Source organism: Kitasatospora sp. NPDC048365 (genome assembly GCF_043200835.1).
Taxonomy (GTDB): Bacteria; Actinomycetota; Actinomycetes; order Streptomycetales; family Streptomycetaceae; genus Kitasatospora; species Kitasatospora terrestris.
This window is the reverse complement of the sequence record NZ_JBICYJ010000010.1, coordinates 173,699-229,537: the sequence shown is the minus strand read 5'-3', so window position 1 is coordinate 229,537 and position 55,839 is coordinate 173,699. Positions and strand designations below refer to the sequence as shown.

At 72.8% G+C, this 55,839-nt stretch carries 46 protein-coding genes; 23 read left to right on the top strand and 23 right to left on the bottom strand.

What is annotated here, in order from left to right; genetic code table 11:
- Positions 1-86: 86 nt before the first annotated feature.
- Positions 87-1,535: an FAD-dependent monooxygenase gene (locus tag ACGFX4_RS13345; protein ID WP_393072774.1), complete on the top strand. Its 1,449-nt coding sequence runs from the start codon at positions 87-89 to the stop codon at positions 1,533-1,535.
- Between the two features lie 277 nt (positions 1,536-1,812).
- Here the strand turns inward: ACGFX4_RS13345 and ACGFX4_RS13340 are convergent, their stop codons facing one another.
- Positions 1,813-2,565, bottom strand: coding sequence for a hemerythrin domain-containing protein (locus tag ACGFX4_RS13340; RefSeq protein ID WP_393072773.1), 753 nt, complete (start codon positions 2,563-2,565; stop codon positions 1,813-1,815).
- Positions 2,566-2,712: 147 nt separating this feature from the next.
- Complete coding sequence (locus ACGFX4_RS13335; RefSeq protein WP_393072771.1) at positions 2,713-3,756, bottom strand: alpha/beta hydrolase; 1,044 nt, start codon at positions 3,754-3,756, stop codon at positions 2,713-2,715.
- 354 nt (positions 3,757-4,110) lie between these two features.
- On the opposite strand from ACGFX4_RS13335, the gene ACGFX4_RS13330 reads away from it, so the two are divergent.
- Positions 4,111-4,854: an SDR family oxidoreductase gene (locus ACGFX4_RS13330; protein WP_393072769.1), complete on the top strand. Its 744-nt coding sequence runs from the start codon at positions 4,111-4,113 to the stop codon at positions 4,852-4,854.
- 13 nt (positions 4,855-4,867) lie between these two features.
- Here the strand turns inward: ACGFX4_RS13330 and ACGFX4_RS13325 are convergent, their stop codons facing one another.
- A complete protein-coding gene (locus ACGFX4_RS13325; protein ID WP_393072767.1) occupies positions 4,868-5,719 on the bottom strand; it encodes a helix-turn-helix domain-containing protein in 852 nt (283 codons plus the stop codon).
- Positions 5,720-5,865: 146 nt separating this feature from the next.
- Between ACGFX4_RS13325 and ACGFX4_RS13320 the strand changes: the two genes are divergently transcribed.
- Positions 5,866-6,453: an NADPH-dependent FMN reductase gene (locus ACGFX4_RS13320; protein WP_393072765.1), complete on the top strand. Its 588-nt coding sequence runs from the start codon at positions 5,866-5,868 to the stop codon at positions 6,451-6,453.
- A gap of 7 nt (positions 6,454-6,460) precedes the next feature.
- Here the strand turns inward: ACGFX4_RS13320 and ACGFX4_RS13315 are convergent, their stop codons facing one another.
- Positions 6,461-6,682 (bottom strand): hypothetical protein, encoded by a 222-nt coding sequence (locus ACGFX4_RS13315; protein WP_393072763.1) that lies wholly within the window; start codon positions 6,680-6,682, stop codon positions 6,461-6,463.
- A 168-nt stretch (positions 6,683-6,850) separates the two neighbouring features.
- A complete protein-coding gene (locus tag ACGFX4_RS13310; RefSeq protein WP_393072761.1) occupies positions 6,851-8,956 on the bottom strand; it encodes a carbohydrate binding domain-containing protein in 2,106 nt (701 codons plus the stop codon).
- Between the two features lie 335 nt (positions 8,957-9,291).
- Here ACGFX4_RS13310 and ACGFX4_RS13305 point away from each other — a divergent pair, with 335 nt between their 5' ends.
- Positions 9,292-9,798 carry a SigE family RNA polymerase sigma factor gene (locus tag ACGFX4_RS13305; protein ID WP_393072759.1) on the top strand — a complete coding sequence of 169 codons (507 nt, stop codon included), beginning with the start codon at positions 9,292-9,294 and terminating at the stop codon, positions 9,796-9,798.
- Positions 9,799-9,997: 199 nt separating this feature from the next.
- Here ACGFX4_RS13305 and ACGFX4_RS13300 read toward each other — a convergent pair whose 3' ends face one another.
- The 4 genes from ACGFX4_RS13300 to pulA all read right to left on the bottom strand — a co-directional run bounded on the left by ACGFX4_RS13300 (position 9,998) and on the right by pulA (position 20,100).
- Positions 9,998-10,336, bottom strand: coding sequence for a P-II family nitrogen regulator (locus ACGFX4_RS13300; protein WP_393072757.1), 339 nt, complete (start codon positions 10,334-10,336; stop codon positions 9,998-10,000).
- Complete coding sequence (locus ACGFX4_RS13295) at positions 10,333-11,652, bottom strand: ammonium transporter (RefSeq protein WP_393072755.1); 1,320 nt, start codon at positions 11,650-11,652, stop codon at positions 10,333-10,335. Before ACGFX4_RS13295 ends, ACGFX4_RS13300 begins: the two co-directional genes overlap by 4 nt.
- A 147-nt stretch (positions 11,653-11,799) precedes the next feature.
- Positions 11,800-14,103, bottom strand: a complete 2,304-nt coding sequence (locus ACGFX4_RS13290) for a M4 family metallopeptidase (protein ID WP_393072813.1) — start codon at positions 14,101-14,103, stop codon at positions 11,800-11,802.
- Positions 14,104-14,556: 453 nt separating this feature from the next.
- On the bottom strand, positions 14,557-20,100 hold the full coding sequence (gene pulA / locus ACGFX4_RS13285; RefSeq protein WP_393072753.1) for a pullulanase-type alpha-1,6-glucosidase: 5,544 nt from the start codon (positions 20,098-20,100) through the stop codon (positions 14,557-14,559).
- Positions 20,101-20,460: 360 nt separating this feature from the next.
- On the opposite strand from pulA, the gene ACGFX4_RS13280 reads away from it, so the two are divergent.
- Positions 20,461-21,417 carry a phosphatase PAP2 family protein gene (locus ACGFX4_RS13280; protein WP_393072751.1) on the top strand — a complete coding sequence of 319 codons (957 nt, stop codon included), beginning with the start codon at positions 20,461-20,463 and terminating at the stop codon, positions 21,415-21,417.
- A gap of 43 nt (positions 21,418-21,460) precedes the next feature.
- On the opposite strand, the gene ACGFX4_RS13275 is transcribed toward ACGFX4_RS13280, so the two are convergent.
- The gene (locus tag ACGFX4_RS13275; RefSeq protein WP_393072749.1) at positions 21,461-24,514 is read right to left on the bottom strand and encodes a bifunctional [glutamine synthetase] adenylyltransferase/[glutamine synthetase]-adenylyl-L-tyrosine phosphorylase; all 3,054 of its coding nucleotides are present in this window, start codon (positions 24,512-24,514) and stop codon (positions 21,461-21,463) included.
- 302 nt (positions 24,515-24,816) lie between these two features.
- Here ACGFX4_RS13275 and ACGFX4_RS13270 point away from each other — a divergent pair, with 302 nt between their 5' ends.
- The 4 genes from ACGFX4_RS13270 to ACGFX4_RS13255 all read left to right on the top strand — a co-directional run bounded on the left by ACGFX4_RS13270 (position 24,817) and on the right by ACGFX4_RS13255 (position 28,161).
- The gene (locus ACGFX4_RS13270) at positions 24,817-25,830 is read left to right on the top strand and encodes a GNAT family N-acetyltransferase (RefSeq protein ID WP_393072747.1); all 1,014 of its coding nucleotides are present in this window, start codon (positions 24,817-24,819) and stop codon (positions 25,828-25,830) included.
- Between the two features lie 99 nt (positions 25,831-25,929).
- Entirely contained in the window at positions 25,930-26,322 is a 393-nt protein-coding gene (locus ACGFX4_RS13265; protein WP_393072745.1) for a hypothetical protein, read from the top strand.
- Positions 26,323-26,446: 124 nt separating this feature from the next.
- Positions 26,447-27,532 (top strand): S-(hydroxymethyl)mycothiol dehydrogenase, encoded by a 1,086-nt coding sequence (locus ACGFX4_RS13260; protein WP_393072743.1) that lies wholly within the window; start codon positions 26,447-26,449, stop codon positions 27,530-27,532.
- On the top strand, positions 27,532-28,161 hold the full coding sequence (locus ACGFX4_RS13255; protein ID WP_393072741.1) for an MBL fold metallo-hydrolase: 630 nt from the start codon (positions 27,532-27,534) through the stop codon (positions 28,159-28,161). Before ACGFX4_RS13260 ends, ACGFX4_RS13255 begins: the two co-directional genes overlap by 1 nt.
- Positions 28,162-28,216: 55 nt before the next feature.
- Here ACGFX4_RS13255 and glnA read toward each other — a convergent pair whose 3' ends face one another.
- Positions 28,217-29,578 carry a type I glutamate--ammonia ligase gene (gene glnA, locus ACGFX4_RS13250; protein WP_393072739.1) on the bottom strand — a complete coding sequence of 454 codons (1,362 nt, stop codon included), beginning with the start codon at positions 29,576-29,578 and terminating at the stop codon, positions 28,217-28,219.
- 175 nt (positions 29,579-29,753) lie between these two features.
- Here glnA and ACGFX4_RS13245 point away from each other — a divergent pair, with 175 nt between their 5' ends.
- Complete coding sequence (locus tag ACGFX4_RS13245; RefSeq protein WP_393072737.1) at positions 29,754-31,508, top strand: NAD+ synthase; 1,755 nt, start codon at positions 29,754-29,756, stop codon at positions 31,506-31,508.
- Between the two features lie 202 nt (positions 31,509-31,710).
- The gene (locus ACGFX4_RS13240; protein WP_393072735.1) at positions 31,711-32,502 is read left to right on the top strand and encodes a putative protein N(5)-glutamine methyltransferase; all 792 of its coding nucleotides are present in this window, start codon (positions 31,711-31,713) and stop codon (positions 32,500-32,502) included.
- Between the two features lie 30 nt (positions 32,503-32,532).
- On the opposite strand, the gene ACGFX4_RS13235 is transcribed toward ACGFX4_RS13240, so the two are convergent.
- The 4 genes from ACGFX4_RS13235 to ACGFX4_RS13220 form a co-directional block, all read right to left on the bottom strand.
- Positions 32,533-33,105, bottom strand: coding sequence for a maleylpyruvate isomerase N-terminal domain-containing protein (locus tag ACGFX4_RS13235; RefSeq protein ID WP_393072733.1), 573 nt, complete (start codon positions 33,103-33,105; stop codon positions 32,533-32,535).
- A 23-nt stretch (positions 33,106-33,128) separates the two neighbouring features.
- Positions 33,129-34,136 (bottom strand): endonuclease/exonuclease/phosphatase family protein, encoded by a 1,008-nt coding sequence (locus tag ACGFX4_RS13230; protein ID WP_393072731.1) that lies wholly within the window; start codon positions 34,134-34,136, stop codon positions 33,129-33,131.
- A gap of 159 nt (positions 34,137-34,295) precedes the next feature.
- Positions 34,296-35,030, bottom strand: a complete 735-nt coding sequence (locus ACGFX4_RS13225) for a TetR/AcrR family transcriptional regulator (RefSeq protein ID WP_393072729.1) — start codon at positions 35,028-35,030, stop codon at positions 34,296-34,298.
- Positions 35,031-35,053: 23 nt separating this feature from the next.
- A complete protein-coding gene (locus ACGFX4_RS13220; protein ID WP_393072728.1) occupies positions 35,054-36,655 on the bottom strand; it encodes an MFS transporter in 1,602 nt (533 codons plus the stop codon).
- Between the two features lie 193 nt (positions 36,656-36,848).
- On the opposite strand from ACGFX4_RS13220, the gene panB reads away from it, so the two are divergent.
- The 3 genes from panB to ACGFX4_RS13205 all read left to right on the top strand — a co-directional run bounded on the left by panB (position 36,849) and on the right by ACGFX4_RS13205 (position 39,585).
- Positions 36,849-37,715 (top strand): 3-methyl-2-oxobutanoate hydroxymethyltransferase, encoded by an 867-nt coding sequence (panB, locus tag ACGFX4_RS13215; RefSeq protein WP_393072726.1) that lies wholly within the window; start codon positions 36,849-36,851, stop codon positions 37,713-37,715.
- A 74-nt stretch (positions 37,716-37,789) separates the two neighbouring features.
- Positions 37,790-38,788: an ATP-binding cassette domain-containing protein gene (locus tag ACGFX4_RS13210; RefSeq protein WP_393072724.1), complete on the top strand. Its 999-nt coding sequence runs from the start codon at positions 37,790-37,792 to the stop codon at positions 38,786-38,788.
- Positions 38,785-39,585 (top strand): ABC transporter permease, encoded by an 801-nt coding sequence (locus ACGFX4_RS13205; protein ID WP_393072722.1) that lies wholly within the window; start codon positions 38,785-38,787, stop codon positions 39,583-39,585. Before ACGFX4_RS13210 ends, ACGFX4_RS13205 begins: the two co-directional genes overlap by 4 nt.
- An 18-nt stretch (positions 39,586-39,603) precedes the next feature.
- Here the strand turns inward: ACGFX4_RS13205 and ACGFX4_RS13200 are convergent, their stop codons facing one another.
- Positions 39,604-43,224 (bottom strand): BTAD domain-containing putative transcriptional regulator, encoded by a 3,621-nt coding sequence (locus ACGFX4_RS13200; protein WP_393072720.1) that lies wholly within the window; start codon positions 43,222-43,224, stop codon positions 39,604-39,606.
- Positions 43,225-43,373: 149 nt separating this feature from the next.
- Between ACGFX4_RS13200 and ACGFX4_RS13195 the strand changes: the two genes are divergently transcribed.
- Positions 43,374-44,141, top strand: coding sequence for a site-2 protease family protein (locus ACGFX4_RS13195; RefSeq protein ID WP_393072718.1), 768 nt, complete (start codon positions 43,374-43,376; stop codon positions 44,139-44,141).
- A 19-nt stretch (positions 44,142-44,160) separates the two neighbouring features.
- Here ACGFX4_RS13195 and ACGFX4_RS13190 read toward each other — a convergent pair whose 3' ends face one another.
- Together ACGFX4_RS13190 and npdG are read right to left on the bottom strand one after the other, a co-directional pair.
- A complete protein-coding gene (locus tag ACGFX4_RS13190) occupies positions 44,161-44,346 on the bottom strand; it encodes a hypothetical protein (protein ID WP_345696791.1) in 186 nt (61 codons plus the stop codon).
- 105 nt (positions 44,347-44,451) lie between these two features.
- Positions 44,452-45,153 carry an NADPH-dependent F420 reductase gene (gene npdG / locus ACGFX4_RS13185; protein ID WP_393072716.1) on the bottom strand — a complete coding sequence of 234 codons (702 nt, stop codon included), beginning with the start codon at positions 45,151-45,153 and terminating at the stop codon, positions 44,452-44,454.
- Between the two features lie 47 nt (positions 45,154-45,200).
- Here npdG and ACGFX4_RS13180 point away from each other — a divergent pair, with 47 nt between their 5' ends.
- The 3 genes from ACGFX4_RS13180 (at position 45,201) to ACGFX4_RS13170 (ending at position 48,010) form a co-directional block, all read left to right on the top strand.
- Positions 45,201-45,782, top strand: coding sequence for a hypothetical protein (locus ACGFX4_RS13180; RefSeq protein WP_393072714.1), 582 nt, complete (start codon positions 45,201-45,203; stop codon positions 45,780-45,782).
- A gap of 111 nt (positions 45,783-45,893) precedes the next feature.
- Positions 45,894-47,297, top strand: coding sequence for an MFS transporter (locus ACGFX4_RS13175; protein WP_393072712.1), 1,404 nt, complete (start codon positions 45,894-45,896; stop codon positions 47,295-47,297).
- A gap of 56 nt (positions 47,298-47,353) precedes the next feature.
- Positions 47,354-48,010: a hypothetical protein gene (locus ACGFX4_RS13170; protein ID WP_393072710.1), complete on the top strand. Its 657-nt coding sequence runs from the start codon at positions 47,354-47,356 to the stop codon at positions 48,008-48,010.
- A gap of 7 nt (positions 48,011-48,017) precedes the next feature.
- Here the strand turns inward: ACGFX4_RS13170 and ACGFX4_RS13165 are convergent, their stop codons facing one another.
- Complete coding sequence (locus ACGFX4_RS13165) at positions 48,018-48,263, bottom strand: hypothetical protein (protein WP_393072812.1); 246 nt, start codon at positions 48,261-48,263, stop codon at positions 48,018-48,020.
- Between the two features lie 156 nt (positions 48,264-48,419).
- Between ACGFX4_RS13165 and map the strand changes: the two genes are divergently transcribed.
- Complete coding sequence (map, locus tag ACGFX4_RS13160) at positions 48,420-49,265, top strand: type I methionyl aminopeptidase (protein WP_393072708.1); 846 nt, start codon at positions 48,420-48,422, stop codon at positions 49,263-49,265.
- Between the two features lie 121 nt (positions 49,266-49,386).
- Here map and ACGFX4_RS13155 read toward each other — a convergent pair whose 3' ends face one another.
- Complete coding sequence (locus ACGFX4_RS13155) at positions 49,387-49,974, bottom strand: NADPH-dependent F420 reductase (RefSeq protein WP_393072706.1); 588 nt, start codon at positions 49,972-49,974, stop codon at positions 49,387-49,389.
- A gap of 124 nt (positions 49,975-50,098) precedes the next feature.
- Here ACGFX4_RS13155 and ACGFX4_RS13150 point away from each other — a divergent pair, with 124 nt between their 5' ends.
- Positions 50,099-50,602 (top strand): MarR family winged helix-turn-helix transcriptional regulator, encoded by a 504-nt coding sequence (locus ACGFX4_RS13150; protein WP_393072704.1) that lies wholly within the window; start codon positions 50,099-50,101, stop codon positions 50,600-50,602.
- Positions 50,603-50,810: 208 nt separating this feature from the next.
- On the opposite strand, the gene ACGFX4_RS13145 is transcribed toward ACGFX4_RS13150, so the two are convergent.
- Positions 50,811-51,509: a bifunctional DNA primase/polymerase gene (locus tag ACGFX4_RS13145; RefSeq protein WP_393072702.1), complete on the bottom strand. Its 699-nt coding sequence runs from the start codon at positions 51,507-51,509 to the stop codon at positions 50,811-50,813.
- A gap of 458 nt (positions 51,510-51,967) precedes the next feature.
- Between ACGFX4_RS13145 and ACGFX4_RS13140 the strand changes: the two genes are divergently transcribed.
- Positions 51,968-52,222, top strand: a complete 255-nt coding sequence (locus ACGFX4_RS13140; RefSeq protein ID WP_393072700.1) for a hypothetical protein — start codon at positions 51,968-51,970, stop codon at positions 52,220-52,222.
- 86 nt (positions 52,223-52,308) lie between these two features.
- Here ACGFX4_RS13140 and ACGFX4_RS13135 read toward each other — a convergent pair whose 3' ends face one another.
- A complete protein-coding gene (locus ACGFX4_RS13135; protein ID WP_393072698.1) occupies positions 52,309-52,926 on the bottom strand; it encodes a PadR family transcriptional regulator in 618 nt (205 codons plus the stop codon).
- Between the two features lie 321 nt (positions 52,927-53,247).
- Between ACGFX4_RS13135 and ACGFX4_RS13130 the strand changes: the two genes are divergently transcribed.
- Positions 53,248-53,736 (top strand): DUF4265 domain-containing protein, encoded by a 489-nt coding sequence (locus ACGFX4_RS13130; RefSeq protein ID WP_393072696.1) that lies wholly within the window; start codon positions 53,248-53,250, stop codon positions 53,734-53,736.
- Between the two features lie 271 nt (positions 53,737-54,007).
- Here the strand turns inward: ACGFX4_RS13130 and ACGFX4_RS13125 are convergent, their stop codons facing one another.
- Positions 54,008-54,406, bottom strand: coding sequence for a VOC family protein (locus ACGFX4_RS13125; protein ID WP_393072694.1), 399 nt, complete (start codon positions 54,404-54,406; stop codon positions 54,008-54,010).
- Between the two features lie 94 nt (positions 54,407-54,500).
- On the opposite strand from ACGFX4_RS13125, the gene ACGFX4_RS13120 reads away from it, so the two are divergent.
- Positions 54,501-55,490 carry a helix-turn-helix transcriptional regulator gene (locus tag ACGFX4_RS13120; protein ID WP_393072692.1) on the top strand — a complete coding sequence of 330 codons (990 nt, stop codon included), beginning with the start codon at positions 54,501-54,503 and terminating at the stop codon, positions 55,488-55,490.
- The last annotated feature ends 349 nt before the right edge of the window (positions 55,491-55,839 follow it).

Genomic DNA, 55,839 nt, shown 5'->3' with positions numbered 1-55,839 from the left:
CTCCCTGCTCGACGCTTGACAATTTAACACCGTTAAGGCCACTCTCGGAAGCACCGCAACTTAACGCCGTTAAGGAGAGCTGAGCCATGCGCACCGAAATCCTGATCGTCGGCGCCGGACCGACCGGCCTCACCCTCGCCTGCGACCTCGCCCGCCGCGGCGTCGACGCCCTGCTGATCGAGCGCGCCCCCGCCCTGTTCCCCGGCTCGCGGGGCAAGGGCCTCCAGCCGCGCACCCTGGAGATCCTCGAAGACCTCGGCGTGCTCGGACAGATCCGCGCCGCCGGCTCCCCCTACCCCGCGATGCTGCCCTGGGCCGACGGCACGGCCGGCGACCCGTTCCCGCTGATGCCCAGCCCGGCCGCCACCGAGCAGGTGCCGCACCCCGAGGTGTGGATGGTGCCGCAGTGGCGCACCCAGGAGATCCTGTACACCCGGCTCCGGGAACTCGGCGGCCAGGTGCGGTTCGACAGCGCGCTGCTCGGCTTCCAGCAGGACGCGAACGGCGTGACCGCCCAGGTCGAAGGCCTCGGCACGGTCACCGCCGACTACCTCGTCGCCGCCGACGGCGGACGCTCCACCGTCCGGCGGGCCCTCGGCGTCACCATGCTCGGCGAGACCGTCGACCCCCGGCCCTCACTCGTCGCCGACGTCCGCATCACCGGCCTCGACCGCGCGCACTGGCACGTCTTCCCCAAGGCCCCCGGCGGCGCACTCGCCCTCTGCCCGATGCCCGGCACCGACGAGTTCCAGGTCTACGCCCAGTACGAGGACGGCGAACCCGACACCAGCGCCGACGGCGTCCGCGCCCTCGTCGCCGCCCGCAGCCACCTCCCCGCGGACGCCGTCACCGACGTGCGCTGGGCCTCCGACTTCCGGCCGCGCGCCGCCCTCGCCGAGCGCTTCCGGGCCGGCCGGGTCCTGCTCGCCGGCGACGCCGCCCACGTCCACTCCCCCGCCGGCGGGCAGGGGCTCAACACCAGCGTCCAGGACGCGTACAACCTCGGCTGGAAGCTCGGACAGATCCTGCGGCACGGCGCCGACGCCGAACCGCTGCTCGACAGCTACGAAGCCGAACGGCTCCCCGTCGCGGCCGACGTCCTGGAGATCAGCACCTCCATCCACCGCGGCGGCGCGCTCGCCGGGCAGCCCGGCAGCGGCCCGCGGCGCGCCACCCGCGGCGAGGACACCGACCAACTGGCGGTCGGCTACCGGGGCGGCCCACTCAGCGCCGAACGGCGCACCGGCCTCGCGGACGACGAGCTCCAGGCCGGCGACCGCGCCCCGGACGCCCTCCTCGCCGACGGCACCCGCCTGTTCGACGCCCTGCGCGGCACCCACGCCACCCTCGTCACCGCCGGCACCGACGCCCCGCCCCTCCCGGCCGGCGTCCGCACCCTCCGCCACGACGCCTACGGCCCCACCGACGGCCGCCCCACCCTCTACCTGATCCGTCCCGACGGCTACATCGGCCTCGCCACCGAAACCCCCACCGACCTCACCCCGTACCTCGCCGCCCTCGGCCTCGCCGGCTGACCCCCGACACAGACGGCAAGCACCCGCACAAGGCGCAGCCCACCGACCCGCACACGGAAAACACGCGGCGGAGCCGGGAGCCCCCGGCGCCGGCCGACGTGCCCGCGAAGCGGGAAACGCACGGCAAAGCGGGAAGCCACCGGCGCCAGCCGACCAACCCGCGCAGCGGGAAGCCACCGGCACAGCCAACCGAGCCGCGCAGCGGGAACGCGCAGCGGGGAGCCACCGGCGCAGCCGAACAACCCGCGCAGCGGGGAGCCACCGGCGCCGGCCGGTGTCAGCGGGTGGGGCCCCAGAGCTGGTCGGTGCAGCGGGCGTAGGTGTCGCGCCAGTGCGGCCAGTGGCGGGCGGTCTCGTCGTCGCAGTCGGCGAGGAGGCGGTCGATCTGCGCGGGGTCGACGCCTTCGAGCAGCCAGACCAGGGCGTCCGAGGACGCGGGGCCGTCGGCGGCGCGGAGCAGGTCGAGGAGTTCGGGCAGGGTGCCGATCCGGGAGCCGGCCGGGAAGATGCCGTCCATCCGGGGCAGCAGCTGGCGTTCCTCGATCCGCAGGTGGGTTTCGAGCCGGGCGGCGAGTTCCTCGACCGCGTAGGCGACGGGCCAGCTGCTGGCGGGGTCGCGGGTGGCGATCCGGACGAGGGTGGTGACCCGGGTGAAGGAGTGGTCGAGGTTGTGGTGGTCGGCCTCGAGCCAGTTGAGCAGCAGGCGCAGCTCGGGTGCGAAGCGGCGGAGCAGCGGCCAGAGCCGGCTGTCCTGCTGCTCGTGGTGGCAGGTGATCATGGCGGTCATGAAGTCCCAGTGCCGCTGCAGCGCGTCGGCGGCGATCTCGTCGCCGGGCTGGAGCAGGCGCAGGGCCTGGGGCAGCCTGGCGAGGTCGCGGCGGAGCGCGGCGTGCACGAGCCGCAGGCCGGCGAACGGCATCGGCTCGACCCGCGGCGCGGGCGTCACCGGCGGCGCGGACGGCACGGCGTGGGAGCCGTCCGACTGGGCGGGGACGTACGTGGGCCCTACGGGCAGCAGGTGGCGGGGCATAGCGCTCTCTTCACGACTGGCTGAGGCTGGTCGGGCCGGGCGTCGCGGTGGCGGCGCCCCGTGCCTGATCTCCAGGGTGATGACAGAGCATCAGAGTCGAATCAATGTCCGATTGACGCGCAGGTCAGCGGCTTGCGGGCCGGTTGCTCAGTCGTCGTTCTGCGGGCCGGTGACGTTCTTGCCGAGCCATTCGAGGATGGCCGGGATCATCTTCTTGAAGTCCGACGTGAGGTGCTTTCCCCCGGGCTGCTCGTAGTACTCCACCGTTGCGGGGGCGGCGACCTTCGCGATCCAGGCTTTGACGAGCCTGGTCTCGTAGGCGTTGGCGCCGCCCGCGGTGGCGAGGATCCGGACGTCGGCCTTGCCGGCGGCGGCGAGCGCGTCGGGGCTGTTGGCGACGCGTTCCTGCTCGTGGCCCTTCCAGAGCGGGGAGTCGGGGTTCCAGTAGCCGTCGATGGGGACGGCCGCCTTGAAGACGTCGGGGTGCTGGAGGGCGAGCTTGGCGCTGCAGAACGCGCCGGTGGAGGCGCCGGCCACGGCCCAGCCGTCGCGGCCCTTGACGGTGCGGAAGTTGGCGCGGACGAAGTCCGGGATGTCCTCGGCCATCCAGGTGCCCATCTTCGGCTGGCCGGGGATGTCGCTGCACTCCAGTGCCTTGGCCTCGTTGGATTCGAGGTTCTGCACCGGCATGATCATGATGAAGGGGTGGGTCCTGCCGGCCGCGGCGAGCTGGTTGTCGATCTCCTGGATCGGCAGCTGGTTGTCCGTCCAGGTGTTGTACCCGGCGCTCTGGCCGCCCGCGTACAGGGTCAGGACCGGGAAGCCGTAGTCCTTGTACTTGGGGTCGTTGTACTGCGGCGGCAGCCAGACCCACACCTGGCCGGTCACGCCGGACTTGGCGCCGGTCAGCCTGGTCACCATGATCGGACCCGCCGCGGTGTCCCGGACCTTGGCGAGGTCGGCCGCCGGGCCGGTCGGCTGCAGCACCTTCTTCGGCTTGGGCGGCGGGGTGCTGCTCTGCGCGGCGGAGGGCGTCGTGCTCGCGCCGCCGCCCGGTCCGAGCGCCGCCTTGGCGTCGCCTGCCGTCGTGCCGCCGCTGCCGCACGCGGCCAGCGAGGACGCCAGGGCGAGCGCGGCGGCGCCCGCCAGGACGGCACGGGTACGGGTGGTACGCAGGGGCAGCGGCTGCACGGTTCGGTCTCTCCGGGCGTGGTCGTGCCCGGTCGCGGCGAGCCGGGCGGCAGCGCGGGGCACCGCGCCGTTCGTGATCCTATGACGGTCCGGTGACGGACTCGGTTGCGCCGCACACGGCATCCCCGCCGCTCGGCGGGGGTGGGAGCCCGCCGGACGGCGGGGGCGGGGCCATCGGCCGGGGGCGGGCGTCAGCCGGGTGTGACGGAGCCGACCCTCCCGGGTGGTGCTGCCACGAACCGCCAAGCGGGCGGCCCGGCCGGCGGCCGGTGCTTGGACGGTCGTACCGGTGACGGCCGCCACTGTGGTACCTGATCATCGGAAGGATCAGCGCCGTCCCCAGGGAGCCCAGCCATGTCCGATCAGGTCGCCGTCGTCACCGGAGCCGGCAGCGGTGTGGGCCGCGCCGTCGCGCGCGAGCTGGCCGCCGGCGGCTGGCGGCTGGTGCTCGCCGGGCGGCGTCCGGAGCCGCTGGAGGAGACCGCGGGCCTGGCGGGCGGCGGGGCGCTGGTGGTGCCGACCGACGTGACCGACCCGGTGGCGGTGGACGCGCTGTTCCGTGCGGCGGTGGACCGGTTCGGGCGGGTGGACCTGCTGTTCAACAACGCGGGCGCGTTCGGCCCGCCGACGCCGGTGGAGGACCTGGGGTACGAGGAGTGGCGGGCCGTCGTCGACCTCAACCTGACCGGGGCGTTCCTCTGCGCGCAGGCCGCCTTCCGGCGGATGAAGGAGCAGCGGCCGCAGGGCGGGCGGATCATCAACAACGGCTCGATCTCCGCCCACGTGCCGCGCCCGCAGAGCATCGCGTACACGGCGACCAAGCACGCGGTCACCGGCCTGACCCGGTCGCTCGGTCTGGACGGGCGTCCGTACCGGATCGCCTGCGGTCAGATCGACATCGGCAACGCCGCCACCGACATGACCGCCGCGATGTCCGCCGGTGTCCGGCAGGCCGACGGCCGGATCGCCCCGGAGCCGACCATGGACGTCGCGGACGTGGCCCGCACGGTCCGCCACATGGCGGAGCTGCCGCTGGAGGCCAACATCCCGTTCGCCACGGTGATGGCGACCGCCATGCCCTACCTGGGCCGGGGCTGAACCCCCGGGCCGCTCACGCCGGGACGGCGCGCAGCGCGCCGGGCCGGCGGCCGGTGAGCCGGTCGAGGGCGGCGGCGGTGGCGGCGTCGGCCGGGAGGTGGACGAGGATGCGCAGGTCGTCCTCGGCGGGGAGGGAGAGCGCCTCGTAGCCGAGCCGGAGCTCCCCGACCGCCGGGTGGTTCAGGCGGTGGACGCCGCTGGGGGCGGGCAGGCCCGACACGGTCTCCAGACGTCGGGTGAACTCGGGCCCGACGACCGAGAGTTCGTCCATCAGGTCGGCGATGTCCCGGTTGATGCGGCCGGGCCCCTGCTTGAGCAGGGCGACCTGGAGGTCGGCGACGGCCGCCCAGTCGGGGTAGGCGTCGCGGGCCCTCGGGTCGGTGAACACGTACCGGGGCAGGCTGGGCAGCGGCGCGTCGAGCAGGCCGACGGGTCCGACCAGCTGCCGGTAGCCCTCGGTGTGCGCGAGGATCTCGCCGAGCCGGTTGAGCAGCACGGCGGGCCCGGGGCCGAGCCGGTCGAGGACGGCCTGCACACCGGGGCGGACGGTGCGCATGGGCCCGGCGCCGCCGGTGCAGCCGACGATGCCGTCGGCGGCCTTGGTCAGCCGGTAGAGGTGGATCCGCTCGCCGGTGGCGAGTTGCAGGGCGTCCGCGAGGGCGGCGACGACCTGCGCGGACGGGTGCCGGTCGCGGCCCTGTTCGAGCCGGGTGACGTACTCGACGCTGACGCCGGCCAGCATGGCGAGTTCGGCCCGGCGCAGTCCGGGGGTGCGGCGGCGCGGGCCGGCCGGCAGCCCGGCGTCGGCGGGGGTGAGGGCTTCGCGGCGGTTGCGCAGGAACAGGCCCAGCTCGTTGTCGCTCACCCTTCGCAGCCTACCGACCGGCGCGGCGCCGAGGGTGGCCCTGCCACTACCAGTCTCCGGCCGGTCTCCCTCCCGGTCGTGCGGACCGGCACGGTGGGGTCGTGGCCACGACCCGGGGCCGCCGACCGACCGCGAGGAGAACCCAGATGTCCGCCCAGTCCCTGAAGCTCGCAGTGATCACCGGCAGCGTCCGCGAGGGCCGGTTCGGCCCGGTGGTGACCCGGTGGTTCGCCGAACAGGCCGCCGCGCACGGCGGGTTCGAGCTCGACGTGATCGACCTCGCCGAGTTCTCGCTGCCGCTGGAGGGCCCGTCCGTGCCGCCGGCGATGTCACCGGACGTGCCGCGCCCGGAGGCGATGGCGGGGCTGACCCGCCGGCTGGGCGAGGCCGACGCGTTCGTGGTCGTCACCCCGGACTACAACCGCTCGTTCCCGGCGTCGCTCAAGTCGGCGATCGACTGGCACTACGCCGAGTGGGGCGCCAAGGCGGTCGGTTTCGTCGGGTACAGCGGCTCCACCGGCGGCATCCTGGCGATCGAGCAGCTGCGGCAGGTCTTCGGCGAGTTGAACGCGCACACGGTCCGTGAGTACGTGTCGTTCCCGCGCTTCTACCTGCTCTTCGACGAGGACGGGGCGCTGCGCGAGCCGGCCGGCCCGGAGCAGTCCGCGAAGGCGATGCTGGACCAGCTGGCCTGGTGGGGCGGGGTGCTGCAGGACGCCCGCGCGACCCGGTAGCGGCGACTCACTCGTCGTGCGAGTGCCGGTACCGCACCACCGGCCCGTCCTCGTCGAGCCGGTAGACGCTGGTGGTGGGCCAGTACTCGCCCGCCTCGACCGCCGGGAGGTCGACGCTGAGCACCAGACGCAGCGCGGGCGGCGGCGCACCGGCCCGGACCCGCTTGCGGAGTCCGTCCCAGCGGCCGCCGCAGAGTTCGACGGAGAGGACGGCGGATACGGTGTTCACCCGCCGATCCTCCCAACCGCCGTCCTCAAAACGACGTTTGAACCCGGATCACCACCCCTTCGGGCGGTCTGTCCGCTCTGCCCGTTACCTGATCCGGACCACCTGCGGGTCGTGAACGGCCGCAGGCCACCCCCGGTCGGGGGCGGCCTCCAGCGGACGGACGGGGCGTCAGCTGCGCCAGGTGTCGCTCAGGGTGACCAGGCCGCTCGCCGGGACGGTGGCGGTCCGGTTGGCCCCGCTCTCCCAGGTGACGTTCCCCGCGGCGTCCTTGCGGATGTACTTGTACTCGAAGGCGGTGCCGGCGGCCATCGCGACGTCCAGCTTCCAGACCGGGTAGCTCGCCGAGGAGAGCAGCAGCGCGGAGCCGGTGTTCCAGTTGCCGAGCGAGGCGTTGTTGCCGACCACGTAGATGTTCTGGCCGACCACGGTGGTGGCGTTGACCGCGAACGAGGCGCCGGTGGTGGTGGAGGTCGCGGTGGGGGTCGGGGTCGGGGTGGGGGTGGCGGTGGCGCACGGGTCGCCGCTGCCGACCACGCCGTCCTTCACGGTGACGTTGCCGGTGCCCAGCGCGTAGTTGGCGCTGTTGTTGTTGTCCCAGGTGCCGGAGCCGTTGTTGAAGGTGGCGGCCAGGCCGGTGGCGGTGCCGAGGCTCACGGTGGACTTGACCCAGCCGGTGCAGGCGGCGGTCATCGCGACGCCGGGCGCGGTGGTCCAGGTGCCGCCGGTCGGGGCGTAGTGCAGGTAGTAGGCCGACCAGTTCTTGTTGGTGGAGTAGAAGACGGTCGCCGCGTTGGTGCCCTGCGTGGCGGTCGGGGTCGGGGTGGGCGTCGGGGTGGCGGTGGAGCCGAGCTTGGCACCGGCGTGCAGCGCGACGGCCTCGCCGGCGGCGACGGTGGCGGTGAACTTCCCGTCCGAGCCGACCGTGTAGGTGGTGCCGGAGCAGGCGCCGTTCGCATAGTCGCCGTGCTCGACGTCGCAGTAGGTGCCGGCCGGGAGCGAGGTCTGGAAGGTCTGGGTGATCGAGCCGGACTCCCGGTTGATCGCCACGTAGCCCTTGTCGCCGCGGCCGAAGCCGATCGCGTTGTTGCCGTTGGACCACCAGTTGGTCATCGCGGTGCCGGCGACGGCGTTGCGGAAGCCGACCATGTTGGCCACCTGGCGCCAGGCGTGCACGCAGTTCCAGCCGTCCTGGTAGCAGGCGTTGACCGTGCCGCCGTTCGGCGGGCCGTCGTCGTTGCTGCTGAACGCGTAGCCGGAGTAGACGTTGGGCGCGCCGTACGGGTGGGCCAGCATGAAGACGTTGGCCAGGGTGTAGGCGGAGCCGTACTTGTAGGTCAGGGTCGAGCCGTTGCGCTCGGTGTCCCAGTTGTCGACGAAGGTGCGGGCCTTGTCACTGGGCAGCAGGCCGTTGCCCCAGGTGGAGAGGTCGGAGATCTTGCCGCCGTTGAAGGCGCTCTTCAGCCAGGTGCCGGAGCGGAACTCGTCCACGTCGCCGTTGCCGGTGTACTCGGACGGCTGGATCGGCTCGCCGGCGCCGTAGATCACCTCCTGCACCCAGTACGCGTTGGGGTTGCTCATCTTCGCCTTGATGGCGCCGAGCTCGCCCGCGTCGATGTGCTTGGCGGCGTCGATCCGGAAGCCGTCCACACCGAGGGTCAGCAGGTCGCTCAGGTAGTTGGCGATGGTCTGCTGGACGTACGCGGAGCCGGTGTTGAGGTCGGAGAGGTTGACCAGCTCGCAGTTCTGCACGTTGGAGCGGTCGCCGTAGTTGGAGATCGCGGCGCGGCAGGAGTGGAAGTCCTGGTCCTGGAAGTAGCCGGGGTAGTTGTACTTGGTGTAGTTGGTGCCGCCGGTGCCGGTGCCGGAGCCCGCCGACATGTGGTTGATCACCGAGTCGGCGATCACCTTGACGCCGGCCGCGTGGCAGGTGGTGACCATGGCCTGGAAGGAGGCGCGGTCGCCGAGCCGGCCGGCGATCTTGTAGCTGACGGGCTGGTACGAGGTCCACCACTGGGCGCCCTGGATGTGCTCCTGGGGCGGGGAGACCTCGACGAAGCCGTAGCCCTTGGGGCCGAGGGTGTCGGTGCAGGCCTTGGCGACCGAGTCGAACTTCCACTCGAAGAGGGTGGCGGTGACGTCCTTGCCGTTGCCGGGCGGGGTCGCCTCGGCGGAGGGCGCGAGCACCAGACCCGACCCGATGGACAGGGCCAGGGCGGCGGTCGCGGCGAAACCGGCGGTGAGCCGGCGCCCGCGCGTGGGGGCGGTGGTGACCACAGTGTCTCCAGGGAGCAGGGCTCGCCCGCGGACGCAGGGGCGCGGGCGATGCGGCAGGGTGGGGGGCCGCGACGGCGATACGCCGTCAGCGCGACCGGGTGGGGAGGTCGCGGAGCTGGGTTCGCTGTACTGGGGGGTCTCTTGCTGCAAGACCATTGAAACTTGCTGGAAACTTGCAACGCGCTGAACATAGGACGGCCCCGGGCGGCCGTCAAGGCATCCGTCGGCAACGGTTCGGCCTCAGCCACCCGCACCCGTGTGCGACCTGATCGACTCCTGGCGCGTGTAGTACCGATGACGGCACGACAGCACAGCGACCACGGGGGGCCCGGCGGATGGAGACCGCACACGACTTCGAGGAGTTCGCGAGCACCCGGGCTCGCCGACTCTTCCAGGTCGCGTACCTGATGTGCGGCGACTGGCACCAGGCCCAGGACCTCGTGCAGACCACGCTCGCCAAGATGTTCTCGATCTGGGGCCGGCTGCGCCGCGGCGAGGACGAGCCCGGACTGGACGCGTACGCCCGCAAGGTGCTGCTGCGCTACTACCTCTCCCAGCGGCGGCTGAAGCGCTCCGGCGAGGTGGTCACCGCCGAGCTGCCGGACTCCGCCGACCTCCCCGGCGGCAGCGAGCTGCGGCTCACCCTGACCGCGGCGCTGCACCGGCTGCCGCCGCGCAACCGCGCGGTGATCGTGCTGCGCTACCTGGAGGACCGCTCGATCGAGGAGGTGGCCGAGCTGCTGGGCATCTCCCAGGGCGCGGTGAAGAGCCTCAACAGCCGCTCGCTCGCCAAGCTCCGCGAGATCCTCGGCAACGACCGGGAACTGCTCTTCCACCCGTGAGCAGCGACCTCGAACGCCGGCTCGCCGAGCTGTTCGCCGACACCGCGCGCACCCTGCCGGTCCCGGTGCTCAGCATGGCCGCCGAGGCCGCCCGGCGCGGCCGGCGGCTGCGCCGCAACCGACGGCTCCGGCTGGCGGCGGCCGCGCTGGCCGTCGCCGCGCTGGCCGCCGCGGGGCTGCTGCCCGCCGGGTGTTCGGATCAGACCGCGTCCGGCCCGCGCTCGCCGGTGCGCACCCGGACGATCGAGTCGACCGGGACCATCCAGACCTTGCCGTCGCCGATCTTGCCGGTCCGGGCGGCGGCCACGATCGCGTCCAGCACCCGGTCGGCGTCCTCGTCCTCCACCACGACCTCGATCCGCACCTTGGGGACCAGGTCGATCCGGTACTCGGCGCCGCGGTAGACCTCGGTGTGCCCGTGCTGCCGCCCGTAGCCGCTGGCCTCGGTGACGGTCAGTCCGTGCACCCCGAGCTCCTGGAGCGCGGTCTTGACCTCGTCCAGCTTGAACGGCTTGACGACGGCGGTGATCAGCTTCATGCGGTGGACGCCTTGTCGGACGTGTGCGCGAGCACGGTGGCGTGGGTCGCGGCGGTGCCGTGGCCCAGGACGCCGTGATCGTACGCGGTCTCCGCGTGCACGGCGAGGTCCAGGCCGCGCAGCTCGTGGTCGGCGGGGGCGCGGAAGCCCATCACCCGGTCGATCGCCCAGCCGATGCCGTACGTGACGGCGAACGCGTACAGCGCGACCACCACGATCGCGACCAGCTGCTTGCCGCTCTGCGCCAGGCCGCCGCCGTGCAGCAGGCCGCTCGCCCCACCGGTCATCGTCGCGGTGGCGAAGACGCCGATCAGCGCGGTGCCGATGACGCCGGCCACGAAGTGCACGCCGACCACGTCCAGCGAGTCGTCGAAGCCGAAGCGGAACTTCCAGCTGACCGCGTACGAGCAGACCAGGCCGGCCGCCAGGCCGATCGCCAGGGCGCCGAGCAGGTCCACGCTGCCGCAGGACGGGGTGATGGCGACCAGGCCGGCCACCGCGCCGGAGGCGGCGCCGAGGGTGGTGGCGTGACCGTCGCGGCGCTTCTCCACCAGCAGCCAGCCGAGCAGGCCGGTGCAGCCGGCCGCCTGGGTGTTGAGCAAGGCGGCGGCGGCCAGGCCGTTGGCGCCCATCGCGGAGCCGGCGTTGAAGCCGAACCAGCCGAACCAGAGCAGGCCCGCGCCCAGCAGCACCAGCGGGAGGCTGTGCGGGCGCATGGCCTCCTTCTTGAAGCCGATCCGGGGGCCCAGCAGCAGGGCGAGCGCGAGGCCGCTGGCGCCGCAGTTGATCTCGACCACGGTGCCGCCGGCGAAGTCCAGCGCGCCGAGCTTCGAGACGATCCAGCCGCCGGGGGCGAACACCCAGTGCGCGACCGGGACGTAGACCAGCAGGGTCCAGACCGCGGTGAAGACCACCCAGGCGCCGAACCTGGCCCGGTCCGCGATGGCGCCGCTGATCAGCGCGGCAGTGAGGATCGCGAAGGTGAGCTGGAAGGCGGCGAACAGCAGGGTGGGTACATGCCCGGTCAGACTGGCGGGGGTGATGCCGGCCATGCCGAGGTGGTCCAGGTTGCCGATCAGGCCGCCGAACGCGTCGTCGCCGAAGGCCAGGGTGTAGCCGGCCAGCAGCCAGACCACGGTGACCACGGCGATCGAGACGAAGCTCATCATGATCATGTTGAGCACGCTCTTGGTGCGGACCATGCCGCCGTAGAAGAGCGCGAGGGCGGGCGTCATCAGCAGCACCAGCGCGGTGCAGGCCAGCAGCCAGGCGGTGTCGCCGGTGTCCAGGCCGGGGGTGGGGTCAGCGAGGAGCATTCGGGGAGTTTCGCCGGACCCGGTTTCCGGTTGTGGGCGGGCGTGTTTCCCCGGTGTTTCGTGTTGCGCCCCGGTTTCCGGGATCTCACGACGTGAGAGGGCCCGGCGGGTGGTTCCCCCGCCGGGCCCTCCGCTAACCGATCAGCGTCAGCTGGTCTGGATCGCGGTGTCGTCGATCACGAAGCTGGTCTGGAGGGAGGAGTCCTCCACGCCGTTGAACTTCAGGGTGATCGTCTGGCCCGCGTAGGCCGACAGGTCGACGGTCTTCTGGGCGTAGCCGGTGTTCTTGTTGAGGTTGGAGTACGTGGCCACCGTGGTGCCGTTGACGGTCACGGTGAGCTTGTCGTACTGGGTGGAGGTGGTGGTCTCGGCGGTGTCGATGTGCAGCCAGTAGCTCAGGGTCGCCTTGCAGCCGGTCGGGATGGTGACGGTCTGCGAGGCCGAGTCGGTGTGGGCGGAGCCGTAGCCGTTCAGCCAGGCCTTCCAGGAGCCGCCGTGGGCGGCCTGCGAGGCGCTGTTGTCGACCACGCCGCTGGTGGCGGTCCACGGGGCGGCGGAGCCGGTCTCGAAGCCGGCGTTGCCGAGCAGCTGCGCCGGGGTGCAGGTGCTGGTGCCGTCGTTGACGGTCCAGTTGAAGGTGGTGGAGCCGGTCTTGTTGGCGGTGTCCTTGGCCGTGACGGTCACCGAGGAGGTGCCGACGGCGGTCGGGGTGCCGGAGATCAGGCCGGTGGAGGCGTTGATCGACAGGCCGGCCGGCAGGCCGGTGGCCGAGTAGGTCAGCGCGCCGGTGCCGCCGCTGGCCTGGATCTGCAGGCTGGCCGCGGTGTTGACCTTCGTGGTCTGGCTGCCCGGGTTGGTGACGCTCGGGGTGTTGGTCGGCGCGGTGCCGACGTTCACGCCCGCCCACGCGGTGGAGACCGCGTTGAGCTCGGCGCTGCCGGCCCCGTACAGGTCCTTGGCGGCGTTCTCGGTGGCGGTGCGGGCGGCCGCGTAGTTGGTGGTGGAGGTCATGTAGGTGGTCAGCGCGCGGTACCAGATCGCCGCCGCCTTGTCCCGGCCGATGCCGGTGACCGTGATGTTGCCCTGGGTCGGCGAGTTGTAGCTGACGCCGTTGATGACCTTGGCGCCGCTGCCCTCGGAGAGCAGGTAGAAGAAGTGGTTGGCCACGCCCGAGGAGTAGTGGACGTCCTTGTTGCCGACGGTCGAGGACCAGACGTCGGCGGACGCGCCGTCCTTGGAGGGCTTGTCCATGTAGCGCAGCGGGGTGCCGTTGCCGTTGATGTCGATGAGCTCGCCGATGAGGTAGTCCGGGTTGTCGGACGGGATGTTGGCGTAGAACTCGACCATGGTGCCGAAGATGTCCGAGGTGGCCTCGTTGAGGCCGCCGGACTCGCCGGAGTAGTTGAGGTTGGCGGTGGCCGCGGTGACACCGTGGCTCATCTCGTGGCCCGCGACGTCCAGCTCGGTCAGCGGGTGGGTGTTGGACGAGCCGTCGCCGTAGGTCATGCAGAAGCAGGAGTCGTCCCAGAACGCGTTCACGTAGTTGCTGTCGTAGTGGACGCGGCTGAAGGCGCCGACACCGTCGTTGCGGATGCCGTTGCGGCCGAAGGTGTTCTTGTAGTAGTCCCAGGTCATCGCGACGCCGTAGTGGGCGTCGACCGCGGCGGACTCCTTGTTGGAGGCCGTGCCGTTGCCCCAGGTGTCGGTGGACTTGGTGAACATGGTGCCGTTGCCGGACGTCCCGTTGTTCATGTTGGTGGTGTACATCCCACCGCGGGTGTTGTCCTTCATCTGGTACGTCGAACCCGACAGCGTGGTGCCGATGGTGACGTTGCCGACGAAGACGCCCTGGCCGGTGCCGGTCTGGATGCCCTCGAACTTGTGGATCACCTCGCCGGTGGTGGCGTCGGTGACCACGTGCAGCTTGCTCGGGGTGCCGTCGGCCTCCTTGCCGGAGACGACGGTCTCGTAGGCGAGCTTCGGGGTGGCGCCGGCGGCCCAGACGACCAGCCGCGGGGCGTTCTCCAGGGCGGAGCCCGACTCGGCGGCCAGGGCCGCCTCCTGGGCCTTGGGCGCGGCGAGCTTCGGGGAGGTGGAGAGACCGGTCAGCGAGGCCTCGCTGGCCTTGTTCACGCTCTTGGTGGTGCCGTTGGCGGCCTGGTGGACGATCAGGTCGCCACCGAGGACCGGCAGCCCGCCGTAGGTGCGCTCGTAGCGGAAGTGCTGGGTGCCGTCGGCGTCGCGGACGACGTCCTTGGCGACCAGCTTCTCCTGCGAGCCGAGCCCCAGGGACTGGGCGAAGGCCGGGGCCTGGTCGCCGGCGACGGCGAGCAGCTGGGCCTTGGAACCCGCGACCTGGGCGGCGACCTGGGCCGGCGCGCTCGGCGCGGCCTGGGCGATCACCGGAATGCCGGTCACCAGCAGCGCGGTGGTGGCGGCTATGGCGGCCATGCTCACACGGGCATGCGAGTAGCGAGACAAAGCGGACTCCTTATCCGACCGCCGCGGGGTCACGAGCGGTGGAGAGAATCTGGCCGCGGTTGCGGCGCAGCGGGGGCCCTGCCGCTGGTCACGGCATGGGTGCGGTGCAATCACACGCGGGCGGAGCCGGCACCTGGACGGCAACCGGGGGGTGGGGGAACCCTTCTTCATCCGCAGCCGGGGGAATCGTGGCAGCAAACAGGTTGTGAATGACAGATGCATGCCAGTGATTGACCGAGAAGTGACCGTGGCACAGCGGCGTTTATCCCGTGCCACAGACCCGGGACAGCACCGAAACTCGCCGGGGCGTCACACCGATCCGGCCCGGAGCGATGCTTTTCGGCCACAACGGGACGGGGCCCCGTCCGCCGGACGGGGCCCCTATAAACAGTTTGGAAATCCCTTAAACCCTTGTCAGAAACGTCAGCTCTGTACGAAGACGGCCACCGTCCGGGCCGGCACCGTGAAGGTTCCGGTGGCCGGATCGAATCCCGACTGCTTCACCACCGCGTCGGACCCCTTCGCCTGCACCGGGTGCAGCGACTGCGCGGTGCCGGCGAGCCCGGCGACGGTCTGGCGCTGCGCGGTCGGGGTGGCGTTGAAGACCACCGTGATCGACTTCTCCGCACCGCGCAGGCCCTTGCCGTCCAGGTGCAGGGTGATCACACCCGGGTTCTCGCCGGCCGTGCCGGAGAGCGGGAAGGACAGCCGCTGCTGCACCTCGGCCGCGCTGGACAGGGCGAACAGCGGCGAGGCCTGACGGATCCTCAGGAACTGCTGGTAGAGCGCGGTGGACGAGGAGATCTCGTTGCAGCCGACCCTCAGCCCGGGGTCGGCCAGCAGCGCCTTGCCGCGCACCCACATCGCACCGTTGTCGGCCGCCATCGGCAGACCCCGGCCCCAGCCGTTGCCCTGGGCGCAGTCCCAGTGGATCGCGTTGAACCAGTCGCCCGAGTCGAAGGAGTTGGCGTCCAGCGACTTGGAGCGCAGCAGGTCGCTGCCGGCCTGGGAGAAGCCCGGGCCCTGGCTGAGCGCGCTCAGCGACAGGCCCAGCGCCTGCATCCGGGCCCGGTCGGCGGGCGTGGTGGTGACCGGCAGCTTGTACGCCAGCGCGTCGAACAGGTCGGCGTTGTCGTGCGCGTCCACGTACTCCACCGCCTCGCCGGGCTGCGCGGCGTAGCCGGTCGGGGCGCCGTTGTAGTCGACTCCCGCTCCGGTGACGGCCTTTCCGGCGCTGTCGGTGAAGCGGTAGCCGGCCAGGTTGCCGGTCAGGCCGACCTTCACCTGGTCCATCTGGTGCAGCAGACGGGCCTTCTGCTCGGCCGGGGTGCCGTTGTCCGCCGAGCCGTTGGGGTCGGTGAACAGGCCGGAGGCGAAGCCCTGTTGCGGGGCGGAGGACAGCATGTAGTTGCCGCCGCGCGCCGCGTCCCGGACCCGGTCGTTGAAGGTGGCGATCCCGGTGCCGGCCATGTTGACCTGGGTGGCCTGCACGAACCGGGCGTCGTTGGCGACCACGCCGAAGTTCCAGCCCTCGCCGTACAGGAAGACGTTCCTGCCGTCGACGCCGTCCTTCTCCTTGGTCAGGCCGCGCAGCGCCTTCTGCACGTCCAGCATGGTGGACTTGGGGTCCAGGCCCATCAGGTCGAAGCGGAAGCCGTCCACTCGGTACTGCCGGGCCCAGGTGAGCACCGAGTCGACCACCAGCTTGTTCATCATGGCGTGCTCCGGCGCGGTGTCCGCGCAGCAGCTGTCCGTGGTGACCTTGCCGGTGTCGCTGAGCCGCTGGTAGTAGCCGGGCACCACCTTGTCGAGCACCGACTTGTCGTCCTGCCCGGCGGCCGCGGTGTGGTTGTAGACCACGTCCAGCACCACCCGCAGGCCGGCCTCGTGCATCGCCTGCACCATCTCGCGGAACTGCACGGTGCGCGCCGTCCCGTTCGGGTCGGTGGCGTACGAGCCCTCCGGCACCGTGTAGTGCAGCGGGTCGTAGCCCCAGTTGTACGCGTCGTCGGCCTGCACCGCGGCGACGCACTCCTGCTGCTTCTCGCTGTCGGCGGCCAGCGCCGTCAGGTCGCAGGCGGGCAGCTTCTGCTCGGCGCGGTTCTCCCGGATGGTGGCGATGTCGAAGGTCGGCAGCAGGTGGATGGTGGTGACACCGGCCTTGGCCAGGTCGCGCAGGTGCTGCATGCCGGCCGACTTCGACTCGGTGAACGCCTTGTACGTGCCGCGCTCGGCCTCCGGCACCGTGGTGTCGGCGACGGAGAAGTCGCGGACGTGCAGCTCCTGGATCTGCTGCTTGGTGGCCGGGACCGCCTCCGGGCTGCGGTGGTCGTCCCAGCCCTTCGGCTTGTTGCGGCGGCTCGCCAGGTCGGTGACCAGCGAGCGCTTGGAGTCGGTGGAGAGCGCCACCGAGTAGGGGTCGGTGACCGTGTTGGTGACCACCTTGCCGACGCTCGGCGCCCACACCTTGAGCTGGTAGAGGTAGTACTTGCCGTCCAGCTCGTCGGCGTCCCGGGTCAGCGACCAGACGCCGCTGGCCTCGTCCCGCCTGAGCGGCACGGTCTTCGGGGTGCCGCCGGTGGCCTTGTCGAAGAGCTGCACCGAGACCTCGGTGGCGGTGGGCGCCCAGAGCGAGAGGGTGACCTTGCGGTCCTCGCCGCCGAACCAGCCCCAGCCGTCGCGCTCGCTGCGGTAGACCGGGCCGAGCTGCGCGGCGCCGGCCTTGGCGGCGTAGAGGTCGTCCAGCACGCCCGGGGTCTGCACGCCGGTGGCGGCCAGCGCGGCGCCGTTCGGCAGGTGCTCGGCGAAGACCAGCTGCGAGCGCAGGGCCGCGGTGACCCGGCCGGCGTCGCGCGGGTCGACGGTGAACGCCCGGTAGCCGGCCAGGTGCGGGAACTTCGCCTTCTGGGCGTCGGTGAGGCCGCTCGCCGGGGTGAGCCGGATCCAGCGGCCGGGCTTGCTGAGCACGCCCTTGTCGACGGCCAGGGTGCCCTCGGGGTCGTAGATCAGCTGGGCGCTGGTCCCGGAGGCGAGCGCCGCGTCGGCGGCACCGTAGGTTGCCGGGACCACGACCGTGTTCCGGTCGATCCACTGGGCGCGGGAGGAGGTCAGGTCGAGCTGCGAGGAGGCGCCGGCGGCCTGCGGCAGCAGGTGGCCCTCCTGGCCGCCGATGATCCAGATCTCCCGGCCGCTGGTGCCGAAGTCCAGCGACTGGTCGGCCGGGAGGTCCTTGTCGTTGCCGTTGTGGATGATGTAGCTGAGGCTGGTCGCGCCCGCCGCCAGCGGCACCTCGAAGACCGCGCCGTACGCGTCCTTGCGGACCGGCATCAGCGGGTTGCCCCAGTCGGTCGGGGTGGCCGCGCCGGTCCAGTCGTGCAGGCCCCAGCCGTCGTAGTTGCCGTCGGCCCGGTGGTAGTGGATGACCGCCTTGCCCTCGGGCACCGGCACGGCGCCGTCCGGGTTGGCGGTGCGGACGGCCGGGTCACCCTCCTTGATCCAGATCTCGCCGGTCGCGGAGATGTCGATGTGCCGGTCGGAGTCGACGTCCTTGGTGCCGTTGTTCTCCACCACGAAGCCGAGGTCGGCGGCGCCGCTCTTCAGCTTCACATAGGCGAAGGCGCCGTAGGCGTCCCGCCCGGTGAAGCCGTGGCCGGCCGGCCAGGTGGTCGCCTCGCCGTCCGCCAGGTCGCCCCAGGCGTAGAGGTTCCAGCCGTCGTAGTCGCCGTTCTTCCGCTGGTAGTGCACGATCGCGTACGGCCGCGAGGTGGCGCTCGGCGCGGGGGCGGGGGTCGGCGCGCCGGTGGTGAACGAGCCGGTGGTCGAGGCCAGCCGGCCCGCCGAGTCCTGCACGACGGCCTTGTAGCGGACCACCGTGCCGGCCGGGACCTTCGACAGGTCCTGGGTGACCTTGTACGTTCCGTTGTCGGCGGTGCCCAGGGTCTGCCACGGCCCGTCGCCGATCTGCGCGGCGAAGCTGACCCGGTCGAAGCCGCCGCCCGGCACCTGCGCGCCGACGGTGACCGTCCCGTACGAGCCGTCGGCCGGCGCGGCCAGCGTGATCTGCGGCCCGGCGGTCGGCTTGGCCGGCTTGCCGGCGGCCTTGAAGACCACCGAGGACTGCGCGGGCACGGTGACCGTCACCTTGCGGTCGGCGCCGCTGGTGAGCTTCTGCCCCGCCTGCGGGTAGAGCCGGTCGAAGCCCATGCCGGCCGAGAAGGTGTCCAGGGTGACGGTCTTCGGCTCGTTCGCGTTGTTGACCGCGACCAGGTACTCGACCTGCTGCTTGGCGTCGATCCGGGAGAAGGCGTAGACGCCCGCGCCGTCGGCCGCGTACCGCTCGATCTGCGCGCCGTCGGCCAGCGCCGGGTGGTCCTTGCGCAGCTTGGCCAGGCCCGCGATGCCCTGGTACAGCGCGGCGCCTTCGTCGTAGCGGTCCTTGGAGCCGGCGGTGCCGCCGATCACGGTGTCGCTGTTGTACGAGGGGGTCTTGGACGCGAACATGTCCTGCCGCGCGTCCTTGTCGCCGCCCGCGCCGGTGAAGCCCTGCTCGTCGCCGTAGTAGACCACCGGCTGGCCGCGGGTCAGGAACTGCAGCTCGGTTGCCAGCCGGTCCTTGGCCAGCAGGGTCTGCTGGGAGGCGCCCGGGTTGTCGGCCTGCAGGAAGCTGCCGAAGCGGCCCATGTCGTGGTTGCCGAGGAAGGTCGGCAGCTCGTAGGCGTCGGTGTCGGCGGTGGTGTAGCGGTAGTCCTGGCCGTAGACGTCGGCCAACGCCTTGGCGGAGCCGTTCTGCGAGACGAACTTCCGGGCCGCCTCCTGGAAGGCGAAGTCCAGGGTGGCCTGCAGCTTGCCGCGGGTGACGTACGGCGAGGTGACCGCCGGGTCGCCGGAGTAGACCTCGCCGAACATGAAGAACTTCTTGTTGCCCTGCTCGGTGGCGAACTTCTTCAGCGCGGGCGCCCACTGCTCCCAGAAGGCCATGTTGACGTGCTTGACGGTGTCGATCCGGAAGCCGTCGACGCCGGTCTCGGCGACCCACTGCTGGTAGATCTTCTGGAAGCCCTCGACCACCTTGGGGTTCTGGGTGTCCAGGTCGTCCAGGCCGGAGAAGTCGCCCTCGGTGGCGGACTCGCCGGCGAAGGTCGAGTTGCCGCGGTTGTGGTAGAGCGAGGGGTCGTTCAGCCAGGACGGGGTCTTGGCGGTGGCGTCGGCGGGGGTGCGGAAGCGCGGGGAGTAGGGGAAGGAGTCCGCGCCGGTCTTCGGCCAGGCGGCCCGGGCATCCGCGAGGGCGGTCTCGTCCACCGGGTTGCCGTCCGCGTCCAGCACCGGGTAGGCGCCGGTGGAGCGGTAGCCGTAGCTCTGCTCCGCGAAGTCGACGACGTCGGCGGTGTGGTTGGTGATGACGTCGAAGAAGACCTTGATGCCGCGCTTGTGGGCCTTGGCGATCAGCTCCTTGAGCTGCTCGTTGGTGCCGAAGTGCGGGTCGACCTGGGTGAAGTCGGTGATCCAGTAGCCGTGGTACCCGGCCGAGGCGTCGGCTCCGACGCCCTGCACCGGCTTGTTCTTGAAGATCGGCGCCATCCAGATCGCCGTGGTGCCCAGGTCCTGGATGTAGTCGAGCTTCTGGATCAGACCCTGCAGGTCACCACCGTGGTAGAAGCCCTTGTCCGCCGGGTCGAGGCCGTTGTCCAGCCGGCCGCCGGTGATGCCACCGGTGTCGTTCCCGGTGTTTCCGTTGGCGAAGCGGTCGGGAAGAACGAAGTAGAACTGCTCGCGGGTCAGGTCGTGGCGGCCGGCGGTGGCGGCCAGCGCGGCGTCCGACGGGGGCGCGGGCGGGGCGGCCGCGGCGGCGGCCAGCGGGGTCGAGCCCAGTGTCGCGGCCACCAGCGAGGCGGCCAGCAGCACGGCGGCGCGGCCGGGGCGGCGGTACGGGGTGGTGCTCCTTGGGGGGCGGGGCTGGGCTTGGGCCACGGCGGGCTCTCCCTTGAGGCGGCTCGGCGTACGTGAGGTGGCGTGGACCGTAGCGCGCTGCAAGATGTTTCAGCAAGATGCTGAAATTGTTGCAACCAAGGTCTTGACCCAACCGTTGCGAAACCCGCAGAGTCCTACGGTGGGGAGTGCGGCCCGCCGGACCTGACAGCCGGCGGGCCCGCCCCCGACCGCTGTCCGTACATGGACCCCGGTTCGACCGCTCGTTACCCGCGCGCAACAATGGAGCACATGCGCTCCGAGAGTCACGAAACCCCTACCCCCGTAGGGGGACAGTCGGTGAAGAATCCCCGACCACAGGATGATCGGACGGCTACGGGACGTCTGGCAGACTTCTCGTCCATGGGGGAATCGACCGACATCCACGCACCCGGCGCCGATCGCGCCGAAACGGCGTCCGACGGCGGTTCCGTCTCCGGCAAGGCCCACCCGAGCCCGCTGCCCGACGGAGCCACCCGGGCCGCCCAGTCGCCCGCGGCCGCCCTGCGCAGCCGCGTCCGCGAGCAGCGGCAGAGCCCGGCCCGGCCGCGCCTGGTCTTCGAGCTGGCCCTGATCGGCCTCAGCTACTGGGTCTACTCGCTGATCCGCAACGCGGTGCCCGAGCAGGCCGCCGTCGCGCAGAAGCACGCGAGCTGGATCTGGAGCTTCGAGCAGACCTTCGGCGTCGGCATAGAACGCGCGGTGAACCACACCGTCGACAAGATCACCTGGCTCATCGTCGGGATGAACTACTACTACGCGACGCTGCACTTCATCGTGACCATCGGCGTCCTGGTCTGGCTCTACCGCAGACACCCGGGGCGGTACGCCGCCTCCCGCACCGTGCTCTTCGTCACCACCGGCATCGCCCTGGTCGGCTTCTACTTCTTCCCGCTGGCCCCGCCGCGGCTGATGACCGGCGGCGGCTTCATCGACACCGTGAAGGTGCACGACACCTGGGGCTCGATGGCCTCCGGCGCCGGCGCGCACGTCTCCAACCAGTACGCGGCGATGCCCTCGATGCACATCGGCTGGTCGCTGTGGTGCGGGCTGACCATCTTCTTCCTGGCCGAGCGCACCTGGGTGCGGGCCCTGGGCCTGGCCTACCCGGCCGCCACCCTGGTGGTGATCATCTCCACCGCCAACCACTTCTGGATGGACGCGGTCGGCGGCATCCTCTGCCTCGCGGTCGGCTTCGGGGCGGCCCGCCTGATCTACCACGTCTGGGCCTTCCAGCTGCCGCGCGTCCCCGGCGAGGAGCGCCCCACCGGGCAGCTCACCGTGCCCGCCTCCTGGAACACCGTCGGGGCGCACCGGTAACCACCGGCACGCCCGCCCGGGGACGCCTCCCCGGGTCCGGCGGTCACTGCCCGTAGAACAGCCGGTCGACCACCTGGCGGGCGCGGCGGGTGGTCCGGCGGTACTCGTCGACCAGCTCGCCGCTGTGGCCGGTGCCGTAGCCGAGGTAGCGGGCGACCCCGGCGATCTCGCGGGCGTCGACCGGGAAGCTGTCCCCGGGCCGGCCGCGGACCAGCATCACCGCACTGCGCACCCGCGAGGCGAGCACCCAGGCCGCGTCCAGCACCTCGGCGTCCTCGGCCCCGATCAGCCCGGCCTCCCGGGCCGCCGCGAGCGCCACCCGGGTCCGGGTGGTGCGCAGCGCCGGCACCTCGTGGCCGTGCTGGAGCTGCAGCAGCTGCACCGTCCACTCGACGTCCGCGAGCCCGCCCCGGCCGATCTTGGTGTGGGTGGTCGGGTCGGCACCGCGCGGGAGGCGCTCGGCCTCGATCCGGGCCTTGATCCGGCGGATCTCCAGCAGGTCCCGCTCGGGCACCCCGGCTCCCGGGTAGCGCAGCGGGTCGATCAGCGCCCGGAAGCGCTCCCCCAGCTCCGGGTCGCCCGCGACCGGCTCGGCGCGCAGCAGCGCCTGGCTCTCCCAGGCGTGCGACCAGCGCTTGTAGTACGCGGTGTACGAGACGAGGGTGCGCACCAGCGGGCCCTGCCGCCCCTCGGGCCGCAGGTCGGCGTCGACCACCAGCGGCGGCTCCACCGAGGGTGCCGCGAGCAGCGTGCGCATCTCGTGGATCACGGCGTGCGCCGCCCGGGCGGCGTCCTCGTCCAGCATGCCGAGCAGCGGCTCGTGGACGAACATCACGTCGGCGTCCGACCCGTACCCCAGCTCGTGGCCGCCGAACCGACCCATCGCGATCACCGCCAGCCGGGTCGGCAGCTCGCCGTTGGCGGCCTCCCAGCCGGCCACGCAGGCCTTCAGCGCGCCCTGCAGGGTGGCCGCGTTGAGCGCGGTCAGTGCCTCCCCGGCGGCGTCCAGCGCCTGGGCCGGGTCGTCGCCGAGCCGGCCGAGCAGGTCGGCGGCCGAGGTCCGGAACAGTTCCCGCCGCCGGACCGACCGGGCCGCCGCGACCCCGGCCGCGGCGCTGCCCGCCCGGCCGACCGCGGCCAGGATCTCGGCCTCCAGCGCCACCCGCCCGCGCGGGGCCAGACCCTGCGGGTCGCCGAGCATGGCGACCGCCTCGGGCGCGCGCAGCAGCAGGTCGGGGGCCAGCCGGCCGGCCGACAGCACCCGGGCCAGCTGCTCCGCGGCCGCCCCTTCGTCGCGGAGCAGGCGCAGGTACCAGGGGGTGCGCCCGAGCGCGTCCGACACCTGCCGGAAGTTCAGCAGCCCGGCGTCCGGATCGGCCGAGTCGGCGAACCAGCCCAGCAGCACCGGCAGCAGCGTCCGCTGGATCGCCGCCTTCCGGCTCACGCCCGCCGCGAGTGCCGAGATGTGCCGCAGCGCGGCCGCCGGATCGACGTACCCGAGCGCCGCCAGCCGCTCCTTCGCGGCCTCGGTGCTCAGCCCGGTCGCCCCGGCGCCCGCGCCGGCGACCTCCAGCTCCGCGGTGGGCAGCACCGCGACGGCGTCCAGCAGCGGCCGGTAGAACAGCCGCTCGTGCAGGCGCCGCACCTCCACCGCGTGCCGCTTCCACTCGCGCTCCAGGGCCGCGATCGGGTCGGCCCGGGTGTCGTCGTTGATCTGCGCGGCGAGCGAGCGGGCGAGCCGCCGCAGGTCGGCCTGGTCGGTGGGCACCAGGTGGGTGCGGCGCAGCCGGTGCAGCTGGATCCGGTGCTCCAGCGACCGCAGGAAGCGGTACGCGGTGTCCAGCGAGGCCGCGTCCGCCCGGCCCACGTACCCGCCGGCGCTGAGCGCGGCCAGCGCCTCCAGGGTGTTGGCGCTGCGCAGGCTCTCGTCCGTCCGCCCGTGCACCAGCTGCAGCAGCTGCACCGAGAACTCCACGTCCCGCAGCCCGCCCGGGCCGAGCTTGAGCTGCCGGTCCAGCTCGGTGACCGGGATCGCGTCGATCACCCGCCGGCGCATCTGCTGCACGTCCGCGACGAAGTTCTCCCGCGCCGAGGCCTGCCAGACCAGCGGCGCGATCGCCTCCGTGTAGGCGGCGCCGAGCTCGGCGTCGCCGGCCACCGGACGGGCCTTGAGCAGGGCCTGGAACTCCCAGGTCTTGGCCCAGCGCTGGTAGTACGCGAGGTGGCTGCCGAGGGTGCGGACCAGCGGGCCGTTGCGGCCCTCGGGGCGCAGGTTGGCGTCGACCGGCCAGATGGTGCCCTCGCCGGTGGTGTCGGAGCACAGCCGCATGGTCCGGGCGGCGAGCCGGGTGGCGGCCTGCATCGCCTTCTGCTCCTCGACGCCCTCGCGCGGCTCGGCCACGAAGATCACGTCCACGTCGGAGACGTAGTTGAGCTCCCGGCCGCCGCACTTGCCCATGCCGATGACCGCCAGCCGGCAGGCGCGGGCGGCGTCCGGGTCCTCCTCGGCGGCGATGTCCAGGGCGGTCTGCAGGGTGGCGCCGGCCAGGTCGGCCAGCTCGGCCGCGGCCTGCGGCAGGTCGGTGGTGCCGGACAGGTCGCGGGCGGCGATCGCCAGCAGGCAGCGCCGGTAGGCGGCGCGCAGCGCGTCGGCCCGCCGGTTCGGCTCGTCCGCCCAGACCCGGCCGGTCAGCTCGCCGAGGAAGTCGGACCGGCCCGGGTGCATGTCGCGCAGCTCGAAGGTGACCAGCGCGTGCCAGTCGCGCGGGTGCCGGGCCAGGTGGTCGCCGAGCGCGGTGGACGCGCCGAGCACGCCGAGCAGCCGGTCGCGCAGCGGCTTGGAGGTGGTCAGGGTGTCGCGCAGGGTGTGCCGCTCGTGCTCGTCCAGCGCCTCCAGGAGCCCGGCGAGGCCGTGCAGCGCCTGGTCCGGGTCGGCGGTGGCGCCGAGCGCGTCCAGCAGCACCGGGTCGGCGGCCAGCCCGTGCAGCGCGGGGTCGGCGAGCCGCCGCACCGCCTGGTCGGGGTCGCCGAAGCCGCGGCGCACCAGCCGGATCTCCAGCCGGCTGGTCCGGCTCCCGGCCCGTTCCTCCACTGCCATCGCCCCTCCAGCTGCCCATTCGTTCGAAAAAGCCTACGTTCCCGCCGCGCCACCTGCCCGAAGTGACCCGTCGTCACCCTCCCCCGAACGGCGCGGGTCGACGCCGCTTCCCGCCCGCCGCCCGCCCGCCCGGGTCCATCCGACCACGACGCCCAGCGGAAGCGCGGTCACACCGCGTCACCGGGGGCCGCACGGGGTCCGCGCCGCCGAACGGCCGCAAATTACCCCGCTCGTGCAATGTCACACGTGATACGAAGTCCGGACCCGGGCCGAACTCCACTGCCCGCAACCGAAGGTGACCCGTGATCCGCATCCGCACCGTCCACACCCCCGCCGACTACCCCACACTCGCCCGGCTCCTCGGCGCCACCGTCGACGAACTCGCCGCCGAGGACGCCGGCCGTCCCGCCACCGACGCGCTCACCACCGGCCCCGACGGCCGGCTCACCGGCCACGGCCGGATCCGCCTCCTCGCCGAGGACCCCGCCGGCCGCCCCCTCGGCTACGCCACCGCCTGGCGCGCCCCCTGGACCCCACCCGGCGACCTCGCCTCCCACTACGCCCTGGCCGACACCCACCTCCCGTCCGCCGACCCCCGTGCCGCCCAGACCCCGGCCGCCGACACCCCCTTCGCCCACCTCCCGCCTTCCGAGGCCCTTGCCGCCCACCTCCCCCTCACCGACGCCCTCGCCGCCTGGGCCCGTACCGTCGGCGCCACCCGCCTGCTCACCGAGCTCCCCGACAGCCGGCTCGACCTCCTCCCCGCCCTCCTCGACCGCGGCCACACCGTCGACGCCCACATCCGCACCGCCACCACCGCCCTCCGTCCCTCCCCCGGGCCGCTCCCCGAGCCGCCGGCCGGCATCCGGTTCACCACCTTCGCCACCACCACCGTCACCGACCCCGCCCACCGGCTGCACGCCCTCTACCTCGCCACCCTCCCCGACAACCCCGGCTTCGCCGACGCCCTCCCCGACTACGGGCAGTGGCACACCGAGGTCCTCACCGGCCCCGCCTTCCGCCCCGACTGGATCCACCTCGCCGAACACACCGGCCGGCTCGTCGCCGTCGCCGCCGCCCATGCCACCCCCGACCCGTACACCTGCCACCTCACCTACACCGCCGTCGCCCACCCCTGGCGCGGCCGGGGCCTCGCCCGCGCCCTCAAGCTCCACGCCGCCCACCACCTCGCCCTCGCGGGCCTCCGCACCGCCCACACCGAGGTCGCCGCCGCCAACACTCCTATGGCCACCCTCACCACCGCCCTCGGCTACACCTGGCACCCGGGCCACCACCGCCTGGTCCTCCCCCTGTGACCAGCCCTCGCCCCGCCGCCGTTCCCGCCCTTCCCCCCTGCCGCCGTCTCCGCAACCCTGGTGCCACCACACCGCACCGTACGAAGGGGGCCCGGAACCGTGACCGATCCGCGCAGCGCCCGCACCGCCCGCCGGGCCGCGACCGCCGCCGGACTCCTCTGCGGCCTGCTGCTCTCCGCGGCCTGCGCGCCGGCACCCGTATCCGCACCCGCACCCGCACCTTCCGCCGCCCAGGAACCGCCCTGCGTACGGCAGCTGACCACCTACCTCCAGGACCACCTGGACGGCCAGCCCGACCTCGGCGACTACCAAGAGCTGGGCCTGTCCGCCGCCGAGGCGCGGGCCCTGCGCGCGCTCCGCAGGCAGGCGGACGAGCTGCGCGGGAGCGGCCCCCTCCCGTCCGGCTGGGTGGCCGAGCGGGCCCGCGCCTCCTGCGCGGAGATCGAGCGCAGCGAGGCGACTTCCTCCCCGAAGCCGCCCGGGTGGCCGTGAGCCGTCCGCCGCTCCTTCCGCCCGACCTGCACCGCGGATGCCTGTCGGACCGTCACAATCGACGTAGTCCCGGAGCGGCAGGGCGACTCCGGACGGACGGAAGCACGGAAGCGAGGAGGGCTCGATGGCGCAGCAGGTACGGGGTGTGATCGCACGGTCCAAGGGGGCGCCGGTCGAGGTGGTGACCGTGGTGGTGCCCGATCCCGGGCCCGGCGAGGCGGTGGTGAAGGTGCAGGCGTGCGGTGTCTGCCACACCGACCTGCACTACCGGGAGGGCGGCATCAACGACGAGTTCCCGTTCCTGCTCGGCCACGAGGCCGCGGGCATCGTGGAGTCGGTCGGCGAGGGTGTCACCGAGGTGGCGCCGGGTGACTTCGTGATCCTCAACTGGCGTGCGGTGTGCGGGAACTGCCGGGCGTGTCGGCGCGGCCGGCCCTGGTACTGCTTCGCCACCCACAACGCGAAGCAGAAGATGACGCTGACCGACGGCACCGAGCTCTCGCCGGCGCTCGGCATCGGCGCGTTCGCGGAGAAGACGCTGGTCGCGGCCGGCCAGTGCACCAAGGTCGACCCGGCGGCGTCCCCCGCGGCGGCGGGCCTGCTCGGCTGCGGCGTGATGGCGGGACTGGGCGCCGCGGTGAACACCGGCGCGGTCGGCCGCGGCGACTCCGTCGCCGTCATCGGCTGCGGCGGTGTGGGCAACGCGGCCGTCCTCGGCGCCCGACTGGCCGGCGCCGCCAAGATCATCGCGGTCGACCTGGACCCCCGCAAGCTCGCCAAGGCCCGCGAGCTGGGCGCGACGGACACCGTCGAGGCAGGGTCGGCGGACGTGGTCGAGGCGATCCGCGAGCTCACCGGCGGCCACGGCGCGGACGTCGTGATCGACGCGGTGGGCCGCCCGGAGACGTACCGGCAGGCGTTCTACGCCCGCGACCTGGCCGGCACCGTGGTGCTGGTCGGGGTGCCGACACCCGAGATGAAGCTGGAACTGCCGCTGCTCGACGTGTTCGGCCGCGGCGGCTCCCTGAAGTCTTCCTGGTACGGCGACTGCCTGCCCAGCCGGGACTTCCCGATGCTGATCGACCTCTACCTGCAGGGCCGGCTCGACCTGGACGCCTTCGTCAGCGAGACCATTCCGCTGGACGGCGTGGAGCAGGCGTTCGAGCGGATGCACAAGGGCGAGGTGCTGCGATCGGTGGTGCTGTTCTGATGACGGCCCGGATCGAACACCTGGTCACCTCGGGCGAGTTCAGCCTGGACGGCGGCACCTGGCAGGTCGACAACAACGTCTGGCTGGTCGGCGACGACCACGACGTCCTGGTGATCGACCCCGCCCACGACGCCGAGGCGATCGCCGCGGCGGTCGGCGACCGCCGCCTGGTGGCGATCGTCTGCACCCACGGCCACAACGACCACATCAACGCGGCGCCCGAACTGGCCGACCGCACCGGCGCGCCGATCCTGCTCCACCCGGACGACGCGGTGCTCTGGCAGCAGACCCACCCCGAGCGCAAGCCCGACGCCGACCTCGCCGACGGCCTCCGCCTGACCGTCGCCGGCACCGACCTGACCGTGCTCCACACGCCCGGGCACAGCCCCGGCGCGGTCTGCCTGCACGCCCCGGAACTCGCCACCGTGTTCAGCGGCGACACCCTCTTCTCCGGCGGCCCGGGCGCCACCGGGCGGTCCTTCTCGGACTTCCCGACGATCATCGACTCGATCCGCGACCGGCTCCTCACCCTCCCCCCGGAGACCACGGTGCGGACCGGCCACGGCGACACCACCACCATCGCCGCCGAGGCCCCCCACCTCGCCGACTGGATCGCCCGCGGCCACTGACCGCAAGCACCCCGGTCCGGCGCCCAAGCGCGCCGGACCGGGGTCGTCCGGGGTGTTACAGCACCTGGAGGTTCTTGCGCAGCTCGAACGGGGTGACCTCGGAGCGGTACTCCTCCCACTCCTGGCGCTTGTTGCGCAGGAAGAAGTCGAAGACGTGCTCGCCGAGGGTCTCGGCGACGAGTTCGCTGCGCTGCATGAGGTCGATGGCCTCGCCGAGGTTCTGCGGCATCGGCTGGATGCCGAGCGAGCGGCGCTCCGCGTCGGAGAGTGCCCAGACGTCGTCCTCGGCGCCGGCGGGGAGCTCCAGGCCGTCCTCGATGCCCTTGAGGCCGGAGGCGAGGACCACGGCGTAGGCGAGGTACGGGTTGCAGCCGGTGTCGAGCGAGCGGACCTCGACGCGGGTGGAGCCCTGCTTGCCGGGCTTGTACATCGGGACGCGGATCAGCGCGGACCGGTTGTTGTGGCCCCAGCAGATGTAGGAGGGGGCCTCGCCGCCGGCGCCGGCGGTGCGCTGGGAGCCGCCCCAGATGCGCTTGTAGGAGTTGACCCACTGGTTGGTGACGGCGGCGGTCTCGGCGGCGTACTTGAGCAGGCCGGCGATGAAGGAGCGGCCGACCTTGGAGAGCTGGTACTCGGCGCCGGACTCGTGGAAGGCGTTGCGGTCGCCCTCGAAGAGGGAGACGTGGGTGTGCATGCCGGAGCCGGGGAAGCCGGAGAACGGCTTGGGCATGAAGCTGGCGTGGACGCCCTGCTCCAGCGCGACCTCCTTCATGACCAGGCGGAAGGTCATGATGTTGTCGGCGGTGGAGAGCGCGTCGGCGTAGCGGAGGTCGATCTCCTGCTGGCCGGGGGCGCCCTCGTGGTGGGAGAACTCGACCGAGATGCCCATCGACTCGAGCATGGTGATGGCCTGGCGGCGGAAGTCGTGGCCGACGCCGCGCGGGGTGTGGTCGAAGTAGCCGGACTGGTCGGCGGGGATGGGGGCGGTGCCGTCGCCGGGGAGGTTCTTCAGCAGGAAGAACTCGATCTCCGGGTGGGTGTAGAAGGTGAACCCCAGGTCGGACGCCTTCTCCAGGGTGCGCTTGAGGACGAAGCGCGGGTCGGCGTACGACGGCGAGCCGTCGGGCATCATGATGTCGCAGAACATCCGCGCGGTGCCGGGGGTCTCCGAGCGCCACGGCAGTATCTGGAAGGTGGTCGGGTCCGGCTTGGCGATCATGTCGGACTCGTAGACCCGGGCGAAGCCCTCGATCGCCGAGCCGTCGAACCCGATCCCCTCGTCGAACGCCTGCTCCAGCTCGGCCGGAGCGACCGCGACCGACTTCAGGAACCCGAGCACATCGGTGAACCACAGCCGGACAAAACGGATGTCACGCTCCTCGAGCGTGCGAAGCACGAACTCCTGCTGCTTGCCCATGGGGACAGTCTCACCTCTGCTCTTTACGTCCGTGTTACGCCCGCGGGCGTGACCGGAACCGGCTGCTCCCATCATGGCGGATCTTCCTGCGGAGTCCACCCCCGGGCAGGCCACGGTAGGCCGTGGAACGCCCGGTGGGGAGACATAACGTCAGTTCGACGATTACACTCGTCGCATGCCCAACATCCGTCTCGCCCTGAGCCAGACCGACCCGTGGGTCGGCGACATCGACCGCAACCGTGACGAGGTGGTGCGCTGGACCAGGCGGGCCGCCGAGGCCGGAGCGCAGCTGGTCGCGTTCCCGGAGATGGCCCTGACCGGCTACCCGGTGGAGGACCTGGCGCTGCGCGGCTCCTTCGTGGAGGCCTCGCGGACGGCGCTGGTGGAGCTGGCCTCCCGGCTGGCGGCGGAGGGCCTGGGCGAGCTGCCGGTGGTGCTGGGCTACCTGGGCCGCTCGGAGCACGAGGAGCACCGGACGCACCGCCCGGCCGGCTCGCCGCAGAACTGCGCGGCGGTGCTGTACCGCGGCGAGGTGGTGGACCGCTTCGCCAAGCACTTCCTGCCGAACTACGGCGTGTTCGACGAGTACCGGTACTTCGTGCCGGGCGACCGGCTGTCGGTGCTGCGGCTGCACGGGGTGGACGTGGCGCTGGCGATCTGCGAGGACATCTGGCAGGAGGGCGGCCGGGTCACCGCGGCGGGCGAGGTCGGCGCCGGGCTGCTGCTGGTGATCAACGGCTCGCCGTACGAGCGCAACAAGGACGATGTGCGGCTGGAGCTGGTCCGCCGCCGGGCCGCGGAGGCAGGCTGCCCGCTGGCGTACCTGAACATGGTCGGCGCGCAGGACGAGCTGGTCTTCGACGGCGACTCGCTGGTGGTGTCGGCGGACGGCGAGGTGCTCGCCCGGGCGCCGCAGTTCGAGGAGACGCTGCTGCTGGTCGACCTGGAGCTGCCGGCCGCCGAGGGCGACCAGCCGGACGGGCTGATCCTCAGCGACGGGCTGCGGCTGGCCCGCACCGACCTGGGCGGCGACCGGCTGCCCGCCCCGGCGGAGCCGGTGGCGGCGCAGGTCGCGCCGCGGCTGGACGACGAGGCGGAGATCTACCAGGCGCTGGTGGAGGGCACCCGGGCGTACGTCCGCAAGAACGGGTTCCGGTCGGTGCTGATCGGCCTGTCCGGCGGCATCGACTCCGCGCTGGTCGCGGCGATCGCGGTGGACGCGGTCGGCGCCGGGAACGTCCACTGCGTGTCGATGCCCAGCAAGTACTCCTCGCAGCACTCCCGGGACGACGCCGCCGAACTGGCCCGCCGCACCGGCCTCAACTTCCGTACGGTGTCGATCGCGCCGATGGTCGAGGCGTACCTGGGCGCCACCGACCTCACCGGGCTGGCGGAGGAGAACCTGCAGTCCCGGGTGCGCGGCACGCTGCTGATGGCGATCTCCAACCAGGAGGGGCACATCGTGCTCGCGCCCGGCAACAAGAGCGAGCTGGCGGTCGGCTACTCGACGCTGTACGGCGACTCGGTGGGCGCGTACGGCCCGATCAAGGACGTCTACAAGTCGCTGATCTTCCGGCTGGCGACCTGGCGCAACGACGAGGCCGTGCGGCGTGGCGAGGTGCCGCCGATCCCGGAGAACACCATCCTCAAGCCGCCGTCCGCCGAGCTGCGGCCGGACCAGAAGGACACCGACTCGCTGCCCGACTACGACCTGCTGGACACCGTGCTCGACCTGTACGTCGAGGGCGACCAGGGCCGGGACGCGATCGTCGCGGCCGGCTACCCGGCCGAGGTGGTGGACCGGGTGGTGCGGCTGGTCGACACCGCCGAGTACAAGCGGCGCCAGTACCCGCCGGGCCCGAAGATCTCGCCGAAGGGCTTCGGCCGGGACCGCCGACTGCCCATCACCAACCGCTGGCGGCGCGGCTGAACCCGGGTCGGCGGGGCGGGCGGTCCGGTAGGGTGATCACCTGTGCCGGGCCGCGCGCCGCGCCGGCCGACCACGAACCGAGGAGGTGGGACCCATCACCGCTGTGCCAGGACGGGTGCTCCCCTCCGACCGCCCCGCCGCCGACCAGGCGTAGCCGGGGCGCGGGAGCCCCGCGGACGTACTCCGAAAGGCTCCTCCCGCCGTGACCCCGTACCCCTCCGCGCTGCTGCGCGCCACCACCGTCCGGAAGCTGCGCGCCGCCGGCTGCGTCTTCGCCGAGGACGAGGCGCGCCTGCTGATCTCCGCCGCCCGCACCCCCGCCGAGCTGGCCGTCCTGGTCGGCCGCCGGGTCGACGGCCTGCCGCTCGAACACGTCGTCGGCTGGGCCGAGTTCGGCGGGCTGCGGGTGTCCGTCGACCCGGGCGTGTTCGTGCCGCGCCGACGCTCCGAGTTCCTCGCCGAGCAGGCCGCGGCGCTGGCCGCCCCCGGGGCGGTGGTGCTCGACCTGTGCTGCGGTTCCGGCGCGCTCGGCGCCGCGGTCGCCGCCGCCGTCGGACCGGTCGACCTGCACGCCGCCGACCTGGACGAGGCCTCGGTGCGCTGCGCCGCCCGCAACCTCGCCGCCGCGGGCGGGCGGGTGTACCGCGGCGACCTGTACGCGGCCCTCCCCGCCGAACTGCGCGGCCGGGTGGACGTCCTGGTCGCCAACGCGCCGTACGTGCCGACCGGCGAGATCGGGCTGCTGCCCCCGGAAGCCCGGGACCACGAACCGCTGGCCGCCCTCGACGGCGGGGACGACGGGCTGGCGATCCAGCGCCGGGTCACCGCCGACGCGCCCGCGTGGCTGGCGCCCGGCGGCCACCTGCTGATCGAGACCAGCGACCGTCAGGCCACCCGCACCGCGGACGCGTTCGCCGACGCCGGGCTCGCCCCGCGCATCACCGCCTGCGAGGAGCGTGACGCGACCGTGGTGATCGGCACCCGCGCACGGTGAGGCGGGGGCGGTGCGCCGCCGGACGGACCGTCAGTCGGGGACGGCGGCGCGCCAGCTCCAGGTGGTGCGGCGAGGGCGGCCGGGGAGTTCGCCGCGGCCGGCGCACCACAGCAGTACGGCCGCCGGGTCGCCCGCCGGGGCGTCCGGGAACAGCCGGGCCAGCACCCCCTCGCACAGGTCCGGCGGCGGGGACCAGTCGGCGCCGAGGCCGCCCGCGAGGTCCCAGGTGTGCAGCAGCACCTCCGCGCAGCCCATCGCCGCGAACCCGCCCGGGTCGCACGGCCCCCAGTGCCACGCCCGGGCGTCCGCGGGCGCGGTGTCCAGCACCGCCCGGAGCATCCCGCCCGCCGCCGCGACCACCCGCAGCACCTCGGTCGGCGTCGCGCCCTCCCCGACCACCAGGTCGTACGGCAGGTACGAGCCGTCCGCGCGCCCGGCCAACTGCCCGGCGTACGCCACCAGATCGTGCGCCACGTGCGCGGCGGTCTCCCGGCAGCTCCACTCCAGCCCCCGCGCGGGCACCGCCCAGTCGTCCCCGACCGCGTACGGCCCCAGCGTCCGGGTCATCCACCCGACCGCCCGCCCCACGTCCCCACCGTCCATGGCCTCCAGGCTACGGGTGCGGATCAGTAGCGGTAGTCCGCGGTGATCGCCAGGTGGTCGCTGCCGTCGGCGGCGAGGGTGCGGGAGTCGGTGGGGGTGAGGCCGCCCTTGCTGAGGATCTGGTCGATCCGGGCCATCGGGAAGGACGCGGGCCAGGAGAAGCCGAAGCCGTCGCCGGCGGCGCCCTGGGCGGACCGCATCTGGGAGGTGACCGGCGCGAGGCTGCGGTCGTTCATGGTGCCGTTGAGGTCGCCGAGCAGCAGGACCTTCTTCAGCGGCTCGGCCTCGATCGCGTCGCCGAGCGCCTGCGCGCTGACGTCCCGCTGCCCGGCGGTGAAGCCGCTGTCGAACTTCAGCCGGACGGAGGGCAGGTGGGCGACGTACACGGCGAGCGGCCCCTTGGGGGTGGTGACCTCGGCGCGGAAGGCGCGGGTCCAGCCGATCCGGATGTCGACGACGGAGACGCCGGAGATCGGGTAGCTGGACCACAGGCCGACGGTGCCCTCGACCGCGTGGTACGGGTACTTCGCGGCGAGCCCCCTGGCGTACGTGGAGACGGCGCTGCCGGCGATCTCCTCCAGGGCGACGATCTGCGCGCCGGAGTCGTTGAGGAGCTTCACGGTGCCGGCCGGGTCGGCGTTGGCGGCGGCGACGTTGTGGCTGAGCACCTTGAAGTCGCCGGGACCGGTGCTCTTGTCGGTGAGCAGGCCGCCGAACATGTTGAGCCACAGCGCAGTGGGCAGCAGGACGGCGAGCAGCGCGGTGGCGGAGCGCCGCCACACGCCGAGCCCGAGCAGGACCGGGATCGCCAGGCCGAGCCAGGGCAGGAAGGTCTCCAGCAGGCTGCCGAGGTTGCCGACGCCGTTGGGGACCTCGGCGTGGAAGGCGAGCAGGACGGCGACGAACAGGGCGAGCGCGGCGATGATCCGGCCGCGCCGCCAGCCGAGGCCGAGCCGGGCGAGGCCGCGTCGCGGGGCGGGAGGCTGCGTACCGTCCGCCGCTTCGGCCGCCGGACTGTCCGCCTGCACCATGCCCACTCCTCCGTGCCGTTCCGTGTTCTGTCGTGCCCGGTTGTGGCCGATTCCGGACCGATTCCGGAGGAATTGGTCGGATTCTCGGCTCAGCCTATGACGGGACAGACGCGGCGGGGGCGCCACCGGGTTCCGGCGCGCCCCCGGCTGTGGGCTCGGTCACGGCCGGTCGGACGGCTCCGGCCGGGGCCGGGTGCCGATGCCCTGCAGCACGGTGTCGATCATGGCGCGGGCCAGGTCGGGGTCGTCCAGCGGGGCGTCGTCCCACAGCACGCTGCGCACCAGGATCGGGCCGAGGATCAGTTCGCAGAGCAGCTCGACGTCGACGTCGGAGCGCAGTTCGCCCTCGGCGACGCCGCGGCGGACGACCATGCGGATGAGCTCGCGCCGCGGCTTGATCACTCGTTCGTGGTACGTCGCCTTCAGCTCGGGCCACGCGCCCATCTGGCCGAGGGCGGACTTCACCACCCAGCGGGAGCGCTTGGCCAGGCCGCGCCGGCGCATGTAGTCGACCAGCGTGATCAGGTCGTCCCGGTAGGTCGGTCCGGCCAGCGGCGGGGGCGGCTCCTCGAGGCGGTCGATCACGTCGACCAGCAGGGCCTCCTTGTTGGACCACCGCCGGTAGATGGTGGCCTTGCCGACGCCCGCGGCGGCGGCGATCCGCTCGACGGAGAGTTCGGCGAGGCTGCTGCCGTCCTCCATCAGGCGCTCGACGGCGGCGAAGATCGCCTGCTCGGCGGCCTCGCTGCGCGGACGACCGCGGCGCGGGGCGGCGCCGGCAGCCGCGTCGTTCACGGCGGCCGGGCCGGCCCCGGCACACAGGGCGGGGCCGGCGGCCTGGGCCGGTCCGGTGGAGTCGGCGGCCGGCTGCGTGCCCGGCAGGTCGATCTTCATGCGCCCATTCTCCACCGGCCGGCTCAAACCCTGGCGGGGTCGGAGGCGGACTCGGGCGCGGCGGTGGCCTTGCCGGGCCCGCCGGGGGTGTCGGCGGTGCGGCCGGGCAGCAGCAGGAGCGCGATCACCGCGCCGACCGCGGTGATGCCCGCGGAGAGTCCGGCGACCACGTGCATGGCGTGCAGGAAGGAGTCCATGGCGGGGGTGACCAGCGCGCTGTCGTGCGTGCCGGCGGCGATCGCCAGGGTGGCCTCCAGCGACTCGCCGGCCTTGTCGCGCAGGGCGGGCGGCAGCGCGGCGAGGTGGTCGGCGACGCCGTCCCGGTAGACGGTGGAGAGCACCGCGCCGAGCACGGCGACGCCGAGCGAGCCGCCGACCTGCCGGAAGGTGTTGTTGATCGCGGAGCCGGCACCGGCCTTCTCGCGGGGCAGCGCGCCCATGATCGCGACGGTGACCGGCGGCATCACGTGCGCCATGCCGGCGCCCATCACGAAGCCGAGCACCACCAGCACCCAGATCGGCGTGGTGGCGCCGAGGAAGAGGTAGCCGAGGAAGCCGACCGCGATCAGCGCCATGCCGCCGGCGCAGGTGGCGCGGACGCCGAACCGGTCGACCACCAGCCGGGCCCGGGGGGCGAACAGCAGCTGGGCGCCGGCCAGCGGGAGCATCAGCGCGCCGGCCTGGAGGGCGCTGTAGCCGCGGACGCTCTGGGTGTAGAAGACGCCGAAGAAGGAGACGCCCATCAGCGCGAAGAACACCACGCCGACCACCGCGATCGAGGCCGAGAAGACCTTGTTGCGGAACCAGCCGATGTCCAGGGCCGGGTGGCTGGTGCGCTTCTCGAACAGCACGAACGCCACCAGTGCCAGCACGCCGACCGCGATCGGCACCCAGGCCTTCGGGTCGAGGAAGTCGGCCAGCTCGCCGCCCTTGATGATGCCGTAGATCAGCGCGACCAGGCCGACGATGGACAGCAGCACGCCGATCGGGTCGAGCCGGCCGGGGTTGGGGTCCTTGGAGTCCGGCACCAGCAGGAACATCGCGACCAGGGCGACCACCACGATCGGCACGTTGACCAGGAAGACCGAGCCCCACCAGAAGTGCTCGATCAGCAGGCCGCCGGTGATCGGGCCGATCGCGATGGCCAGGCCGACCGCGCCGGCCCAGATGCCGATCGCCTTCGGCTGCTCGTGCCGCTCGAAGACGTTCATGATGATCGCCAGCGTGGCGGGCATCACGAAGGCGCCGCCGAGGCCCATCACCGCCCGGTAGCCGATCAGTTCGCCCGGGGTGGTGGCGAGCGAGGAGAGCAGCGAGCCGAGGCCGAAGACGAGCATGCCGCCGAGCAGCGTCCACTTGCGGCCGAAGCGGTCGCCGAGCAGGCCGGCGGTGAACAGCAGTCCGGCGAAGACCAGGGTGTACGAGTTGATCGCCCACTCCAGGTCGCTCTGGCTGGCGCCGAGCCCGACCGGGGCGGGGGTGGCGATGGTCTTCATCGCCACGTTGAGGATCGAGTTGTCGAGGACGACGACGAGCAGGGCGAGCAGCAGCGTGCCGAGGATCGCCCAGCGGCGACGGTGGACAGCTTCGGGCACCCGCGATGGTGCGGGCGTGGCGGTGGTCATGCGGCTCAGCGTAGCTCCGATTTCGATACGAGACGGGGCCGTATCGTAAAACTCGGGTAAAGCCGTGCCCGTGTCGGCTGCGCGACAGTCCGTGCGGCCGGTCTTTGCGCCGGGCGTTCGGCGTGCAAGCATGGAGCCAGATCCGGGGACGCCGTACGGCGCCACGAGACAACAACCTTCAGGAGTCTGTTCGATGAACGCTTCTCCGCTTCAGCCTGCCCCGGCGCAGGAAGGTGCCGTCCTGTACGGCGGCATCACCAACCGCCGGGTGACCGTCCGCGACCTCGCCAAGGCCAAGCAGCACGGCGAGCGCTGGGCGATGCTCACCGCGTACGACGCCCTCACCGCCGGCGTGTTCGACGAGGCAGGAATCCCGGTGCTGCTGGTCGGCGACTCGGCCGGCAACTGCCACCTCGGCTACGAGACCACCGTGCCCGTGACCATGGACCAGATGGTGATGCTCTCCGCCGCCGTCGTCCGCGGCACCCAGCGCGCGCTGGTCGTCGGCGACATGCCGTTCGGCTCGTACCAGGAGTCGCCCGCGCAGGCCATGCACAACGCCGCCCGCCTGATGAAGGAGGCCGGCGTCGGCGCGGTCAAGCTGGAGGGCGGCGAGCGCAGCGCCCGCTCGATCGAGCTGCTGGTCGAGGCCGGCATCCCGGTGATGGCGCACGTCGGCCTCACCCCGCAGTCGGTGCACGCCTTCGGCGGGTACCCGGTGCAGGGGCGCGGCGACGAGGCGGCGCACCAACTCCTGCGGGACGCCAAGGCGGTGCAGCAGGCCGGCGCGTTCGCGGTGGTGCTGGAGGCCGTGCCGGCCGAGCTCGCCGCGCAGGTCACCGAGCAGCTGGCGATCCCGACCGTCGGCATCGGCGCGGGCGCCGGCACCGACGCCCAGGTGCTGGTGTGGACCGACTTCGCCGGGATGACGGCGGGCCGGGTGCCCAAGTTCGTCAAGCAGTACGCCAACCTGCGCGCCGTCCTCGGCGACGCCGCCCGCGCCTTCGCGGCCGACGTCAGCGCCGGGACCTTCCCGGCCCCGGAGCACACCTTCAAGTAACCGGCAGGGCGCTGTCACCCCGCTGTCAGTCGGCTGACAGCGGGGTGACAGCGGCCCCGGGCAGCCTTGGCGACATGACATCGATCGCCAACAGCAACGCCGTGGAGGTCCGCGGCATCGTCAAGACGTACGGCGAGACCAAGGCCCTCGACGGGGTCGACCTGACCGTGCGCGAGGGGACGGTGCTGGGGCTGCTCGGGCCCAACGGCGCCGGGAAGACCACTCTGGTCCGCGTCCTGTCCACCCTGATCAAGCCGGACGCCGGCACCGCCTTCGTCGGCGGCTACGACGTGCTGCGCCAGCCGAAGCAGCTGCGCCGCACCATCGGCCTCACCGGCCAGTACGCCTCGGTCGACGAGCTGCTCTCCGGCTACGAGAACCTCTACCTGATCGGCCGCCTCCTGGACCTGTCCGCCAAGGAGTCGAAGGCCCGGGCCAACGAGCTGCTGGAGCGCTTCTCGCTCACCGACGCGGCCAAGCGCCCCGCGAAGACCTACTCCGGCGGCATGCGCCGCCGGCTCGACCTGGCGGCGTCGATGATCGGCCGCCCGAAGGTGCTGTACCTGGACGAGCCCACCACCGGCCTGGACCCGCGGACCCGCAACGAGGTCTGGGACGAGGTGCAGCGGATGGTCGCCGAGGGCTCCACCGTGCTGCTCACCACCCAGTACATGGAGGAGGCCGAGCAGCTCGCGCACGAGCTGACGGTGATCGACAAGGGCCGGGTGATCGCCAACGGCGGGATCTCCGAGCTGAAGACCCAGGTCGGCGGCAAGACCCTGCAGGTGACCCCGCGCAACGCCGCCGAGCTGCCGGAGATGGCGCGCTGCCTGCGCGAGGCGGGCATCGCCGCGACCGTCTCCGCCGACGCCGAGCTGCTGTCGGTGCAGCTCACCGACGAGGAGCAGCTGACCGCCGTGGTCGGCGTGCTCGGCACCCGCGGCTTCGGCATCGCGGGCCTCGACACCAAGCTGCCCAGCCTGGACGAGGTCTTCCTCGCCATCACCGGCAAGCGCAACGCGTCCACCGACAGCATCCCCGCCCCGACCCGTGACAAGGAGCCCGTCGCATGAGCAGCGCCGTTCTCGACGCCAACGACACCCGGATCGGGCTCCGCGCCTCGGCCCGCCACCTGGGTGCGCTGACCCGCCGCAACCTGATGCGGATCAAGGCCGACCCCGAGTCGATGCTGGACGCGCTGCTGGTCCCGATCATCTTCACGGTGCTGTTCGTCTACGTGTTCGGCGGCGCGGTCGCCGGCGGCCAGCAGGCGTACATCCAGTACATGATCCCGGGCCTGCTCGGCACCACCGGCCTCAACCTGGCGATGGCCGTCGGCACCGGCCTGAACAGCGACTTCCAGACCGGCGTGATGGACCGTTTCCGGACCCTGCCGATCGGCCGGTCCGCGGTGCTGCTGTCCAAGATCGCGGCGGAGATGATGCGCTCTCTCGTCGCCTTCACCGTGCTGATCACCTTCTCGATGATCCTCGGTCTGAAGCTGACCACCGGCTTCCTCCCGCTGCTCGCCGCGGTCGGCCTGTCCCTGATGCTCGGCATGTCGATCGTGTGGATCTCGATGCTGCTCGGCATGTCGCTGCGCAGCGCCCAGGCGGTCCAGGGAGTGTCGATGATGGTCATCATGCCGCTGCAGTTCGGCAGCTCGATCTTCGCGCCGGCCAGCACCATGCCGGGCTGGCTGCAGACCTTCACCAAGTACAACCCGCTGTCCGCGCTGGCCGACGCCTGCCGCAACCTGATCAACGGCGGACCGGTGGCCCACTCGGCGACCATCGTGATGGTGTTCTCCGTCGTGGTCACGGCGATCTTCGCGCCGCTCGCGGTGGCCCGCTTCCGCAAGCGGACCTGACCCGGGCCCGGCCGCCGGTCAGTAGTCCGCGATGCCGTCGAGCAGGGCGGCCGCCTCCGACAGTTCGAGGCGGCCGCCCTCCTCGTACGCCGCCTCGTACTCGGCCGGGCCGACCCGCTCGCGCGCCAGCCGCTCGCAGTACTCCCGCTCGGAGCGCTCCATGTACGAGCCGAGGTGCCCGTGCAGCGCGTCGTGCGCACCGAGCAGCACCGCGGCCCGGCGGGCGGCCCGGGGCTCGTCCAGACGGGCCGCCAGCTCGGCGAGGACCGCGGCGGCCGGGGTCAGCAGCATCAGCGACATGTGCTCGGCGAACACCGTCGCACCGCCCTGGACGTCCCTCATCCGGCGCCGCCCCGACGCCAGTTGGGCCAGCCCCTCGCGGACCCGGCCCGAACGGGCCAGCGCCCAGCCCCGGATGCAGTCGACCACGCCGAGGAAGACCTCGGGCGCGACCGGCCCGAGCGTGTGCTGCTCCTCCCCGAGCAGGTCCAACTGCCCGAGGCCCCGGGCGTACTCGCCGCGCTGGATGTAGTGGTGGCAGAGCACCAGCCGCCCGTACATCCGGGCCCCGTCGGAGGAGTGGCCGCTCACCGAGATCTCGGCCAGCGCGTCCACCACCATCCGCTCGCCCACCTTGTGGTCGAACTCCATCAGCGTCTCGCCGAGCCGCACCCGCAGCAGCGGCACCTCCTGGAGCGCGCCCAGCTCGGTGGCGAGCACGATGGCCCGCCGGTAGTTGTCGGCGGCCCGCTGCCCGTCACCGAGCTTGGCGAAGTTCTCGGCCTGCGCCGCCAGCGTCTCGGACTGCCCCCAGCGGTCGCCGGCCCGGGTGAACAGCTCCAGCGCCTCGGCGCTGTCCTCCACCGCCTGGCCCAGCTCGCCCACCCAGTCGTTGAGCAGCCGCGACCGCAGCTGCAGGGCGAACGCCAGGTCGCCCTCCCGGCCGTACAGCCGGGCGCCGACCACCGCGTCGTCCACGGCCTCCCGCATCCGGCCCATCTCCCCCGCCAGAAACAGCGCGAACATCCGCAGCAGCACCGGGGAGCGGTACGACTGCGGCAGGTCCGGGGTGTACATCTGCAGGATCCGGTCGGCGGTGCGCAGCGCCTCCGGGTCGCCGAGCGTCGCCATGTTGCCGGTGAACATCGACACCAGCCGCTGCAGCCCCAGGTGCCGGCGCGCCTCCTCCAGCATCTCGGGGGCCATCGGCAGCGGTGCGTCCAGCGGCCCCTCGGTGAGCGGGACCGGCATCGGGGCGTCCTCGGCATACGGGTCGGGTCCGAGCGCGGAGACCGCGTCGTACCAGGCCCGGGCCTCGGTCCGGTAGTCGCGCAGCGTCCAGTAGCTGCTCATCGCGAGGGCGAGGACCAGCGCCTCCTGCTCCTCGCCGAGCTCCACGGCGCGGCGCAGCGCGGCCCGGATGTTGTCCTGCTCCCGCTCCAGGCGGGCGAGTTCGGTGAGCTGCCCGGGGCCGTGCAGGTCCAGCTCGGCCTGCCGGACCAGCTCGCGGTAGTGCCGGACGTGGCGCAGCGCGACCTCGGGCTCGTCCGCCTCGGCGAGCCGCTCGGTGGCGTACTCGTGGATGGTCTCCAGCATCCCGTACCGGGGCTCGCCGCCCAGGTCGGCGACCAGCAGCGACTTGTCGACCAGCGAGAGCAGCAGGTCGGCGACCTGCCCGCGGGTCACCTCGCTGCCGTCGGCGACCACCTGCTCGGCGTCCTCCAGGGTGCAGCCGCCGGCGAAGACCGCGAGGCGGCGCAGCACCGCCCGCTCCCGGGAGCCGAGCAGGTCCCAGCTCCAGTCGACCACGGCGCGCAGCGTCTGCTGACGCGGCAGCAGGGTCCGCGAACCGGCGGTGAGCAGGGCGAACCTGCTGTCCAGCCGGTCCGCCAGCAGACGCGGCGTCAGCCCGCGCAGCCGTGCGGCGGCCAGCTCGATCGCCAGCGGCAGCCCGTCGAGGCGGCGGCAGATCTCGGCGCACGCCTCCGGGTCGTCGGCGATCGCGAAACCGGGCCGGGCCGCGGCGCCGCGCTCGGCGAGCAGCCGCAGCGCCGCCGGGTCGGGCAGCGGCTCCACCGGCAGCACCGCCTCGCCCGGCACACCGAGCGGCTCCCGGCTGGTGGCCAGCACGGTCAGGCCCGGGCACTCGGCGAGCAGCCGGTCGGCCAGGTCGGCGGCGGCCTGCACCAGGTGCTCGCAGTTGTCGAGCAGCAGCAGCATCCGGCGGCGGCCGCAGTGGTCGAGCAGCCGGCGCAGCGGGTCGTCGCGGCTGTCCATCGCCTCGCCGACCGCGCCGCCGGTGTGCAGCACGGTGTCGCGCAGGCCCAGCGCGGAGACCACGGCGCCGGGGACGGCGGCCGGGTCCTCCAGCGGGGCGAGCTCGACCTGCCAGACGCCGTCCGGCCAGTCGGCGCCGGTCTGGGCGATCCGGCCGGCCTCCAGCGAGAGCCTGGTCTTGCCGGAGCCGCCGGGGCCGGTCAGCGTGGTCAGCCGGCCCGCGTCCAGCGCGGCCCCGACCGTGGCGAGGTCGCCGTCCCGGCCGACGAAGCTGGTCAGCCGCGGCCGCAGGTTGCCCGCGGCCCGCAGCACCTCGCCGGCCGGCGGGCGCGCACCGGCGCCGTTCGACCCCGCGAGCCCGGCCGGTGCGCCGTCGTGGCCACCACCGCCGCCCGGCCCCGCGAACCCGGCCGCGGCGTACGTGCCGGAGGTGCCGGGAGTGCCGGGAGTGCCGAAGGGCGCCTCGGCCCCGCTCCGCACACCGCCCGCGTCCGGTCCCCGGCCCGTGCCGGGCGCACCGCCGACGCCCCCCGCAGCACCACGGGCCGAGGCGTCCCGGTCCCCCGGCGCGGCCGCGGGCCACGTCGCACCGCTGCCGCCGCCGAACCCGCCTGTACCGGCGGTCCCGTACTGCCGGGCCGGGCCGACGGGCGGGTTGAGCAGCTCGCGGTACAGCGCCTGGAGCTCCGCCCCCGGGTCGGTGCCGAGCTCCTCGGCCAGCGCCCGGCGGACGCCCTCGTACCGCTGCAGCGCCTCGGCGGTCCGCCCGCCGTCCCGCAGCGCGCGGATCAGCAGCACCTGCCAGGACTCGTCCAGCGGGTGCTGCTCGCACAGCTCGGCCAGCTCCGCGGTGGCGACGCCGGTGCGGCCGAGGGCGAGCAGGGCGGTGATCCGGCACCGGCGGGCGTCGTCGCGCTGGGCCTCCAGCCGGGCGGCCGGGCCGTGCCGGTCCGGCAGGTCGGCCAGCGCCGGGCCGCGCCACAGCGCGAGCGCCGCGTCCAGCCGCTCCAGGGCGGTGCCGGGCTCCCCGGCCTCCAGCGCCGTACGGCCCTCGGCCGCCAGCCGCTGGAACTCGCCGACGTCGGTCCGGCCGTCGGTCAGCCAGTACCCGGCCGGGCCGGAACCGACCTCGGCGCGGCCGACGGTGCGGCGCAGCCGGCCGACCAGGGTCTGCAGCGCGGCGGCGGCGTCCTGCGGCGGTTCGGCGTCCCACACCTCGTCGACCAGCAGCTCGGCGGGGACGGGCCGGCCCTGCCGCAGCACCAGGGCCGCGAGCAGGGCGCGCAGCCGGGCGCCGCCGAGCGGGACGGGGGTGCCGTCGTCGGAATGGGCCGTGGTCGTGCCGAGGATGCCGTAATGCACGCGACCATTCTGATCGACGCCGCGGGGTGGAACACCGCCGATGTCCCGGACGTTCACGTGGGGCCGGTTGTCGGCCCGCCGCCGGGACCGGCATGATCGTCCCCTGCCCGTCCCCGTGTCCGTCCCTGCCAGCCCCGGAGTCGTACCGCATGAGCTTCGCGTCCACTCGCAGCCGCAGCGAGGAGAACCGGGTCAGCCCGATCTTCTGGGTGCTGCTCGCCGTCCTCGCCACCTCGGCCTGGGGGGTGGCCTCCGGCTTCGGCAACGAGCGGTTCGGCGTCTTCCTCTTCGTGGTGGCCGGCTGGATGGTCTCGCTGTGCCTCCACGAGTACGCCCACGCCCGCACCGCGCTGCACGGCGGCGACATCACGGTCGGCGCCAAGGGCTACCTGACCCTCAACCCGCTGAAGTACGGGCACGTGCTGCTGAGCTTCGTACTGCCGGTGATCTTCGTGATGCTCGGCGGCATCGGCCTGCCCGGCGGCGCGGTCTTCATCGACCGGCACCGGATCCAGGGCCGCTGGAAGCACAGCCTGATCTCGGCGGCCGGTCCGCTGGTCAACGTGGCCTTCGCGGTCGTGCTGATGGTGCTGGCCCGGGCCGACCTCTACGGCGACTCGATGCTGCCGGCGGCCCTGGCGTTCCTGGCGTACCTGCAGATCACCGCGGCGATCCTGAACCTGCTGCCGGTGCCCGGCCTGGATGGCTACGGGGTGATCGAGCCGTGGCTGTCGTACAAGACCCGGCGCGCGGTCGAGCCGTTCGCGCCGTACGGGATGCTGGTGCTGTTCGCGGTGATCTGGCAGACCGAGGCCGGCGTCTGGCTGGGCGAGGCCGCGCTGTGGGTCATGGACCTGTTCGGCGTCCGGTCCTGGCTGGCGGCCGTCGGCCACCAGCTCTTCATGTTCTGGCAGTAGCCGATCCGGCCGGGCGGGGTCAGCCCTGCTCGGCGCGGGCCCGCTCGATCCGGTCCTTGCGGATGTAGAACCAGGCGATGTTGCTGGCCACGCCGGCCATCAGCACCCACACCACACCGAGCCAGTTGCCCTCGATGAAGGACACCACGGCGGCGGTCACCGCCAGCACGAGGACGATCGAGGCGTAGAGGGCGTTGCGGGGCATGGTGTGAGCTCCTAGCGGCGGGTGCGTTCGCAGCCATTGTCACCGACCGGCCCCCGGGATCCGTCCCGGGGGCCGGTCGCTCGCGTCGAATGTCGACGGTTGTCGTCAGATGTCCGTGATCCGCAGCCCGGCGTGCGCCTTGTAGCGCCGGTTGACCGAGATCAGGTTCGCGACCAGCCCCTCGACCTGGTGGGCGTTGCGCAGCCGGCCCGCAAAAACCCCGCGCATCCCGGGGATCCGCTCGGCCAGCGCCTGCACGACGTCGGTCGCGGCCCGCTCCTCGCCGAGCACCAGCACGTCGGTGTCGATCCGCTCCAGCGAGGCGTCCTGCAGCAGCACCGCCGACAGGTGGTGGAAGGCCGCGGTGACCCGGGAGTCCGGCAGCAGCGCCGCGGCCTGCTGGGCCGCGCTGCCCTCGGGGACCTGCAGCGCGTACGCGCCCTGCTTGTCGAAGCCGAGCGGGTTGACGCAGTCCACCACGATCTTCCCGGCCAGCTCGGCCCGGAGCGCGGTCAGCGTCTCGGCGTGGCCGTCCCACGGCACCGCGACGATCACCACGTCGCTCTCCCGGGCACACGCCGCGTTGTCCGCGCCGCGCACCCCGAGGCCGATCTCCTCGGCCGCCGCAACGGCCCGCTCGGCGGTACGGGAGCCGATCACCACCTGCTGTCCGGCCTGGGCCAGCCGGTAGGCCAGCCCCCGGCCCTGGTCACCGGTGCCGCCGAGAACACCCACCACGAGGGCGGAGACGTCCGGCAGCTCACGGCCGGGTCCGGCCGCCGCGTTCACTGATTCGGGTTGCGTCATGCCGGAATCCTCCCAAACGCCCCCGCGAGGCTCCATGCTTGTCGGCCATGGACGCGGTGAGAGTTTCCGCACTCCGGGAGTCACTGGCCGGCACCGGCTGGCTGGAGAGCACCGGTTCCTTCGCGGGCGCGCTGCGCTCCGAGGTGAGCAGGCGGGCCTCGTCCGGGCTGCTGCTGGTCGGCACCCCCCGGTACGAGCCCTGGCACCTGGCCGCCCACCTGGACGACGAGGCGGCGCTCTGCGGCCTGCCCGCGCTCGCCCCCACCCTGGTGCGACACACCGTCCCGGCCGGTTCGCCCGCCCACCTCGCCGTCGGGCTGCGCCGGCTGGAAGCCGCCCGGCGCGGCGCCACCGTGCTGCTGGTCGCACCCGAGAGCGCCGGGGCACCCCTGCTGGAGCGGGTGCAGGACGCCCGGCGCGGCGGCGCGACCGTGCTCGCCGTGGACACCGGGGACGGCGAGCTGGCCGCCCTGGCCCACGAGCGGCTGAGCGTGCCCGACGCCGAGCCGGAGCCGTTCGAGCTGGTCCAGCACCTGGTCAGCGCCGCCGCCGGCACCGCCGGGCGGCCCCGCAGCCGGTTCGCCCGACTGCTCGACCGGCTGACCGGCACCCCCGCCCTGCACTGGTGAGCCGGGCCCGCGACACCCGGGCCCGCGACACCCGATCCGGCCGCCGGAGCCGACCGCCGGACCCGTAATTCGATTGCACCGGCCGCGCCCGGGGGCGAAGCATGGCCCGACGTGAACGAATCCGCACAGAGCGACCCGTCCGACCCAGCCGGCGGCACCCTCCGCACCACCCTCCGCCGACTGCGGCCGGACCTCACGCCCTGGCGGTCCTCCCGGGACTTCCGGCTGCTGTGGACCTCGGGCTGCGTCTCGGTGTTCGGCAGCTTCCTGACCTACGTCGCCGTCCCGCTGCAGATCAAGGAGCTGACCGGCTCCTCACTCGCGGTCGGCCTGGTCGGCGCGTTCGAACTGGTGCCGCTGATCGCCTTCGGCCTCTGGGGCGGCGCCCTCGCCGACGCCCTGGACCGGCGCAAGCTGGTGCTGTGCTCCGAGGCCGGACTCGGCCTGCTCTCCGCTCTGCTGCTGCTCAACGCGCTGCTCCCGCACCCCCTGCTCTGGCCGATCTACCTGGTCGGCGCCCTGGTCGCAGCGCTGGACGGGCTCCAGCGCCCGGCCCTGGACTCGCTCACCCCGCGGATCGTCGCGCACGACCAGCTCACCGCCGCGTTCGCGCTGAACTCGCTCTACCGGAACGCCAGCTCGGTCGCCGGGCCGGCCCTGGCCGGTGTGATCGTCGCCGTCGCCGGTGTGCAGACCGCGTACGCCCTGGACGTCGCCAGCTTCGCCGTCTCCCTGACGCTGCTGGTGAAGATCCGCGCCGTCCCGCCCGCCACCGGCGCCGACAAGCCCTCGCTGCGCGCCATCGCGACCGGCGTGAAGTACGCCTGGGGCCGCAAGGACCTGCTCGGCACCTACGCCATCGACATCGTGGCGATGCTGTTCGCCTTCCCGATGGCGATCTTCCCGTTCCTCGCCGCCGACCTGGACGCCAAGTGGGCGCTGGGCCTGCTCTACGCCTCCAGCGCAGTCGGCGCGCTGCTGGTCTCCGCCACCAGCGGCTGGACCTCGCGCATCCACCGGCAGGGCCGGATGCTCCTGGTCGCCGCACTCGGCTGGGGCGCCGCGATGGCCGCGGCCGGCCTGGTCGGCAACATCTGGCTGGTGCTGTTCTGCCTGCTGCTCTCCGGCGCCGCCGACCAGATCAGCGGCATCGCCCGCTCCACCATGTGGAACCAGTCCATCCCGGACAAGCTGCGCGGCCGCCTGGCCGGTGTGGAACTGCTCAGCTACTCGGTCGGTCCGCAGCTCGGCCAGGTCCGGGCCGGCGGCATGGCCGCACTGGTCGGCGTCCGGGCCTCCGTCTGGACGGGAGGCGTGGCCTGCGTGGTCGGTGTCCTCGCGCTCGCCGCCGCGCTCCCCAAGCTGCTCGCCTACGACGACCGCACCGACCCCAACGCGCTCGCCGTCCGCGCCGAGCACCAGGCCCTGGCGACCGCCACCGCCGCCTCGGAGTCCGCCGCCTCGGACGCCGGCCCCTCCGGTACTGGCGTCGACCCGGTCGGCTCCCGCGTGTGACGGTAGGGTGACACGACCGTGCCCCGCGCGCGTCGACGCACCGTCACCATCGAGGCATGACACGGGGGAAACTGCTCCACCACCGCGCGGACAGGCTCTGGACGGTCCTGCTCCTCGCGCTGTCGCTGCTGACGATCCTGCTGCTGGTCCACTACAGCTCCTCGCCGCCGAACGTCCGGGCCGTGTCCGAGCGGCCCGAAGTGGCCACCGCCTCCGCCGCGGCGGCCCGCTCGATGGAGCAGCGGGCCGACCGCATCACCGCCGCCCTGGCCGGCGCCGTCCCGGCGGCTGGCGGGGCGACGCTGGACCACTGCCGCAGCGACCGGAGGCCCTTCGGGATCCCGCGCTACAAGCGGACGTACTGCGTCCACGAGCTCACCAGGTACCTGGGTTTCGACGGTGACTTCGCCGGGACGGGCACCGCCTGGGACAGCGCCCTGCTCGACCGGCACTGGACGCCGTCCGACGGCTCCTGGCTGGACGGCAACCTGCGGCTGACCGTCCAGCGGGTGGAGGGGCCGGCCGGACTGCCGGACTTCCAGGACCCGCTCGACCGGGCCGCCGCCGACCCCGGCCCGACGCACGTGATCCGCGACCGCCGCCCGTCGTCCGCCGAGGCCGCCGCACGGTCGTCCGCAGCGGCGGCGGAGGTCCTCCGCGCCCACCGCCACCTGGCGGTGGTCCACCTGAGCCTGTCGTACTACCGCGACTGACCCGGCCTCAGCCGTCCTCGCCGCCCTGGCTGCCGCGACCCTCGGTGGAGTCGTTCCACCGCGGGTCGTCACGCCACTCACGGTTGCGCTCCGCCGCGAGGTCCAGTGCGTGCGCCGCCTCCTCCCGGCTGGCGTACGGGCCGAGGCGGTCCTTGGCCGGGCACTCCGGCCCCTCCTCGACCTTGGCGTGCTTGATGCAGTAGAACCACTCCCCCGGCTGCCCGGTGGGCTTGCGGCCGAACCCCAGCGCCATCTGCGCCATCTCCCGTCACCGTGCGGTGCGCGAACCGTCCGTCCGCCCCGCGCTTCCCGGCGCCCCGGCTCTCCCGGGACCCCACCTCGATCATGCCCGGCCGCCGCACCCGCACACCCGACCGGGTGCGGGGGTCCGGCGGATAGACTCGCCTGCATGGCTCTGGTACCCGGCATCCTGTCCCCCACCCGCAAGGTCCCCGCGCACATCGCGCGCCCCGAGTACGTGGGCAGGCCCGCGCCGGCCCCGTACACCGGGCCCGAGGTGCAGACCGCCGAGACCGTCGAGAAGATGCGGATCGCCGGCCGGATCGCCGCCCGCGCCATGGAGGAGGCCGCCAAGCTGATCGAGCCGGGCGTCACCACCGACCAGCTCGACGTGGTCGCCCACGAGTACATGTGCGACCACGGCGCGTACCCGTCCGACCTCGGTTACCGCGGCTTCCCCAAGTCGATCTGCACCTCGATCAACGAAGTGATCTGCCACGGCATCCCGGACTCGACCGTCCTGGAGGACGGCGACATCGTCAACATCGACGCCACCGCGTTCATCCACGGCGTGCACGGCGACCTCAACGCGACGTACCTGTGCGGCAACGTCGACGAGGAGTCCAAGCTGCTGGTCGAGCGGACCCGCGAGGCGCTCAACCGGGCGATCAAGGCGGTCCGGCCTGGCCGGCAGGTCAACGTGATCGGCCGGGTCATCGAGTCGTACGCCAAGCGCTTCGGCTACGGGGTGGTCCGCGACTTCACCGGCCACGGGATCAACACCTCGTTCCACTCCGGCCTGATCATCCCGCACTACGACAGCGAGCGGGCCACCGAAACGATCAAGCCCGGCATGACCTTCACCATCGAGCCGATGCTCACCCTCGGCACCCACGACTACGACATCTGGCAGGACGGCTGGACGGTCGTCACCAAGGACCGCAAGCGCACCGCCCAGTTCGAGCACACGCTGGTCGTCACCGCCGACGGCGCGGAGATCCTCACCCTCCCGTAGCGGGCACCGCAGGGGTGGGCCTGCCCACCCCTGCCTCCTGCCCACCCTCGGCTTCCTGCCCGCCCCTGCTTCCTGCCCGCCCCCGTCAGCCGCCCGCCTGCCCGGGCGCCCCGCGTGCCGGTCAGGCGCGGGCCAGCGCGAAGCCGATGCCCGCGCCGAGGCCCTGGCCGAAGGCCAGCTGGATCAGCAGCTCGACCGCGGGCTCCAGGTAGCGGGCATTGCCGAGCGGCCCGGCGTCCACCGCGTCGAAGCCCAGCTCGGCGCCGAGCTCCACCACGGTCTTCACCGCCGCCCGGTCGTCGCCGGCCACCGGAAGCAGCAGACGCAGGCCACCGAACGAGCCGGTCTCCATCCCGCCCGCCATCACGGTGTTGAACGCCTTGACCACCGTCGCACCCGGCAGCGCGGCGGCCACCTGCTCGCCGCCCGAGGTGGTGTGACCGACCGTCAGCGACATGAAGTCGGCCGCCAGCGGGTTGGTGGCGTCCACCACGATCCGGCCCACGAGCGCCGCCTTCACCTCGTCGGCCAGCTCCGCGACCGCGCCGAACGGCACCGCCAGAACGGTCAGTTCCGCCTCCGCCGCCTGACGGGCGGACAGCTCGACGCCGGTCGCCGTGTTGGCCGTGGTCACCCGGTGGCCGGCCTCCGCGAAGCGACGGGCGAGCACGGAGCCGACGTTGCCGGTGCCGATGACGTTGATGTTCACAAGAATCCCCTACCCATGACGCGGCGAATGCCGCTTCGCCAGTGCTTCGAATTGGAAGCACCTTCCGACGAGAGGAGACAGTACATGTGCTTCGAATTCGCAGCAACTGGCTAGACTGGGCACCATGACCGAACCACGCTGGCTGAACGACACCGAGATGCGGGCCTGGGCCGGCCTGCTGGAGACCTACGACCTGATCCACCGGCTGGTCGAACTGCAGCTCCGCGAGGTCGGCGGGCTCACCATGGTCCAGTACGAGATCCTCACCCGGCTCAACGAGAGCCCCGAGGGCGCGCGCGGCATGACCGACCTGGCCTCCCGCATGGTCGCCTCGCGCAGCGGGCTCACCTACCAGGTCGGGCAGCTGGAGAAGGCCGGCCTGCTCCGCCGTGCCCCCGACCCGGCGGACGACCGCGGCGTCCTCGCCGTCCTCACCGAGGAAGGCCGGCGGGTCCTGGAGGCGACCGCGCCCGGTCACGTGCGGATCGTCCGGGAAGGCCTGATCGACCGTCTCAGCGAGACCCAGGTCGCCCAGCTCGCCGACGTGATGGACACCGCCCGCGCCCACCTGCGCGAGGTCGTCCCGCTGATCCCGCCACGCGCCCGCCGCGGCCGCGGAGAGGCCTGAACCGACCCCCACTCACACCCTGGGACCGCCGGACGCAGGACGCAGGACGCAGGACGCCTAACGCCTGACGCCTGACGCCTGACGCCTGACACCCGGTCAATCCGTCGCCCCGGCCCGGCGGAGGGCCGCACACCCTTGCCGCCGTCGCGCAGAACGCAGAGCGGCCCCGCCCGAAAACCCGGGCGGGGCCGCTCCGTCGTCGTCCGTCTCAGCCGATCAGCCACTGCTCCTCGGCGACCGCGCCGACCTCGGTGCAGGCGTCGGTGAGCACGTCCAGCACGCGCAGCGGATCCGGCAGCGACTGCTCGGGGCCGCGCAGCCACCGCACCTCCGAACCGTCCGGCAGCGCGGCCGGCGGCAGCAGCGTGTACGAGCCACGGCAGTGCCAGCGCAGGCCCGGGTGCTCGGACATGGTGTCCGGCGTGGAGTCCAGCGCGGAGGTCCACCACTCGTCCTCGTCGGCCGGGGTGCCGCGGGTGGCGGTGAAGAAGAGGTACCGGTCGTCGCCGACGGCCGCGACCGGACCGCCGACGCCGAGCGCGTCCAGCCGCTCCAGGGCCAGCCGCCCGGCCTCCGCCGGGACGTCCAGCACGTCGTGGGCGCGGCCGGTCGCGGTCACGAAGTTCGCCTGCGGGTCGCGGGACAGCCAGCGCGCCAACTGCTCGGCGTCCGTGGTCGCCTGCGACTGCCACGCGAAGGACACCGGGTGCTGGGCGGGCGCCGGACAGCCCACCCGGTCACAGGAACACCGGTGCCCCGCCGGATGCGCCGCGGGCGCCACCGGGAATCCCGCCCGAACCGCGCCGAGCAGCAGGTCCAGCCTCGAAGCCGCGTCCCCACCGGTGACCTCGCGGCTCTGCCGCCGGTCACGCCGCCACCAGGTCGTCCACCTACTGCTGGCTTCCATCGGGCCCCTTCCGCCACTGCTGTGAGCTGCCGTGCCAGGTACGGCACCGCCACCGACGCAACATCCGACGCCAACACCACGGAAGGCCCGTTGCTTCCCGGGCGCTGCACCGCGCACGTGCGTCTGCCGTGGGCCGGAGCCGGGGTCACCGGACGGCCGACGTCCGGGGTCACGGTACGGAGTTCGAGAGTTGCGACTCGGCGGGCAGGCGCGCGCACGGCGCGTCCCGCCCGGCCCGTACGGGGCCCGCGGACCCGGGGGAACCCGGGGGCGTACAGAGCAGGATAAGGGTGCGCGGACGGTCCGATTTACCGGGGGCGGTGCTGCCCTGGTCACACGACCGATCACAGCGGCTCCACAGCACCCGTCCGGGATCCACACGAGGCGCCGCGCGGCAGGTCACACGCGGCGGGTCACGCGCGACGGGTCACACCCGTCGGCCCCGTACGCTGGGGCACGTGAAGAGCGCGGACACCGAATTCGTCGGCGGGCCCCTGGACGGCAAGGTGCTGCCGATCCTGCTGGGCCTGTTCCACAGCGTGCCGAAGGTCTACAAGGTGCCGGTGCCCACCACGGAGGACCGGCCCGCCCACACGCTGGTCTACCGGCGGGCGAAGGAGTACGACGCCAAGGGTCGCTTCCGCTGGCGCTACGAGTACGACCCCGGCGCCGCCGCGGACTCCGGCACCGCGGTCGGGGTCAGCGAGGACTGACCCCGACGCGCGGCCTCGCCCCGACGCGCGGGCTCCCCCCCGACGCGCGGCCTCGCCCCGACGCGCGGGCTCCCCCCGGCTGCGGCTCACGCCTCCTCGGCGAGGATCAGGTACAGCTTCTTCTTGGCCTCGGCGAGCACCGCCAGGCCCTTCGCCCGCTGTTCCTCCGTACCGGTCGCCATTACCTGGCGCACCGCGTTGTCAACCGCGCCGAGCGCCGCGCCGACCTCCTGGATCGCCTCCCAGTCGACGCCCCGGCCGGCCTCGTCCCACGGGGACTGGGCACCGGCTTCCGCCTCCTCGCGGCCCTTCTCGGTCAGCTCGAACAGGCGCTTCCCGGAGACCTCCTGGGCCCGGACGAGCCCCTCCTCCTCCAGCAGCTGCAGCGTCGGGTACACCGACCCGGGGCTCGGCCGCCAGGCGCCACCGGTCCGCTCACCGATCTCGGTGATCATCTCGTAGCCGTGCATCGGCCGCTCCTTCAGCAGGGCGAGCAGCGAGGCACGGACGTCCCCGCGACGCGCCCGGCCGCCTCGGCCGCGCCCGTGGCCCCGGCCACCGTGGCCGCCGAAACCGTGCCCCCGACCACCGAACGGCGGCCCGAACGGCGGCGGCCCCATCGGCCGACCACCCGGCCCACCGAACGGCCCGAACGCCGGGCGACCCTCGAACACCTCCTCCGACATCCCGGGCATCCCCGGCATCCGGTCGAACTCCGGCCGGCGAGCCCGGCCCTCTCCGCGATAACGCTTTCCCGGTCGCATGACGCGTACCGCCTTCCATCCACTCGACACCTCGCCAACCGAAGCATCTCGATACCTCGACGATATATCGCTAACTATCGGATGGCAACCTCGTTCTCCGATCCGCCTGTGATCCTGTCTCAGCGAAGGTTGGCCGTGTCTCATCGAAGTTGGAGCGCCGCTCGTCCGTCTCAGTGAAGTTCGAAGGCCTGCTGATCTAGCTCAACGAGGCTTGATCAGCCCGGTTCAACCCCGGTGCAGGATGCCGTAGGTGGTCCGCGCATGATGGCCTCCATGGAGAGCGCGGTTGAGAAGGTCAAGGTCTGGTTCCGGTTCGTCCCGCGGGAGGGCTGGTTCCCGCAGGACATCGAGGGCCTGTGGGCGACAAGGCTCAGCGTCGACACGGCCGTGATCGAGAACGTCCCGTTCCTGAAGGACGGGGTCGCCGAGGGGGACGTCGTGCAGTTCCGGACCGACCCGGACGGGCTGCACTGGGCAGTCGGGCAGGTCGGCTCGGCCGGCAACTGCACGGTCCGCGTCGCGCCTGTCCCTTCAGGGCCGCTGGGCCGCAGCCCTCAGGCGGTGCACCAACGACTGGCCGCCTTCCACCTCGGCGGTGAGGTCATGAGCGCGGACTTCCCCATGGTGGCCTTCAACGTCCCGGCTGGTGCGGACTTCGCTGGGATCAAGACGCTCCTGAACCAAGGGCAGGACGAGGGCTGGTGGCACTACGAAGTCGGTTGCGGCACTGACGAATGGTGGAAGGCCTGATCCGGGTCTACGACTTTCGACCGAGCTGCGGCCAGCTGCGCGCCTTCCTCGCCGTCAACCTTCACTGAGACGGACCGGCGTCCCCTCAGGTTCAGTGAGACCCGTCCGGTCTTCGCTGAGACAGGTCAGCCTGCCCGGCCCCACTCGATCCGGTCCCGGTCTCGGATGGTCCGGCCCGATTCGCTCGGCGTCCCGGATGGCCTGGCTCGCACGGAGCGTGCCGTGCCGGGACTCGCCGGGACTGGCCCCGCCCCGGTGGCCGCGCTGTCGGTCAGCGGGCGAACTTCTCGATGGCCACCGGCGTGACCGGGGTGAAGAAGTTGACGAGGTTGCCGTCCGGGTCGCGGAGCAGGAGCGACCGGTTGCCCCAGGGCATCGTGGTGGGCTCGGTCACGAAGTCGGCGACGAAATCGAGCAGGTTCCGGTACACCCCGTCCACGTCGGAGACGAGGAACTCGATGATCACCGTGTTGTTGTCGGCCGGACGGGCACAGCCAGGCGCGAACAGTGCCACGGTGCGGGTGCTGCCGATCGCGAGCGTTCCGCCGACGGTCCGGAGTTCGGCGAAGTCCTCGGTGGACCAGTTCGCCCGCGCTCCGGTGGCTCGCTCGTAGAAGTCGACGAGGCGTGCGACGTCGTCGGTGATGATCCGGATCGAAACGAAGTCCATGGTGTTCTCCTCAGCTCGGTGAAGCCGTTGCACCTCGGACGCTAGAGCACATAGTGGACAGAATTGGTCCGGTATCAAAGCTAGGCTTGCAGCCATGGCTCGACCTACCAGCCGCGTGCTCACCCTCCTGGAACTCCTGCAGTCGGGCGGCATCAGAACGGTGGCGGAACTCGCCGACCGGCTGGGCGTCGACGGGCGCACCGTGCGGCGGTACGTGGACCACCTGGTCGACCTCGACATCCCCGTCGAGGCGGTCCGTGGCCGCTACGGCGGATACCGGCTCGCCCCTGGGTACCGCTTGCCTCCGCTCATGCTCAACGACGACGAGGCGCTCGCCGTACTGCTCGGCCTCGTCGCCGGCCGCAGGACGGGCTTGCTGACGGCGACGGAAACCGCGGGCGAGACGGCTGCGGCCAAGATCCGCCGGGCGCTGCCCGAGCGTCTGGCGCGCCGTCTCGACACCGTCATGGAATCCCTCGCCTTCACGGCTGCGCCTGGCGAGTCGGCCACCCCGGAGACGGGGGTTCTGCTCGCTGTCGCCGATGCGGTACGCCATCGCCGCCCGATCTCGATCAGGTACACCGCCCGGGACGGCCGACGAAGCGAACGCAGGCTGCACCCGTACGGGATCGTCACCCATGAGGGCCGGTGGTACGTCACGGGCACCGATCCCGAGGTCGGCCAGGACCGGACTTTCCGCCTCGATCGCATCGCGGACGCGAGGCCCCTGCCGGGCTCGTTCGAGCCGCCCGCCGGACTCGACCCGGCGCAGCGTGTCCTGTCAGGGCTTGCCCAGGCCGCCTACCGACATGAAGTGACGCTGCGGATCCACGGGACAGTCGAACAGATCCGCGCCCGACTTCCCGCCAGCGTCGCGAGCGTGACGGAGCCCGATCCCGCGGAAGACACAGATCCGCACACCGCGCGTTGGCTCCACGTCGAACTGAGAGCAGAGCGGCTCGACTGGTTGCCTCCTGTGCTCGCCTCGCTCGACCGGCCGTTCGTCATCGAGAGACCGGACGAACTCCGGGACCTTGTCATCGCGCTCGCCGACCGGCTCGCAGCCTCTGCCCGCCAAGCCTGACGTCGCTGCCTCCTGCGAGAATCCCAGCCGCTGATCCCCGAACCCCCTGCCCTAACCTCCCGCCCTCGGTCTGCATGCATCGGGCGCCGGCACATCAGGGACGGACCAGATCCTGTGAGACCGGACACCGTCGTACCGACCGCCCCCGCGACCGGCCGCCGTGGCCCGATGGCAGCCCCTCTCCCGCCCTGCGGCGTCGTGCTCGACCCGGTCCGCGGCAGCCGGTCGCGGCCGCACGGGACCGGGGGGATCGCGGAGATCGCGGTGGCTCGGGGCAGCGGTCCCGCAGCCGGGGGAAGTCCGCCGCCGTCGCGTTCGACACGGGCGCGTGCGGCGCGGTTGCGTGCGA

Excerpts from the sequence above, each read along its gene's own strand:
- ACGFX4_RS13125 (WP_393072694.1), bottom strand. The coding sequence starts at position 54,406 with ATGGACTTCGTTTCGATCCGGATCATCACCGACGACGTCGCACGCCTC.
- ACGFX4_RS13320 (WP_393072765.1), top strand. The coding sequence starts at position 5,866 with ATGTCCGCCCAGTCCCTGAAGCTCGCAGTGATCACCGGCAGCGTCCGC.
- ACGFX4_RS13300 (WP_393072757.1), bottom strand. The coding sequence starts at position 10,336 with ATGAAGCTGATCACCGCCGTCGTCAAGCCGTTCAAGCTGGACGAGGTC.
- ACGFX4_RS13245 (WP_393072737.1), top strand. The coding sequence starts at position 29,754 with ATGCCCAACATCCGTCTCGCCCTGAGCCAGACCGACCCGTGGGTCGGC.
- ACGFX4_RS13255 (WP_393072741.1), top strand. The coding sequence starts at position 27,532 with ATGACGGCCCGGATCGAACACCTGGTCACCTCGGGCGAGTTCAGCCTG.
- npdG (WP_393072716.1), bottom strand. The coding sequence starts at position 45,153 with ATGACGCAACCCGAATCAGTGAACGCGGCGGCCGGACCCGGCCGTGAG.
- ACGFX4_RS13210 (WP_393072724.1), top strand. The coding sequence starts at position 37,790 with ATGACATCGATCGCCAACAGCAACGCCGTGGAGGTCCGCGGCATCGTC.
- ACGFX4_RS13235 (WP_393072733.1), bottom strand. The coding sequence starts at position 33,105 with ATGGACGGTGGGGACGTGGGGCGGGCGGTCGGGTGGATGACCCGGACG.
- ACGFX4_RS13275 (WP_393072749.1), bottom strand. The coding sequence starts at position 24,514 with ATGGCAGTGGAGGAACGGGCCGGGAGCCGGACCAGCCGGCTGGAGATC.
- ACGFX4_RS13180 (WP_393072714.1), top strand. The coding sequence starts at position 45,201 with ATGGACGCGGTGAGAGTTTCCGCACTCCGGGAGTCACTGGCCGGCACC.
- ACGFX4_RS13120 (WP_393072692.1), top strand. The coding sequence starts at position 54,501 with ATGGCTCGACCTACCAGCCGCGTGCTCACCCTCCTGGAACTCCTGCAG.
- ACGFX4_RS13305 (WP_393072759.1), top strand. The coding sequence starts at position 9,292 with ATGGAGACCGCACACGACTTCGAGGAGTTCGCGAGCACCCGGGCTCGC.
- ACGFX4_RS13205 (WP_393072722.1), top strand. The coding sequence starts at position 38,785 with ATGAGCAGCGCCGTTCTCGACGCCAACGACACCCGGATCGGGCTCCGC.
- ACGFX4_RS13225 (WP_393072729.1), bottom strand. The coding sequence starts at position 35,030 with ATGAAGATCGACCTGCCGGGCACGCAGCCGGCCGCCGACTCCACCGGA.
- ACGFX4_RS13170 (WP_393072710.1), top strand. The coding sequence starts at position 47,354 with ATGACACGGGGGAAACTGCTCCACCACCGCGCGGACAGGCTCTGGACG.
- ACGFX4_RS13130 (WP_393072696.1), top strand. The coding sequence starts at position 53,248 with ATGATGGCCTCCATGGAGAGCGCGGTTGAGAAGGTCAAGGTCTGGTTC.
- ACGFX4_RS13230 (WP_393072731.1), bottom strand. The coding sequence starts at position 34,136 with ATGGTGCAGGCGGACAGTCCGGCGGCCGAAGCGGCGGACGGTACGCAG.
- ACGFX4_RS13220 (WP_393072728.1), bottom strand. The coding sequence starts at position 36,655 with ATGACCACCGCCACGCCCGCACCATCGCGGGTGCCCGAAGCTGTCCAC.
- ACGFX4_RS13165 (WP_393072812.1), bottom strand. The coding sequence starts at position 48,263 with ATGGCGCTGGGGTTCGGCCGCAAGCCCACCGGGCAGCCGGGGGAGTGG.
- ACGFX4_RS13145 (WP_393072702.1), bottom strand. The coding sequence starts at position 51,509 with ATGGAAGCCAGCAGTAGGTGGACGACCTGGTGGCGGCGTGACCGGCGG.
- panB (WP_393072726.1), top strand. The coding sequence starts at position 36,849 with ATGAACGCTTCTCCGCTTCAGCCTGCCCCGGCGCAGGAAGGTGCCGTC.
- map (WP_393072708.1), top strand. The coding sequence starts at position 48,420 with ATGGCTCTGGTACCCGGCATCCTGTCCCCCACCCGCAAGGTCCCCGCG.
- ACGFX4_RS13295 (WP_393072755.1), bottom strand. The coding sequence starts at position 11,652 with ATGCTCCTCGCTGACCCCACCCCCGGCCTGGACACCGGCGACACCGCC.
- ACGFX4_RS13190 (WP_345696791.1), bottom strand. The coding sequence starts at position 44,346 with ATGCCCCGCAACGCCCTCTACGCCTCGATCGTCCTCGTGCTGGCGGTG.
- ACGFX4_RS13330 (WP_393072769.1), top strand. The coding sequence starts at position 4,111 with ATGTCCGATCAGGTCGCCGTCGTCACCGGAGCCGGCAGCGGTGTGGGC.
- ACGFX4_RS13340 (WP_393072773.1), bottom strand. The coding sequence starts at position 2,565 with ATGCCCCGCCACCTGCTGCCCGTAGGGCCCACGTACGTCCCCGCCCAG.
- ACGFX4_RS13260 (WP_393072743.1), top strand. The coding sequence starts at position 26,447 with ATGGCGCAGCAGGTACGGGGTGTGATCGCACGGTCCAAGGGGGCGCCG.
- ACGFX4_RS13290 (WP_393072813.1), bottom strand. The coding sequence starts at position 14,103 with ATGGCCGCCATAGCCGCCACCACCGCGCTGCTGGTGACCGGCATTCCG.
- ACGFX4_RS13280 (WP_393072751.1), top strand. The coding sequence starts at position 20,461 with ATGGGGGAATCGACCGACATCCACGCACCCGGCGCCGATCGCGCCGAA.
- ACGFX4_RS13150 (WP_393072704.1), top strand. The coding sequence starts at position 50,099 with ATGACCGAACCACGCTGGCTGAACGACACCGAGATGCGGGCCTGGGCC.
- ACGFX4_RS13345 (WP_393072774.1), top strand. The coding sequence starts at position 87 with ATGCGCACCGAAATCCTGATCGTCGGCGCCGGACCGACCGGCCTCACC.
- ACGFX4_RS13195 (WP_393072718.1), top strand. The coding sequence starts at position 43,374 with ATGAGCTTCGCGTCCACTCGCAGCCGCAGCGAGGAGAACCGGGTCAGC.
- glnA (WP_393072739.1), bottom strand. The coding sequence starts at position 29,578 with ATGGGCAAGCAGCAGGAGTTCGTGCTTCGCACGCTCGAGGAGCGTGAC.
- ACGFX4_RS13135 (WP_393072698.1), bottom strand. The coding sequence starts at position 52,926 with ATGCCGGGGATGCCCGGGATGTCGGAGGAGGTGTTCGAGGGTCGCCCG.